The following is a 57,671-nucleotide window of genomic DNA, read 5'->3' on the forward strand; positions in this document are numbered from 1 at the left end:
GCGGACGCGGCAGGAGTCGAACCTGCGACCGCCTGGTTCGTAGCCAGGTACTCTATCCAGCTGAGCTACGCGTCCGCGGTAACATTTCTTTTATATCCGAGTTCAGGATAGCATTTATTTTATCAGCTTTAATACTAGCTGTACTACTTATATTTACCACTTTACTAAAAAAGAAAAGTGGCGGACGCGGCAGGAGTCGAACCTGCGACCGCCTGGTTCGTAGCCAGGTACTCTATCCAGCTGAGCTACGCGTCCGCAATATACTATGTTTTACATCTTAGTCTAAAGATGACGAACTATGTTCGTAGCTGCTAACACAAGATAAGTCTATCCAACTAATCTATACGTCCGCAATATACTATGTTTTACATCTGAGTTTAAAGATGACGAACTATGTTCGTAGCTGCTAACACAAGATAAGTCTATCCAACTAATCTATACGTTCGCATAATCAATTTTACATCTAGATAAAAGATGGCGGTGAGCGAGAGATTCGAACTCTCGATCGGGTTTAACGCCGATACTCCCTTAGCAGGGGAGCGCCTTCAGCCACTCGGCCAGCTCACCAGTGGGTGCGAATATTAATGGATCTTAAAAATAAGTCAAACGATTTTTTAGCTTTTATTTTTGTTTGCTGAGAAATCAGCCAACAAGACTATAAATCAGCCATTTTTTTGCTATTTTCATCACCATTACTGTTATGTTATTTTCTCAAACATATAAAAAAGTCGGCTATTGCCGACTTTTTTATTGAATGCGTTATTTTAGAACTTATTGCCAGAAGCTTCGTTATCCCCTTTTTCTGACTGAATTCGCATATAAATTTCTTCTCGATGTACTGAGACTTCTTTTGGTGCATTAACACCTATGCGAACTTGATTACCTTTAACACCCAAGACAGTGACAGTAACATCGTCACCGATCATCAAAGTTTCTCCAACTCGACGCGTTAATATTAACATTCTTCATTTCCTTTATGTTTGTATACGGGATCTACTAAAAATATAAGCTAGTAATAAATTTAGTATAACAACTGGTATTTAGCACGATAGTTACTAAGAATAAGTTTAATTTATAAACCAACAAAATAACCGATACATCAATTAAATAAATAAACAAAACGCTAGTATTTTCTGTCTACCAATCAATTAATTTCACACCAATTACTTTTATTTTAGCAAGGTTATTGGGATGGTACAGTTAAAAAGGTCTTTTTTTACAATTAAATGTAACTATTAATGAAACAATAAATGACTATTAACGAAGTATTAACAACTCTTCACAAATAAAATGAAGTTCGCTACTTTAAGTTTTAACTTTCAGGCAATAAAAAAGGAAACGAAACTCGTTTCCTTTTTCTATGGATAAATAACCCGTACTGTCATTAACTTAATTTATCTGACAACCAGTCATTTACCGAAGCAAGGGCTTGAGCAATGTTCTCAGGTTGGCTACCACCTGCTTGTGCCATATCAGGACGACCACCGCCTTTACCACCTACTTGCTGAGCGACCATGTTTACTAACTCGCCAGCTTTAACTTTTCCGGTTAAGTCTTTGGTAACACCCGCTATTAAGCCAACTTTACCATCATTGGCTGTTGCAAGCATAATAATACCCGAGCCAATTTTTACTTTAAGTTCATCGAGCATACCGCGTAAATCTTTCGAGGCAACGCCATCAAGTTCAGCAATTAAAGCTTTAACACCATTAATCTCAATAACTTGATTAATTAAATCAGATCCTGCTTGGGCAGCTAACTGCTGTTTTAATGCAGCGATATCACGCTCAAGTTGTTTATTTTTACTTAACACTTGTTCTACTTTTTCAACAGATCCCGCAACATCAGATTTAACTAACCCTGCAATGGATGCCAGTGTATTAGCTTGTTGATCAATATAAGCCAATGCTCCTTCGCCTGAAACCGCTTCAATACGACGAACGCCTGCTGCAATACCTGATTCTGAAACTAATTTTACCAGACCAATGTCACCGGTTCTATTAACGTGAACACCGCCACAAAGTTCTGTAGAAAAATCACCTAAAGTCACCACCCTTACTTCATCGTCATATTTTTCACCAAACAGTGCCATCGCACCTTTTTCTTTCGCTTCGTCGATTTGCATCAATTGTGTATCACGCGCATGGTTTTGACGTATTTCTTGGTTAACTAAACGTTCCACTTCATTCAATTCGGTTGGCGTTACAGCTTCAAAATGAGCAAAATCAAAACGTAGCTTTTCAGCATCACATAGCGAACCTTTTTGCGTGACGTGATCACCTAATACTTTTCTTAACGCTGCATGCAATATATGCGTAGCAGTATGATTTTTAACGATTGCTGCTCGGCGAGCAGTATCAATCTCTGCATTAACGCGAGCATTTAACTGAATTTGAGCTTTAGCAATACCTCGATGCGCAAAAGCATTGCCTACTTTTACTGTATCAGTTACTTCAAAAGCGCCTTGCTCGGTAATAATTAAACCACTATCGCCAACTTGGCCGCCTGACTCTGCATAGAAAGGGGTATTATCTAACACAACAATCCCTGGCGTACCCGCTTCCAGTACATTTACACTACCTTCATTATCAAAGAGTTCAATCACGGTCGCAGAATATGAAGCATTGGTATAGCCTTTAAAAGAGGTATATTTATCCGATTTTAATTGCTCATTGTAATCGGTCCCAAACTGACTCGCTTGTTGAGCTCGTTCACGTTGCTGTTTCATCGCAACATCGAAACCATGTTCATCAATTTTTAAATCACGTTCACGAGCGATATCGGCGGTTAAATCGGCCGGAAAACCATAAGTGTCGTACAGTTTAAAGACATCTTCGCCACTGATGGTGTCACCATCTAAATCCGTTAAAATATCTTCAAGTAACGCCATTCCTCTATCTAGCGTTTTTTCAAACTGTTCTTCTTCAATACGAAGGATCTTTTCAATAATGTGTTGTTGTGCAACAAGTTCAGGATAAGCATCGCCCATTTGTTCTATTAATGAAGAAACTAAGCGATAAAAGAAATGTGATTTAGCTTCAAGTTTATGACCATGTCTTACTGCTCGACGAATAATACGTCGTAATACATAACCTCTGCCATCACCTGCTGGCATTACGCCATCAACAATTAAAAAGCTACATGAACGAATATGATCCGCAATAACTCGTAATGATTTATGTTCAAGATCATCGCAAGCTAATAATTTAGCAGTGTCTTTAATTAATGCTTGAAAGATATCAATTTCGTAGTTGCTATGAACGCCTTGTAAAATTGCCGCAATACGCTCTAGTCCCATGCCTGTATCAACAGAAGGTTTAGGTAATGGGCTCATTTCACCGCTAGCTTGACGGTTAAACTGCATGAAAACGATGTTCCAAATTTCAATAAAACGATCGCCGTCTTCTTCTGGAGATCCTGGAGGACCACCCCAAATATGTTCGCCATGATCATAGAAGATCTCGCTACACGGGCCACAAGGTCCTGTATCGCCCATCGACCAAAAGTTATCAGACTCATATTTTTTATCAGGCGACTTATCACCAATACGTATAATTTTTTCTACAGGAACACCAATTTTATTCGCCCAAAACTGAAAAGCTTCTTCATCAGTTTCGTAAATAGTTACCAACAACTTTTCTTCAGGTAGATTTAATACTTTAGTTAAAAATTCCCAAGCAAAAGTTATCGCTTCTTCTTTGAAATAATCACCAAAGCTAAAGTTACCTAACATTTCGAAAAAAGTATGATGACGAGCAGTGTAACCCACGTTTTCTAAATCATTGTGTTTACCACCGGCTCGAACACAGCGTTGTGAAGACGTTGCTCGCGTATAACTACGTTTATCAGCGCCCAAAAATACATCTTTAAATTGCACCATACCGGCATTGGTAAATAGCAACGTGGCATCGTTTCCAGGAACAAGCGAACTACTAGAGACAATTTGATGTTGCTTTGATGCAAAAAAATCTAAGAATGCTTTTCTTAAATCGGCACTGGTTTTGATCATAGGGATATCCAAATATTTAAAATTAAATCTGTTAAGTCAATTAACTAATATTTATCAAATAATAATTAGTTAACCGTTATTATGTTCTTCTTCATTTATTACCGTGAAAATTTCATCGATTGAAAAACCACGGTATTGCAAAAACCTAATCCGTTTTGCTTTCTCTTTTTGTTCAGTAATTGGCGCATGGTCAAAGCGTTTTTTATAAGCCACTTCTACTTGATGATACCAATTTATGTTTAGCGCTTGGGCAGCCGCGTTAATATCAGTTGAACTTACCCCTTTTTGCGCCAGTTCATTTTCAATAAAGCGTTTACCATAGCCTTTATTTAGCCGAGTGCGATAAACACTGTCTGCAAACCTAGCTTCATTCAAATAATCATTTTCCACCAGAAAATCAATTACTGGCGTGATTTCACTGTCTTGAAAGTCACGAAGTCGTAATTTATTTCGTAGTTCAAGTTCAGAATGCTCTCGCCTAGAAAGTAAGTCTATTCCTTTATGTAAAATGGCTTTGTTCAAAGTTTTCTAATTATTGTGCGCTTAATCAACAAGGTCGACCAATTTAGTGCAAAACCTCTAACTATTCTACCCACAACGCAAGAAAAAATCATATTTGATGAATAAATTATGATAAGTTTTTACATTAGCGAAAGAATCGCGCAAAATATTAGAAAATGATACCCGATAAGCTGTTAACAACAATAGGGAAATGTATGAAGGAACATCTATACAATTTAATTCGTATAACTTTATTTTTCACTTTAGCAACTGTGCTGCAAGCCTGTGGTGGCTCTAGTGATAAATCTCCAAAGTATGCCATTTCAGTTGATACTTCAGTGGTTAGTTTCGCCAATGAATTTTTACAAGTTTCTGACGACACCTATAAAGTTGATATTACTTTTGAAGGAAACGGTTTATTAGTCGGCTTTGCTCCTGATGCTGTACCCGCTTCTTGGTTAAGTTTTAGAACAGAAAACGTGACAGCAACTTCAGCAACTTTATATATCGATGTTGAAAATGCCGAAAACATAATTCCCAACCTTTATGCGACTACCCTTAGGTTATCTACGGGTGATGTTGATAAGGTTAATTTGGTACATCATGATATAGACGTATCATTATTAGTGTGGCAATTGATCACTGATAGCGAACAGTTAAGCTTTCGCGGAACGTTAGGTGATACAACAATAGCACCACTATCACTTTCAATTGCTAGCGAATCAAATGAGTGGACAGCAGAAGCTGATGTTGATTGGCTGACATTAGACGTCACGGAAGGTACTGGCGATGGTGTCATCGTGGTAACGCCAAATATTACCGACTTTAACAATGCACAACTTTACCAAGCTAACATCACCTTAACCGAAACAACCACAGGTGATAGCAAACAAATATCGGTAGAGTTAGGGCTAGACAGACATTATCTTTTCAGTAACCAAGCGAGCGTATCATTAAGCAAACTTAAGAATATTAGCGCAACATCGAAATCATTAATTATCAATTCAAATAGCCCAACAGCCATTAATTGGCAGGCAAGCAGCGATGTTGACTGGCTTACCCTAACTAAAGTAGGTACATCAGGTGAATTATTGGTGAATGTAAAAACCGACTCTACGTTCACCGAAGCGCAAAATAATGCAGAGATCACCATCAACGCCATTGATGATGAAGGTATGATTGACGACAGTGTGATAGCTGAAACTATTTCGGTGTCTTATTATCAATCAGATGAGATGAGTGAAAACATTACCCTTGATGAATTAACGGCAAATGCGAATGCTATAATTACCTCGCCTAAATTACCTCATATTTATATAGGCACGGATAATCAATTACGTGTTTATCATCAATATAGTGGAGCGTTATTAACAACAATTGATATTTCACCCGCCGAGACCTTACTAGAACAACTGATTATTCACCCTGACGGCACAAGGTTATTAGCAAAAGCTGATGAAACTATTGTTGCTGAAGATGAAACAACAAGTACGGTTACCCATAGATATCAAATTAACTTAAGTGATTATTCCGTTACTGAAATCACTGAAGCAAGTATTGAATATGAACCAATTCAGTTTGTCAGTTTTTCCGGCCGTCATTTTGTTGTAACGCAAGCATTAGAATTTGCCGATGAAAATTTACAACGCATTTTTTGGGATGGGCAAAATGCTTATTTTACCAATCAAGTAGACCAAGCTCGTAATAGCCAAGCGTTCTACGCATTAGATGTATCCGATTCAAGTTTTAAACGTTACACAGCAAAAATTAATGATTTCACTACGCAATCAATCGTTGTTGAACAAAGTCATCAATATCGACCTGAATTATTAGCGGAAAACCAAGCGGTTAATCGTTTTATGGTTGATGATAATGAAACCGGTATTTATGCCATTAGCCCAACAAGCGAATGGATCAGTTTTGATGGCGAAACATTTACCGACAATGGCTTACTTCCACAAGCTGAAGATAGTGTGACATTGGCATTATCTAAATCCCACAATAACCGAGCTCATTTTGCTCGCTTTACACAAACTACTGGTTTTTTTATCGATATTTATGATGAAGAACAAGCCTTAATTAATACCCTAGCAACGCAAGGACAACAACCTACAGATATAGCCTTATCTTATGACGATAAACGCGTTGTGCTTAATACAAGTAACGCCAACCAAATTGAAATTATTAACCTTGAACAAATACAATTATCTACTAATAGTCTTGCTTTTGAGGCCACTTTTGGTGATAGCAATATTACTAGTCAAGACATTCTAATTTCAGGAGTTAGTGATTTATGGCAAGCTCAAGCCAGTGAAGATTGGTTAGTTGTGACAACGTCTGAGGTTGATAGTCAGACAATATTAACCGTTAGTATTGATGAAAATAATCTCTCAGGTTGGGGAGTATTTACTGGCACAATAACCGTCACTGATCCTCAAAGTAATAGTGCTAGCATCATTGCTGTTGAAATAGCCATTGATGAAGTAAGACTTTATTCAAGCTTCCCTGCACTTGCGTTTAGTGCTCATGCCGATAAATCAACACTTAGCCACACTGTAGATATCCTTACGAATAAAGCAAGTAATGTTAAATGGCAGGCACAAACTGATGTTAATTGGCTAATATTGACACCCGATACAGACAATAACACGTTAACAGTTACCGCAGATCCTACTATGTTAACTGATGCAGGATTATATACAGCAAGCATCACATTATCTTCGCAAACGCCAGGAGAGAGTATCGATGGGCAAATAACTGTAAACCTAAGTAAAGGTGATTTTAATACTAGCGAATTTGACGAGTTAGTTATCGAAAATATAGATCCTAATAGCAATGGTGTGGTATTAGATACGCTTCGACCTTACTTATATGTAGCGCAAGCCGATAACATTGATGTCTATAATATTATCGATGGTAGCAAGGCCACCTCAATTCAATCGCCTCTTGCTGACGTTGATTTAACTAACTTAGTGATTCACCCTGATGGCTCTCTTTTATTAGCTTCAAATATAGAAACATACCTTGATGAAAATGAAGAAGAGCAAACTCGGACGAATTATTATCAAATCAATTTAGCTGATTTTTCTATCAGTCAACTAGACAGCGATGCGATTGATATTCAATATTCGCCATCAAAAATCATCAATGTTTCAGGGAAGTCTGTAGTTGTTACTGAAGCATTGGAGTTTGCCGATTTGTCATTAACAAGACAATTTTGGGACAGTGAAAATGCTTATTTAACCGCTACTTTCGCTGATATTCCTACGAGCAATACCTTCATAAGTTACAATGCGACAGAGTTTAATTTACAACATTTATCGCTTGCTTATAATGCATTTACTGATAGCCCTCTAACTATTACAAATACGCTTGATTATATTAACCCTGCGCATTCTAATGGTATTTCAGGCGTTGCAACGAGTACTGATGGCAGAAACATTTATACAGTTAATAGTACTTCTGAATGGTCTACTAATGATAATGGCGAATTTGCCGAGCAAGGTTTGTTAGACGGTAATACGTTAACTAGCCCTGTGGCCGTTATCACAGATAGTCAAAATAATAGTTATTTTTATCGTTTTGATTTCTCTATCGGCTTTTTTACCTTAAGTAAATATGATGAAAATCAAAGTACTATTTGGGCAACCGGTTATACAGCAGGCTCAGCAGATATTTATTTATCGGCTGATTACCAACGAGTCATTCACTACAATGATACGGATAAAAAGTTAGTGATTGATTTTATGCCGGATTAATCAAACCCCTCAACCGCATCAAAAAAACATTAAAAAGCCCGCTAAATTTAGCGGGCTTTTTGTTGATAAATGCTTTTGAGATTCAGGTCTAATCAATCAATTAAATAACTTCCATAAAACGGTATTGATAGTTACTTAAATACAATGCCTGTCATACTTTTATAAAGCTTATATTAAATAACAGTTAGAAATTATTGTAAGTCTTTTACCAGAGTTTTTAACCACTTCTCTTCGGAAATAAAACTCCATGACTTGCTTTTATACCGTTCTCCAATCCCCATTTGTAAAATATCTGCTTCACTTTTCCCTTCAGACAACGCTTTTTCGACTCTTTTGATACTGAAATCTATCATCTGGGCAAAGGCTTTAAATTCCGCCTTATTTGTTAGTTTCCCATGCCCTGGGATCACCACCACATCATCAGGGATCTGTTCGATAATTTGTTTTACGTTCGCTAAATAGCCTTTCACACTACCACCACTGCCTAAATCAATATAGGGAAAGCCTATCTCAAAAAATAAATCACCTGTGTGTAAAACATTTGCTTCTTTAAAGTAAACAATTGTGTCCCCATCGGTATGTCCACTAGGTAAATGCGTTAATTGAATATTTTCATTTGCAAGATAAATGTTAATACCATCTTTATAAGTCACAACCGGTAAAGTATTCACGTCATGATTCTCTTTAGCACTTAAACGATGTCGGACATTTTCATGTGCAAAAATAGGTGCTTTATGCGAAAAATAACTGTTACCTCCGGTATGATCACCATGATAATGAGTATTGACCACATAGCGTAATTCATTATTGTTGATGCTTTGCATGGCAGACTCTATTTTTTCAGCAAGCGGCTGAAATTGATCATCAACTAAAAGTAAGCCATTTTCAGTCGCAAGCACACCTATATTACCGCCAGCACCGGTCAGCATATAAACATCGCCAGCCGCTTTTTGTGCCGTTATTTCAATTTCCGATATCTGTTGTGCATATATATTTATGCTGCCAAGCACTAACGTTAGTCCTAATAAAAATTTTTTCATGCGAAACCCTTTAAAATTTTGATTTATTGTTTTTGTTATCATTCAACGAGTAAACCTAATGAATAGGTAAAATTAACTGCTGACATTCACTCTCTAAACTATTTTTTGTGCTAAAACCTAAGGTTATACCTACTAACCTGATAGCCCGATTATTCGCCCTTAACATCGCTCGTTGAAATAAACGACTAAACACTTCAACATCAACCTCATCACTGCGCTGTTCGACGGTTGTTTGATTAAAGTCTGAAAACTTTAGTTTAACTCCTTGTTTAACAATAAGCTTATCTTCACATTTACTCAAACGATACTTTAATTTATCGAGTAAACTTTCCATAACTTCTTGAACTTGACCTATAGTCATAATATCTTGGCTGAGCGTTACTTCAACGGCGAGTGATTTTCTTTCTCTTTCTGGTTCGACTAATCGTTCATCTTTACCAAAACTTCGATGGTATAAGCTAATAGCTTGCTTTCCAACAATATTTTGTAAATAGACTATTGAGCTATTTCTGATATCTCGACAAGTTTCAAAACCATGTTCGGCTAAACGTAAAGCCGTTTTAGGACCAACTCCGGGTATTTTCTTTAAAGGTAAATCAGCAACAAAGTCGTCAATTTTTTCTGGAGGGATAACACATTGGCCATTAGGTTTATTTTCGTCGCTGGCAATCTTAGCTAAGAACTTATTAGGCGCGACACCTGCAGAAGCCGTTAGATTTAATTCATGAAAAATATCCGCGCGAATTTGTTCGGCAATTAATGTAGCGCTGCCACTAAAAAGCTCGGTATGCGTCACATCAAGATACGCTTCATCTAATGAAAGGGGCTCGATTAGATGCGTGTATCGTTGAAAAATGTCTCTAATTTGCTCAGATACCGCTTTATAAACAGACATACGTGCATTTACTATCAGTAATTCTGGGCAAAGTTTTTTAGCATGATGATTAGGCATTGCTGCGCGAACCCCATATTCACGAGCGATATAATTACAAGTGCACAATACCCCTCTTGCACTATTTCCTCCTATCGCAATCGGGATGTTTTTATAGGCAGGATTGTCACGCATTTCGACCGCGGCAAACTCAAAACCTAGAGTGAAAAATGTAAGCAAAGCCAAAACAACAAACAAAATCGCATAAAAATCAACAGACTAACAAAAGATAATCACTTACAAAAACTACTTACAAAAAATATGAAGAAAATGAATACAAGATTAAATGAGGGTCTCATGACCTCAATTAAACTTGTCACCAAATTCTTACTCCTAATAAGCTAAAAAATTTGTTATCTTGATGTTCTGTACTAGGTATTAATACCATTACACACTTAAGATTGCCTGCTACATCAGCCCAAACTTATTTGACCAAGAAATCAAAAATACCTAATAACAAAATACAAATATTAACATTGCTACATATATTGTAACCATTAATTAAATTAAACTTATCCCACTCATCCCCTAACACACTACATCAACGGAAGCACTATAAAAACCGATTTGAAATTTATAAGCAAATCTCAAAACGGACATTGGAATAATCTATGACCAGATAAAATAGTATAAAGACTCTATCTCGCTTTCGCCCCCATAACGAGATAAAAAGCCTTTTAAATCACAGTTCAATCAATCATAACCTCATAAACCATTCGTAATCAGCTCTACTATTTAATTTTTGTGAAAGGTACAAACCTAGCTCTTTTAATTGCATTTTATCTTGATAACCCATTATCAACTGCTTAAGTTTATCGATTGATAGTTGGCTTTGCCCCAGTCCGTCAAGCGCCAACACATAAGTATAAGCATATTGCGCATTATCAGCCGTTAATTGCATAGCTTTGTTAAAATAATCAACAGCTTGGCTGAGCTTTTTTTGGCGAACAAGGTGTAAACCAAAAGAATAATTGATCCCTCCCGACAGCGGAACATTTTCTAAGCCTTTTTTAAGAACTGAATTCACCAATACCGTTCGCTGCTGGCTTCGATATAAATCAGCTAAGTTTATATAACCTGCATCAAAATACGGCTCTATCTCGATAGCTTCTTTCAGTAATTTTTCAGCGCCTAAGATATCATTCACTTCCAGCGCTAATATTGCTTGATTCACTCGTCCTTCGCCCCGCCAATTGCTCGTTTCATTTGCGACAAATAGCTCATTTAACGCTCGTTCAAAAAAAGATTGATTTACCGGAGAAATTTCACGTGAAAGTAAACTTCGTGCTGCCGCTACCCTAATCGCTTTTAATGTATCTTTTAAAAGAGGCGCAACATGTTGCTCTCTTTCATTAGGCGAAAGCAATGAACTCACTTGCGTCGCACTTAATCTTAATAAAGCTTCTTGATGCGTTAAATAGGGTTTTAAATTATCTATTGAAATAGATTGTGTTGAAAACGGTAATAAACTCAACGCGCTCGCTCGATGAATAACCGCTATATTTTCATCAGACACAATCGATAAATGTTGCTTCAGTGAAATTGCCTCCCCTGAATTTAATGCTATTAAGTATTTATTATTCGTACTCAATAGCTTAGGTTGACCATGCCATTTATTTAGATTTTCACTAGCCCATTGGTTCGTTTGATTTGTATGACATTTAACGCACGCATTCGGTGTATTGTATTGCAGTGATAAGTCCGGTCTTGGTATTTTAAAACTATGATCACGTCTGTCATCTACCCCCATAAAACGACTATCCGGCATATGACAATTGACACACTGTGCGCCGGTAGAATTCTCTTGATGTTGATGATGTGTTTTTACATTAAATACTTCATTACTATGACATTGCAAACATAAACCATTACCATCAACTTTTAACTTCATCGTGTGTTTATCGTGGCAATCTAAGCAATTCACTCCTGCTTTGAACATTTTACTTTGTAAAAATGAACCATAAACATACACTTCCTCTTTAATTTGTCCGTCAGGATAGTAGTTAGGAGATGAAGGTAATTGCGGGGTAAATTGCTCTAAAAATGGCTTGTGCGGTTTAAAACCATCCGTTAAAGGAGAACGTAAAGCATGACACGAAAAGCAGGTGTCCATAAAACGGTTATCACGTTTTACACCTTGCCAATGTGCGGTTTTATCGCCAATTTCTCTTAGCCATAAACCCACTGGTTTTGACACGGTACTTCTTGCTTTTTTAGTCGCGCTATTTTGCTTTTTTTCATGCTCAGGCATCTTGCCATGACACGATAAACAACCAACATTGATATTATCAAACTGGGTGTTAAAGCGATTATTCTCGCTATCGTAATGTCGTATCAATCCATCAGAATGGCAATCTGCACACATGCCATTCCAATTTTGCAAGGGTTGTCGCCAATGTAATCTATCTTCAGGACGAATTTCTTCATGACTATAGTTATGATACCAACGTTGTCCTTCCTCTTTTTTCGCTCTGCTATCCCACGCAAACGGTAGAACCTGTAATTTCCCATGCTCTGTTTCGACTAAATATTGCTGAAGTGGAAAATGGCCAAATGTGTATTTTATTGGATAAGTATCGGTGTTGTTATCGTAGGTTATAGTGACATGATGTCTATTATTCTGAATGAAAAAAAATGCCTTTTGACCATAATGTTCAACTGAAACATTATTAAAATTAGCTAGAACCGAATATTCATCAGCTATCGCCATCGCCTTCGCATGGTCTGATTTTCGCCATTGACTTGCTTGTTCAGCATGGCAACCAATACAATTTTGAGTAGTTAATGATGATACTTTTTCATTTGCCTGTAGGGGAATGGAAATAATAAGCAGTTGAAATATAATCCAATAATAAAGCACTAAACACCTTTAGTTTAAATAAATATCAAACAGGTAAAATATGATACTACACATTTAACACCATATTTTACGATTATTCCCATACCATCTTTGAATATTAAAATGTTAACAAGCGGTTAATTTTAACATCTTGGTTATTGTAAGTTTCACCGTTTGGCCAACGAACTTCTACTCTTTCTATGTTTTTACATTGTCCTAGACCAAAATGTATAACAGTATCGCTACTTTGAGAATATGCTGCACTTGAAGAGCCTACTCTTCTAATTTGAGATTTATCACAAGCAGTAATTTTAACTATTGCACCAATCGGTGAACTTGCATTTACAGAATTTTTCACGGCAATATTTATATAGTTATGCTTGCTTGCTAACGTATTTTTGTATAAATGCCAATTACCACGATCATTAGCAAAAATTAAATCTAACTTGCCATCTTGGTTATAATCAAGTGATTCAGCACCTAAACCAATAGCGCCCAAATCGTTTGAATATATATCATGCGTTACATTTTTTTCAAATTTACCATTACCTTGATTTAACCACAAAGTTTGTTGAACAGACTTTGAAAGGTTACCTCTATCAACAATAAAAATATCTTGATATCCGTTATTATCATAATCCCCTATTGCAGCAGCGTTACTATGAGTTAATTCATCAAGCGCTGCTCCTGTAGTTATATCAACAAATTTTTGATTTCGATTTTCTAGGAGAATATTTTTTATTCCTTGCTCATGAGCGTATGCAGGATAACTTTTAACATTACGTATAACACCTGTTGTTGGAGACCATGTATTACCCGCTATTCGCCATGTATCATTACCAATATAACCTATATATAAGCCTTTTTTGTCTAGTTTATCTGGCCAACCCAACGCGTTACTGTTGACTAAACGTACATTTTGGCCTTGATGATACTCTCCTGGATGTTCATATTTATACGCACTTTCACCAATATAAATATCCTGCATTGGCCAAGAAGATTGATAGTTTTCTAGCATTAAAATGTCATCGATCACTAAATCTTCAAATTTAAATGGCCCACGTTTGGTATAAAAAGAGAAAATGTTTTGTTCTTGGTTATAAAAAGTTTCACCTATTTTTAGTTCTTTGCCTGTCGTTAAAAACAAATCAAAGTCACCATCATTATCGTAATCAATTTCAGAAATACTGGTAACATGATGAATATCACTCTTTAGCCACTTGTCGGTCACGTCATTAAACGTTAAATCACCATTGCCTTGATGCAACGTTATTCGAGCATTACCATATAGAATAAAGTCACTAATCTTGTCTTGATTAAAGTCGGTCACTAATAACTTTTGTCCATCTTGCATTGTTTTCGGTAAATTAGACGATAATATTTGCTGACCATTTCCATTGTTTTTATAAGAATAACTAGGAATTTCTGCTTCACCTTTATTTCCAGGAAAGCCAAATAGTAATAAATCTAAATCACCGTCATTATCACCATCGTAAAATTTGGAAGTTCTGCCTCGCATCAATTTTAGAGGGTCATCGAACTCTTTTCCTTTGGTAATATTTCTTTGATTATCGATATGGAAAAGCTTAGCATTGCGAGCATTATCACCTGAACCTCCCCCACGTGAAACTAGTACATCTGAAATTCCATCTTTATTAAAGTCTCCCACAGCAATGCCATGAGTATCGCCAACAAGTAAATCAAAGCCTTTTCCAAATACACCCTTGTTATTCCAATAAAGCTTTATTGAAAAACCATGATCGGTAAGTAACAAGTCTTGAAAACCATCATTATCTAAATCTGCAATTACCGCATTGCCCCATTTTCGTCTATTAGCATTTTCCAACTTAATATCATCAACTGCTTTCATAAAAAAAGCCGCGTTTTCACCTGTATTTATAGCCGGAGTGTGTGTACACGCAACAGTTAAAACGCCAGTGGTTAGTAATAATAAGCCTGAAAGGCTCGAATTAATGAAACGCATAGAAAACCTTTCTCTTCAATCGTATAAAAATGAGTGCAAATTTAATTTTAAAAAAATATAAATTAAATTTGCACTAGTAAAAGTTAAACATCATACTAATGCATACTTAGTATGAATAAAAGTATTTTTCTTTTGTTCTTCCATTTATTACAAATTAGCGATTTAGCGTGATGATTTTAACATTAGAAAAAAAATTTAATTTAAACTGCGGTTTAGCTGAAGGTTGTATTTGGTCAGAAAGCGATAATTCGTTTTACTGGATTGATATAGTTAAATCCCATCTATATATATATTCACTCACAGATGATTCTTTACACTGCATTGATACGCCTCAACAACCGGCAAATATAATGCTTACCAAAACCCCTCATGTATTATTAGTATCGTTGTTCGATGGCTTATACCTATTGAACACAAAAGCCGAAACTTGGCAATTATGGTTAAAAGTAGATCCTAACGATACCTTAAGGCTTAATGATGGTTGCGTAGATATCAATGGCAACATTTGGCTAGGTAGTATGTTAATGAGTCCTGATAAAAATGGTAACGAAATTGAAATGGGCAAGTTTGGTCGATTATTTAAAGTGACCCCAAATAAAGCTGTCACCATTGAAAAAGAAGCAATTGCTATATTTAATCTCGCCACATTTTCAGCCAATAATAAAATTTTTTATTATGCGGATTCATTTACCAATGAAATATATGCCTGCGACTATGATCAAAAAAACGCAGCATTAACGAATCACCGATTATTCTGTCAATTAGACTCAAAATATGGACACCCTGACGGCGGCACAACTGATAGTCAAGATCATATTTGGAGTGCCCGATGGGATGGAAGTGGCATTGCACGCATCTCACCGAACGGTGAATTATCTCAGTTTTTCCATTTTAATGCTTCTCAAGTCACCAATATTTGTTTTGGCGGCAAAGATTTAAAAACGATGTTAGTTACAACCGCTTCGTTAACAGAACAACAAGAGGAAGATGGGGGTTCTGTGCAATTATTTCGAAGTGATGTAGCTGGGATAGCGCCAAACATTGTGCCTATTTAGCAAATAGGCCAGCTTTAAAAGTTCACGTGATTTAGTCAAAGAACCATTTGTTAAGAAATTAAATAATGTCATTTATAATCAAAATAATACCGATTGCGGCAATTTGTATTCTACTTTTTAGTAGTCAAGTGAGTGCAAATACTTCACATACTGCTTTAGTAGAACAAGATATTAAGAACCGGTTAATTACCTTAAATACACTTATTAATGAAGCTGAAAACAATCACATTGATATTTCTCGTGAAAAAATGACATTAGCGCTAGCTTCTTTATTTACAAAGTGGATAACGTGGGATGAAAACAATGTTGAAAAAAATAGTCAATATTATCTCGACCACCCTATTTATAAAAAAAATGCTTTAGCGCTAGCAAAATCACTACCCGACTTTCAACGAAAATCTTTAATCACAGTGCTATCTCAGTCAATTGAAGAGCTTAGAATGGTGATAGATAAATCTGTGATACGTAAATCAGTACCTGATATCAATTGGGAAACGGTAAGCATAGTAAATAATGAATTTATCGATAAAGGGCAATCGGTATTTTTAGGGGCTTATACTTGGAAAACCGACGAAGAAATCTCTAATCAGTATTTTGGAAATCTAAACAGCGAATATATTGCCCCTTCTTTCATCGTTGATAATAAATTCAACTTCAAGAACAGCAAATATCAGCAAATAAAAAATGATTCAGACAAACGCATTGGTCAGGTATTTGTTTCGCATAAATCAATCCCTGATTGGGCGTTCCAACAATCTAACGATTTGTCCGATGGAAGTCGACTATTTAGTGCTTACGACATTGATAATCCATTAGCAGAAAAGTTGTTTTCATCGTTATTTAAACATTATGTTCCAATACTCAAAGATAAAAGATCATCAGACTTAGGCTACATGCTCTTTAATGAACCAAGTTTTTTCACCCAAGCAGATACATGGAACAATGGTGATGTTTCCACTCACACCAAAGAAAAGTTTAAACACTGGTTAGTTGAAAAACATAAAACTATCGAGCAATTGAATAATCTTTGGCAAAGTGATTTTGATAGCTTTAACACTGTCGATATTGAAATTCCAATGCAAGGAAAACTAAGAGGCTCTCCTATTTGGTTTGATTGGATGCGATTTAATCAACAGCGTGTCACTCAATGGTTTACGTTTTTAGATAAGGAAATAAAGCATTACGACTCTACTGCTAAAACCCATATAAAACTCATGCCATGGTTATGGAACACTGATATACGGGATCATGGCCTTGATTTTGAATCTTTATTAGAGATAACCGATATTATTGGCTTTGACGCAAACTCTGAGTATAGCAATTTCAGAGGAAAGCAAGACTACGAAACTAACTACAGTTTTGACTGGCAAAGTGCAGCTATGTCTTTTGATTTTTTTAGTTCAATTCAACCCGAGCAATTGTTATGGGATTCAGAAAATCATTTTTTCAATAATGTTAAGTTTCAAGAACGTAATATAGATCCTGACTATGTTCGAGCGATTTATTGGCTAGCGGCAACACATGGTTTAGCAGGTTCATCTACGTGGTTATGGGGTAGAAACCTTGATGGTTCAATAATTAAAAGAAAAAGTCATAATTCAGAATTTATTACAGAAATCACGCATCAGCCAATAGGCTTTCATGCCCTAACACGAACACTAATGGACATAAGTGCACATGGTGAAGACATTCAACGCCTTAGGAAAATAGCGAAACCCATTAGAATATTTTACTCAGAAACCAGTGCAATCAATCAAGCTAACTATATGAAAGGTATTAGAGATACCTACGAAAACTTATATTTTGAAGGGAGTGGCGTAGGTTTCGTGACAGAAAAAATTATTAATAAAGCGCTTAATGATTGGAAGGTCATTATCATCACCAATACCCCGAATGTAACAGCGAGTGAACTAAGTTCATTAAAAAACTATGTTGAAAATGGCGGTACAATATTAATTGATGAGCAAAGTTTATTATTCAATGAATACAATCAAAAACATAAGCAAGGAAGCTTTCCCTTTAATGAAAAGCACAATAGCTCTGTTTTAGTTTTACCCCACATTAGCGCAATACAAACTAAAGTAAAAGATGTACTGAATTCGGAGCATATATCACCCAAAATAATGCTAACTGAAATACAAAATGATTCGCTTCATAAACAACCAAAAACACTTGCCTGGCGTATGGCTGAAAATGAGCAAGGAAAATTGATTATATCAATCGTTAACACTGGCCACTCGACAAAATCATTTTCTTTAGTGAGCAAAGATACCCATTCCAAAATGAACATTACAAACCTTCTCACAGGACAAAAAGAAAAATCATTCATGACATTAGGTAAAAGAAAAACGTTATTTCTTGAAGTAATTATCGAGAATATTAATAAGACAACCTCGCTTTTACAAAATAACTAACCCCCTCACCCCAAAAACGTGAAACAAGAAACAAGAAACAAGAAACAAGCAATCATTGAGAAACGAACAAATGAATAATAAAAACAGATATAAAAATTTGATCACTAGCGCCATGCTATTAACAAGTATTTCTGGCTGTACGGTTAATGCCGTAAATTCAAATGATAATACAACCAGAGAAAACAAAACAATTCACGAACAATTAAATTTACAAGGCGCTAAATTATTCGCTAACTTGCCTGAGAGTTGTCCGACACCAGATGGCTTAGCAATTGCCCCTAATGGTTCACTCACATTAGCTTGCACTAACTACGCCAATAAGGGTAAAAAACCTGGTACGTTATTGTCTATTGCTTCTACTGGCGAAATCACACCTTTCAGTCAAACTGCCGATAAAAAGAAAAAAGGGGTCAATCGCCCTATGGGCATCGCATACGCACCTGACGGCTCTCTTTATATTTGTGATAGTGGACGAGTCCTGCGATTAACATTTATAGAAGGTAAAATTGCCACCACTGAGGTAGTTGCACATGGTTTAACCTCTCCAAACGGAATACGTATTCATAACAATTCGGTTTACGTGAGTTTGCTGCAAATGAAAAATATTAAAAGTGCTAATATGACTAGTGCAATCTACCGTTTTTCACTTGATGATAGAGGAATTAACGTAAAGAGTACTAAACAAGACGAACAAATGATTTTTTCAGTTGAGACGAAAAACCCTGCTCGCCAATTTGGTCTCGATGGTTTAGTGTTTGATAAAGAAGGTCATTTATATACTGGAAATTTTGGCGATGGTGAAATTTACCAATTAACCTTAAGTGAAAATGGCAAAGCAGTTATCAAGAAAGAAATTTATGCACAACTGCCAAAAGATACAGGCTTAGATGGAATTACGATTGATGAAAGCGGTAACTTATACGTTGCAGGCTTTCTCAAAAATCAAATTATAAAAGTTGATACCAATAGAAATACCTCAGTCCTAGCTGAATATCCCGATAATAACGGAGAAAATGGTGAGCTTGATCAACCTTCGGAAGTACTAGTTTACGGCGATAAATTAATAATATCTAACTTTGATTTAATGGCAGGTAAAGGTATCGTAAACTCTAAACATAGTGCTCCTTACACTCTTTCCTATATCAATTTAACTAATTGATATTCAATAAAACATATACGAAATTCCACTTGAAAGCCAAAGCTAACCTAGCTTCGGCTTTTCAAAACTTCATTAAACTTACTTTAACGCTACACTTAATAAATAATCATCTGCGGTTATAAATAAATACTCTTCGTTTGTCGTAAATGTACAATTTGATGTTAATAAGCCTGTTTTGATTTTAGCTAAAACGTTCCCTTTTTCATCGAATAACCAAACACCTCCGGGACCTGTGGCAAATATAACACCACTAGAATGCACTGCCATACCGTCTGGGTATCCTTGCTCGCCCATTTGTCCAATAAGATGTTGTGCGTCGTAAAAAGTCTGCTTGTTTGTTAACTTGCCATTTTCTTGTATGTCAAAAGAATACCAAGCTGATGCATTTTTATCAGAAACAGCGACATATAATGTATTTTCATCTGGTGATAAACCAATACCATTAGGTACCGTTAAAGATGAATCAAGTAATTCTAGACGCCCTTTTGCCGATAAACGATATATACCAGCATAAGGAGTTTCCTGTACTCGTCTTGCTCTATTTAATGGCCACTTATATTGTTTTTCTACGAGTTTTTTATCTTGATTAAACACAGTGTCCAAACCGATTGGAGGATCTGTAAAATATAAATTGCCTCGATTGTCAAAAACGCCATCATTTGTGCCGTTTAATCGCATATCGTTATAACCACTAACTAAATCAACAAAGGTATTCTGTGGATTTAAAATATCACTATCCAATAATGACACGGTTCTTTTGCCAGTTCGCATTAACACCAATTGGTTATCTTGATTTACCAACAAACCATTAGCGCCTGGGCCTTTATCACTTGGTTCATCAAAACCAACATTTCGTAAATAAACGCTTACCCCTTGCTTACTATCAAATTTTCGGATGATATTTTTTGGAATATCAGTGAATAACAAGAAATTATGCTCTTTAATCCATACTGGACCTTCTACCCAATCAAAGCCTTTTCCTCTCACACTAATTAAGGTTTTTTCGTCGAGATACTTATAGGCACGATTGTCATAGATTTCGATTGAGCCTATTGATTCTTCAGCCCCAGGCAACAAAAATACTGACTGACTTCTTTTTGTTAGCTGGGATGACTGACAAGCACTAACAACAAACACTAGTAATACAACTTTGATAAATTTCAACATATCTTTATATCGCTTCAATAATATAATTAATTTTTTAGTTTTCACTCTTTATATACCCACTAAACGTTCGGTCTTTATTTATTAAATACGCTTGATGGTTATAATCCTCGGTAAATGAGAGAATTGAATGACAATTTTTTTATTGCTGTTTTCTATGCAGCCCTAATTCACATTGCGTCAATGTTCATAAATAGCTTTCAGAGTAATAGTGATTTTTCTCTTAATAATAAAACTTATCAGAATAAATAATTCAAAAAACAGACTACCACCTGAACTCGTTTCATCGATTTCTATTTGAGGAGGTTCAGGATTAACTTCAGGTGTGATATCAATAGATTCTTCAACAGAACGTCCTATGCTTATTAAACGAACATCCATTGGTTTCATTGTTATTTCAGCTGAAAGCTTATTTTGTGTAATAACATCAGTGATATCTGATGGTATTCCAAGTTTAGATTTAAGCTTTACGGTTATATTTTCTTGGCTAACATTTACCAACGAAACAATAGTTTTATTAGCGTTTTCATCATCATATTGTGCCGACAATATTCCGTAAGATTTTTCTCTATTCTCATCACTAATTTCTAATGTAATAGCCTGCTCAGCAGTGACATCAAGTAACGTTTCTTCCAGTTGTTTTGCCATGAGGAGAACATCAGTAACTTCTAACGTTGACATTGCTGTGAAGCTACTTGTGCTATTTCTTGTTTTTCCTAATTCTGTTTTAACAAAACTAGTACTTTTATTAAAAAGAATAGTATTACCTCCGCTATCAACAAAGGCTTCTAAACCAGTTAAATCTTGATCTGAAATATACATTGTTGGAGGGATAACAATGACTTGATTTTGAAAATCGACCTTTGCTAACTCTGCTGGAGTAGTAAAACCAGTGGGAATATTCAGTAACTTTAACGCTTCATAAATGTCAGACATTTTATCAGTATATTCAGGATCCTGAATCGCTGAGTCTTTATTATAATAAATGAGGTAATTACGCTTAACTGGCACTAGTGAACTAATCTTATTGCCATGGGCATTAAGCTCTTTTAATGTACGTCCATATGCATCAAGTTGTATTGGCTGTGTGACTGAAGTTCCAATAAAGTCTGCTCTAGGATCTATAGAGCCATCTTCTTTTCGATTCCAAACCCATGACGTTAATGAGCCTAACCCATGAGTAGCTGCAATCCATAATGTACTTCTTACATATTCTGGCGACATATGAAAATCACGCCACCTTGCACCCGATAAACCATGCCATTCAGAATCATAAAAGTGTTTTTCTGGGGCAATCGACTTATTAAAATCTAACATCATGGTTTGAGCACGCCATTCTAAGCTATACCTTTGTTGCCAAGACATTTCGTGTCTAACATCCCAATCGGCAGCTAATGAACTTGATTGGTTATCTGCGCCTGGCATATCAACAAGCTTAGCGATAAATTCAAAATCTAACCCTTCATCATGATAACTCGTGTGGATTGAACGCTCTCCCATTATTTTGATATGAGTTTTAGCATTAGGATCAGATTTATGGACTGCGTTATGCAAATAAGTGAACCATTCATTTACTCTATCCATATTAAAGCGATTCCAGTCATACCAAACAGGGCCACCTTGATAGCTCAATGATAAAGGAATGGTATACGTCGTTTTTAAATCACTAAATTGGTTAAAGTCTGATGAATAAATATTGTTTAAATGCTCAATGGTTTGATATTTTTTTTCAAGCCAAGAAACATATTTATCTAACGTGTAATTAGATACTCCTCTGTCTGCATCGACACCATTTTCTCGAATAGAAAATGTTGGTTCATTAGCTATCATATGAACACGCTCAGTATTACCTAGTTGCTCAACTGCGACAGATAACTGCTTATCAAATAAAGTATTCAACCAAAACTTTACGTTCGGGTTATCAATATCATAGTCAGTAAACAGTCGACTGCCGATAGTAAACGCTTCAGGGTAGCTTTCTCTTAACCAATAAGTTGTCGGGACAATATGACCAAGAAAAAACTGAATTGGCGACCGATTATTAACATTTTGCTCTTTTAACTTCGTGAGTAAGTTATTTTGTCGCCAGCTTTTTAAGGTTGTTTCGGTATTTAAATCTTGTACAGAATAATAACCTTCTCCACCGTAGCCATAAGCTTCCAAAATATCACTTTCATTGGGTTGCCAGAAAAACTTCCCTGCAATAACAGCATTGCCATCAAGTTCATAATTAGGGCCTTTTAATCGTAACTTTCCTGTTTTAAAGTTTGGCGGAGGAGTTAAAAGAACAACACCATCTATTTGTTCTTGTAATTGCGTAATTGCCGCATCAGCAACTTCAATACTATCGGCGAGCTCATCAAAAGGTAACCCTTTGGCTCCAACTGGATCATATTGACTAAAGTATTTCGCGTCATACATTTCTCGTACTTTATCTGGATTTTTCTTATCCCAAGGTGCAAAAACATCTTTAAATAATCGAATGGTCGTTTGTGAAACTTGTGCGTAATCTGTCGTTAGCCCTAACGCCTTTGCTTCTGAAATTTTGTCAGCTAATAATTCACTTTTTGTAGTTGCTTCTTCTAATAGTTGTAAAAAAGTTGCATCGTCAGTAGCTCCTTTATAAACCCCTGCATATAGAGAGGGAGATATAACTAAGGCTCCAAATAACATGGATAGTATTAATTTTTTAATATTCATATTTATACTTATATTTATTAAATGCTTATGAAGAGGGGCCTAGCTATTTAAATTCAATAAAAAAATTAGCCGATAATCGTCCTGTTTTAGGATCATTACATACATCGCGTTGTGGATTATCAATAAAAGCAGAATGTAAAATAGTCGACGGATAAATCACTAACCGATTAGGTTTATAAGCAACGTTGTGAAGAAGTTCATAGTGCTCTGTCGATTCGGTAAAATAACGCTTTTCAGGTTGGCCATGTGTATCTATATAATTTTGAGCCGCTTTTAAATAGTCTGAAACACGCCCAGCAGTTATATTTTCAAAACCAGTAGGTTTATGGCGATAAAATCCAGTGCCGCCAAAATCCCCTTCGTTGAGATAATGTAACATGGCAAAACTAAAAGTATTATTATTGTCAAAATGTGGGATACATTGTAATGAATCCATATCATTTTCTGCTTTAGTGATAAGTGAGTAGCTACCATTTTGAGGGAACATTGTCAGTTGATTAGGCACCTGAAATATTTTATAAAAAATCGCCTGCGTATGTCTCAATAATGACATGCCATACTCGGTACCTACTGGAGCCCTTATACCAGGATAATATGCCCCAACACTTTCCTTATCTGAGGCATATGACAATTTACTTGCTTCGTCAATCGCATCTGAGTAATCCCGCATAAAATTGTCAACAACGAATACTGGCGTACGTTCATTACCAATAAGAAATGCTTGTTGAGTTAAATTAGGATTCAGTGAAAACATGGCTTAGTTAATTTTTACCTTCACTCTGTTTTTGCTTTTTAGCTAGAGTGAAATGTTTACCGAACTTATCACTGATAGGCTCAGACTTGCCTTTTTCTGCGACATAAACAACCCAAGCGTAATTACCTAACGGAAAATCTACCGTTAAATTACTTAATGGTAACGTTAAGTTCCCTGGCTCTGTCACTGGAAACTTCAAAGCGCCATGCTCTTTCCAGTTATCACTATCTAAAAGCTTTACGTGAATATCTCTAGGAGCTTGGATATCATATTGAATCGTCAAAGTTGCTTCTTGATTGCCGATAACTCGTTTGGGCCATTTAACAAACTTAATTTTATCTTGGTCACTAAAAACGGTTTTCTTTACGTACTTTTCTTCATTGATAACTTCAAATTCAAAAGGTTGAGCTTGAGTGATGCGATCATTCCAATCTTTTCCTCTTGGTGTTAAATAAGCGGCAATACGATAATTTCCCTCGTCTATTTTGTCTAAAGGAACTTCAAAGTGATATTTACCCGATTTTTTAATACGCTTCATGGTTCTTTTAATGGTATTAAAACCATTCATATTTTGAAAAGCGACATGTAAATCTCTCGTTTTATCAACTTCTAACTCGACATAAACAGTGGGTGATTCTTTAAAACCAATTTTTTTATTAGCGGTTAAACTAACAATCGAATCATCAGCTTGCACACCTAAAGTAAGCAGTGACGTTAATAAAAAAACTCCAAACTTAAAGATTATGTTCAATATTGAAGGATTCATCATTTCCTCTCTAATGACTGTTTATTTTTGAAATATTTATGTTATCGATAGCTAAGGTATTATTTCCCTTTGCAAACCATTCTTTTTTAAATACAACTCTCATGCGATCATTTTCAGCAGAAATCGCCGAACGGCTAAACGTTTGCTTCAGCGTTACCCATTTTCCTTTTTGAACGTGAGATAAATCTATCGGTGTTATTTCTAACCATGGGTTTTCTAAAACAATTTGTATTGCTTTGATAAATGAATCCTCCTCGATAAAAACATCAAAAGACAGCTGATATTCTCCGCTTGTTAAGATAACTGAACCATCAGGAGAAAATGCTACGAACTCTTTAGCCTTCTCTTTATTATCAGCATTAAGTTGAAGGCTATGTCGACCCGTTGAAAAATGGTAATCACTCGCCTGAGAAATCTTTAATTGCGTTGACAATTTAGGATCAATCCACCATTGCTTAGCGTACTTTCCTCGCAATTCGGGCTTATTCACAACGTGTGGCATATAAGGCCCTTCAAAACCAAAAAATGCAGGCTGTAATAAATTGCTATCTGGTTTTTGCCAAACTCTCACGTAGTCAATTTCAAAATTTGCGGGTAATTCTTTTTCTTCAGGAATGCCATGCCAAGGAAAAACCTCTGAATCGAACCATAGTTCTAAGGGATTATTTAGCACCCATGCATCCCCCATTTCTTTTTGTGTCACTTGATGAACTAGCTCACCTTCAAAATACATATTCAGTCCATCTGGTTGCCATTCAACTCCATATGCATAAAAATTTTCAGCTGTTCTGCCTGGCGTAGGATGTGGATGTTTCCAAACTTTATTCTTTTTTGGATGCCCAGGACGCCAATCATGAATTGACGTTACAAACGTTGTCTCAGGTTTTCGGCTACCTTTTTTAACACGGCCAATTAACTCAAAAACATCGAGCTCTTGTTGATATCCTGTTCCCCAAAAAGCTCCTGTCATAGCAGCATCAGGTATTTTCACTCTCACTTCCATATAGCCATATAAAAAGGTGTTATGACTAATAATTGCAGCTGTTGTTATATTTTCGTATGCATCAATTTCTTGCCTTTTTGGCGGTTTTCCAACAAAAGCATAGTTAGGCTCCCATTGGGTTCTTAACTTTAAAAAGCCATCTTCAAGTAACACATTATGGGGAGCAAATTGAGATGGAGCTCTACCTTTCCATAGATAAAACTGCTCATTCTCACCTTGGATATACCATTTAAAGCGATCAAGTTTTGAACCATTAAATTCATCACTAACAGACGGGTTTAATACCCACCCATCTTTATTTTCACTATCAGATAATGGAAAAAAGTCTTGTGCAAAACTTAGCAATGACATGAAATACACTATGGTAAAAATAACTATGTTTTTAATATTCATGCTCTGCTCTAATTATTTTTCTTGTAAACTCTGACCCAATCAACTTTCATTGCACTTGGATAACCTTCAGGGGTTGCTTTACCCGGAACTGTACAACGTTCTAAACCATCAGGGCAGTTATTGTAGGTAACATGTGGGTACCTTAATCCTAAAGATAAGGTGACATGCATAGGTAAATGCCAATAAAGATTTGGCTTTTCTGCAACTTTTTTACCATCTATATACCACGTGATTTTTTCTGGAGAAACATCTGCGCCATATACGTGAAACTCATCTCTTGCATCAAAATCTGCACGAATTTTGTTTTGAGTTAACTCTGGGTATTTTCCAGGGCGTTTCCAAATTTCTTTTCCATTCTCAATAACACGAGTATGAAGATTCATATCAATAATATTCGCACCATCGTTTTTCTTTGTTTCTTTATCCCATTCAGCTTGTTGAAGCTCAACAATATCAACTTCAGAATAAGTAACGTCACCTTCATTTGTTCCTTTTAGGCCCATTTTTTTTATTTCTTCATTGAGGCTGTAAATCCAAAAGGCAGGGCTTGAACCAGGAAACGTAGGTATACCTTTCATCCGAGCTTCATAATAACCGTATATTTGATAACCTTTGGAGCGAACAATGCCTGATTTATAAAACAGGTCGACATCCACTTTACGTCTGCCATTTTTATAGGAAAAACGTTTAGTTCTATGCGGTTCATAGGTAAGAGCAATATTTAGATGTCCATCTTGCAAGCTGACATTGTCTTTTTTCCAAGACCAAGGCCCCCAGTCATTACTGGTATTGTTCCACTTGCTTAAATCAATAGATTCACTATTAAATTCATCCGAGAGTTCTTTTACATAAACCCATTGATTTAAATTTGTATTTTCAATGGTAGGTTTTATATTATTTTCTGATGTTAGTTGAGCGGGTTGCTCTGTTGATTGACACCCAAACAAAGAGGTGAAAACAACTGAAATCGCAACTAATATTGAAGTTTTATAATGGTTTGACATATTTTAGCCTTAGAAAAAAGCCACCCGTAACAGATGGCTTTTATTATCGTTTTAACGGATTACTCTACTTCTACAATCGAGTAATTATCTAGCATGATGCTGTCACCATTAGCGAAACCATATAAATCCCAAAATTGAAATGCTGCAGTAGCTACGTTCCAATTTGAAGGAACGGTCCATTCCATCGTGCCGGTTAATGGATTAATGAATTCAACTAGTTGCCAATCAGTAGTGTGTTTAAGCTCAGCAGTAACTGTTCCTACAACACCGCCTTCATAACGACCAGGGAAACCAGTTAAACCATCACAACCATCACATAACCAAGGTAAAATAGTATGTTCTAATTTGATTTCATCTGTAGATTCAGCAGGTAATTGATTTAATTTCGCCCAAACCGAAAACTTAAATGTTCTACCAATAGACGCATCTCCACGTCCAAAAGTAGCAGCATGGAAGTTGTTATTCTGATTCCAAACTTGTCTTGTAGTATTAGCAAATTGTGCGCCGTCATTATTAGACGTAATTTGTAATGCTGTACCATCGAGACCACCGGCAACATGAGTTGCATTAGCACCCCAACCACCTGCATTTAATAATAAATCTGACGGACCATTTGGAATTTCGCCTGGCTCACATGCATAGTTTCGTTCAGCGGTAACAGTAACCATTTGCTCTTGAACATCATCAATACTTGTAGCACCGGTATAACCATTGTCCAAACCTACAGTGATAGTTGCACTTTCACCTGTTGCAAGACCGTTAAGAAAACGCCCTGTAGCACCAAAACTACCATCACTTTCTTCATTAGCGAATGTTGCGTTATCTGACATCCAAGTATAATGGTAATCCCCAGATAAAGTGTCAGCGACAATTGTTGGTTTAACACTCACTCCAATAGCAGAACAAGTAGGTACAAGTTTTGTTCCTAATGGTGCACCTAAATCATTAAACTCTTGGTTTGTAATCGCAAGGTTAAATCCTGGAGTCACATTAACAGTCGCAGAAGCACTTAACTCAGGGTTTTCTTCACTGGTAACTGTGATCGTGGTTTCACCTTTATTGTTTCCTGTGACATTGCCACTTTCATCAACACTGGCAGTCGTTTCATCCGCAATCTCAAAAGTTAAGTTACTATTACATGCATAAGTAGGTAATGTTGCAGATAACATAGGTGTTGTATCACCTGAAGCAACATTCATATCAAATGCTTGTACACTCGTTACAGGATCAGTAATTGCATTTATAGTTAACACTAATGAGCGTGTAGGATGTTCTTGTCCAGGTGCTAATTCAAAACCATTATCAACAACATAGCTAATATCGTATGTGATCGATGTTGGAAAATCACGTGAGCCATTTCCAGTTGGATTACCATCGGCATCAGTAGCACCACGAACATCAGTGGTATCACACATTCTTAACGCTTGAGCATAAGCATCCGTCAAGACTAAAAGTGTCACGCCATCGTCAGCAACGATAAAAGGTGAAATTCCCTGATTATTTGAAAGCCCTTCAGCTTGCGGTGTAATAAACTCATCGTTACGAGCAGAGAATGAGAAATCTCTAATGTGAATAGGCGAAGTAGAACTTTCTAATGTTAACGCTTCCCCATTTACCATTGCCCCTTCTAACAAGTTAACTTGTTGGATACCCGAAACTTCATCATAAGTAACATTGATTGAATCTGTTGAATATTCAACACTGTAGTCATTTTTAAATTTGTGGCTATAACCTTCATCAGTTCCGCTACCACACCCGATTAGTGCTACAGATACGGCTGTAACTATCGCTGTTTTTTTCAGTAAGTTATTCATCTTACATCTCCAAATATTTTTTATTATTTGGTTGATGTCTTGCACCAACCATTTAATTTAGTTCAAAGCGTTTAATTAAAACGTTCCACGAATGCCAATACGATATTGACGGCCATTTTTGTATACAGCAGCAGTACGACTTTTGGTCACATTGCCGTCAAAAACGTTGCCTTCGTCATATACAACATCACCATCTGAATTTTGAATGTCATAAGCAGTGTAGAAATTGCGATAGACCTCATCAGTAAGGTTGGTTGCCTGGAAGGTTACCGAGAAAGTTTCATTAATTTTATAACTAGAACTAAAATCAAAAATACTCGTTGATTCTTGCCAAATTGCACCACCAGTTATACCGTCGTTTATCAGCTGAACCCCAGAATATCTATGAGCTAAACGCATGGTAATAGCATCTTTTTCATAAAATACGGTGGTATTAGCTGAATGCTCTGGTGTATGTTCTTGTGGAAGTGGTTGAGTAAACAAACCTGTTGTACCTAACTCTTCAGGATCTTTCTCTGAATGTTGGTAAGTGTAATTAACGCTTAAACCAAGCCCTGACCAAATACCTGGTAAGAAGTCATAGTTTTGCGTATAGCCAATTTCAATACCTGATATTTCAGCTTCTTGGCCATTTTTTTCAATAGCGATAAGTGCTGTATGGCATTCAATTTTCCATGAACTAGCACTAAAACCTGCGTAATAACGATGAGGCATACATGGCTCTGCTCCTCCTGGAGTACGATTTTCATCATAATCCATTAATAAATTAGCATCGGCTAAGTCATAATCAGAACGAACATCTTTATAATGAAAAGGTGTTACAACTGTTTCAGGGAAGTCTGTCATTTGTTTATAAAACAAAGCCGTTGATAACATGCCCGACTCGTTGAAATACCACTCAAATGATAGATCTAAATTGTTTGACTTAAGCGGTTTTAAATTAACATTACCCGCACGACCTTCAGCAGTAGGTCCCCAAGGATTTTCTCTAATCGTTAAACTAGGATTAAGTGAATCAAAACCTGGACGTGTCATTGTTTTTGACACAGCAAAACGAGCAATCATGTCGTCATTAAGCGCATAGTTTATATTTAAGCTCGGTAACAATAATGAATGACTTGCTGTACCGCTGGTAGGTGCTTCACGTTGGTATGATGTGGTTTGATCGCCATTAGGTCCAACAAAAGAGGTTGAACGATCTAGGTAAGGCCAAATTTCACCAGCGCTACTAAATTGTCTATGTGTTAATGCACTAGCGTTTACTAAATTACCATTGATATCAACAATTTGATTAGGTAAATCAATAAGAGTAAAACCATCCGTAGCATTCCCAAACACTAAACGGTTAGTATCTACGCCACCTGGTAACACCCATTCGCCATTAATAAATGGTGTTGTGTCGTCATTCCAAAAATCATAACCATGTGAAACAGCCCAATCAAAACACCCGGTAAGTTGATCTTCATTTAATGGTGCCCAACGCGTATCTGGAAGACCATTACTTGGATCAAGGCCTGATATTGGCTCAGGACAAGCTTCTTGCCCTTCAATCGTACCTAATCCACGTTCAACAAGGAGGTTATAAGGATCTAATAAATGAGGGGGTCTATGGTAAGTTATACCGCCGTAACCAGCAGCTTTATTCGCATCTTTAATATAACGTAAACCAATGTTACCGGTTAAACGTCCGTCAAAACCTTCAAAGTTAACTTTTAAGTAGGCTGCATTAGTTTCTGTTTCTATTTCACGAGTGCCTTGGTTGTTAACTCCTGTACCTACCGTACCAGGATCTCGGCCAGAGAATTCAGCGATAGCTTTATTCGCATCTAACATTGGCCAACCGCCAAAAGCAAGATTACTTCGATCAGATAATAAGTCTTCACCAAAATTATCATATGGGAAAGCATCACCTGATAACATATCAATCAGGTTAATAGAGTCCATACCAACTGTCGAATAACTAGTATCAGGAATTGAATTATCAATTAATGCAGTACCAGTATTTACCAAGGTATTTTGTGTATAAACATCTTTGTTTCGTTTTGCGTATTTATAACCAAATTCAACCGTTGTAATATTAAAGCGGTCAACATCCCAATCAAAATCTAAGTGTACAGATTTATTGGTATCTTCCTGATTATTATCACGAAAATTAAGTGAGCCTAAATGGTTTGCTTCTAAATCAAAAGGATTAAATTTACTGGTAACAAAATTTACACTACCATCAAAAGGGTCAAAATTAGCAGGTGTCATCCCCATACTGAAAGAACATTCACCGTTAGAGCTACAATCATGACCAACAGGTTCAAGTAATTCTAAAGGAACCGCTTCGATTATCGTATTGCCGATTGTTCCCCAAGTTGCTGTTCCTAATCCTACATGACCATCAGTTTCATCTGTTGTCCCAGAATAACCGAATCTAGCATTCATTTTTAAGACATCACTAAAGTCATGGTCAATTTCTAATGAAACTACATTGGTTTCTAACTCGCGTAAACCTTGTGTACGGTTAAAGTTACCGCCAGACTTTCGGTTGTATGATTTTTCTAAAGTTCGAGTCTCTAAATTTATTCCATTCCAGTCTGAAACAGGATCAGCACCCGATACACCTGTTAAAGGAGCAAAATTCAAACGGATATTATGATAATCTGTATCTACTTCTTGCTTAGTATGAGTAATATCTAATTGAATATTAGTCGTTTCTAAAGGAGCCCATTCTAAACCTGCAGATACTGAAAAACGGTCTCGTTGATCGGCAGTTGTTGAAATTTGCGTATAGTTTCTTGCCATTACATCTAAAGGACCTTCATGAGCAATTTGTGTCTCAGGATCCCAATTTAAAAGATCAGCAGTTGTTTGACCTTCTTCTAAAATACGAATGTATTTACCTGTTGCAACATCATGCCCGGTACGACCTGAAGTTCCGTACAAATCAGAAATTGAAATTGCTGCATCAGTCCAGTCAGTTTGCAGTCTATCTTGACGCGTTGTTTGTGTATCTTTTGCTGCAGTAATAATAAATCCGAGTGTGCCATCTAAATAGATATCAGAGAAACTACCGGTTATGCGTGAATCATTTGCTCCAGCATAATCATTTATTCTGCCTTCTACGTTTAAAGAACGGCGTGGCGTTGATAATGACAACGGTTTCACTGTTCTCAGTACTACTGTTGCACCTAGAGAACCTTCATCTTGATCCGCTGAGGATGTTTTAATTACATCAATAGAAGATAAAATATCAGATGAAAATGAAGATAAATCAACACTTTGATCAGAGGTAGGATCATTGCCTTGATCACCAGAGAGTCCACTGGTTAATGCGACGCCATTCATTTGAATTTGATTCATAGAAGGACCTGTACCACGTACCGATATACGCGTACCTTCGCCACCTTCAGATTGAACAGTTACCCCAGTAACCCGAGAAAGCGCATCAGCAATATTTTGATCGGTTGATTTACCAACATCTTCAGCATGAATCGAATCACTAACATTGTCTGAAAATCGTTTTGCGTTGATTGCTTTACGAAGACTTCCTTTAAAACCTGTAACTTCGATAACTTCTATTTCATCTACTTTTTTAGCTTTTTTATCTTCTTCCTGTGCATGTATTGGCGATGTTAAGAATGTCGCTATTACTGCAGCAGAAATCGCTGATAATTTAAAATTGTGACTCATATAGTCCCCCAGTTTCATTTTATTTTTTATTCAGATCGCGAGTAAACTCTCAATCTGGTGTTTTATATTTAATTATAAAATTTCAGATAAATTCGATTTATAGCTCTAATTCGCCTTTATCCACTTTCTTCTCAAGAGGTTTATCGTGATATAAGTCCATCCGGTTTATATCGTAGTTTTCAAATTTTCGTTGTAATAACCAACGAGGTCTTTCTAAGGTCGATTCCCATTCAAACAATTTTTTGAACATCATTTTCACTTTATCTGGATGTTTTGCAGCAACATTGTAATGTTCCTTTAAATCATCAGGTAAAAAGTAAAGTTCTGCAGGTCGGTCAGGAAAACGCATCATTTTCCAATCTCCTACCCTAATTGTTGCTCTGACGTCTTTCTTCCAATAAAGAACATCATGTGGACGGGCATCAGTTTTACTGGTGATATATGGCATTAGATCTACGCCATCTAAATCTTTAATTTTTGTACTATCGCCACCGGCGACTTCATAAAAAGTTGGTAATAAATCAAGTAAGCTAATAGGATGAGTAAAGTGTGTACCTTGCGCTAAGTGGTTAGGCCATTTCATTAAAAATGGAACGCGAATGCCCCCTTCTAGGTGATTTGATTTCGTACCGCTTAATGGTGCATTATCGGAAGCATTTCTATCTGAAGGGCCACCGTTATCATTAGTAAATACAACGATGGTGTTCTCAGCGACACCAAGTTCTTCTAACTTTTTCATGATTGCACCAGAGGCTCTATCTAATGCTAGAGTCATAGCTGCAACAGTTTTTCTCTTGCCTTTAAGCTGAGGAAATTGTGCTAAATCTTCTGGCGTTGCATCCATAGGTGTATGCACTGCATTAAAAGACACGAAGGTAAAAAATGGTTTATCTTCTTTGACTTGTCTCTCGATAAAGTCGATTGCTTCATCAGCAAGCACATCAGTTAAGTAACCTTTGTGTTCAACCATTTCACCGAAATTACGTTCCATTAAATCTAATTCACTTGGTGGCGCTTTTGAATAGGCAAAATAACTTCTCGCACCACCTCTGAACCCGTAAAATTCGTCAAAGCCACGTTTTAATGGATGGAAACGATCTGCACCACCGACATGCCATTTACCGTAAAAAGCCGTAGCGTAACCTTGTTTCTTAAGATAATCCCCCATCGTTTTTTCATCGAGAGGGATTCCCATATCTCGGCCATCAACGCCTGAGTTTTTGCTCATGTAACCTGGAACATTGTTTTCTTCAAAACCAAATCGTTGCTGATATTTACCCGTTAAAAGACCTGCTCGTGAAGGACCACAAGTAGGATCTGAAACATAAGCTTGATTAAACATTATGCCTTGTTTAGCAAGCTCATCTAAATTAGGGGTTTTCATGACTTTACTGCCATGAAAACCAAAATCGGCATAACCGGCGTCGTCAGAAAATAATAAGACAATATTAGGTTTTTTAGTTTTTTCTGTTTCACCTGCAAAGCTAGTTAAGCTAAAGCTTGCAGCAAGAAATAATAATATAATGTTGGCTATTGCTTTCATATCTTTCACCTAGGACTAATCTATTGTTTGTGGTTTGGCTATATGGAACGTTTCATGAAATCTCGGCATGGATTTTTCACGCCATTGAAAACCTTCTTCATGAATATGAAACCAAAGCGGTTGAACATGAGACCAGCTCCAAATTTCCATTTCTGCTACCATTTCACGTAGAAGTAGCGGGTGTTGTTTACTGAGATCGTTCTGTTCATTGATATCTTTTTCAATATCAAAAAGTTGCCAAGATTTGTTACTGTGTTGAACCACTTTCCAGTTGTCTCTTCGTGCCGCTGAATCTGAAAAACCATTCCTATGTCTCATAGCAAAAATCATTTCACCCGCACGTGCATTCTCGTTTTTAATCACTTGAGGTAAAATATTTTTACCATCCAATTTTTTAGATTTTGGGATAGGAGCATGGGCGATATCAGCAAATATTGGAAATAAATCTAGCGATGAAACTGGGTACTTATATACTTGTCCCTCAGGTACTCTTTTAGGCCAATGAAATAACATAGGCGTGCGGTAACCACCTTCTAACACGTCGCCTTTTCTTCCTCTAAGCGGAGCATTACTTGCCCCTAATTTAGGTTTCCCACCGTTATCACTAAAGAAAACAATTAAAGTGTTATCAAATTGGCCCGTTTCTTTTAATGTTTTAACAATTTCATTAACACCACGGTCAACCGCATAAACCATGCCTGCGTATGTTTTACGTTTCTTATCTTTAATCTCTGGAAACTGATCCATATCCTCTTTTTTAGCCTCCATTGGTGAATGTGGCGCGTTATAAGCAAGATATAAAAAGAAAGGCTGATCTTTATTTTCTGCTGATTTCTTTATGAAACGCGTTGCTTCACGTGATAAGCCATCCGTAATGTATTCTTTTTCATCCACTTCTTTACCATTATGTTCAAGTGGTCGAAGATAATGAAAAATGGAATGTTCAAGACCTTGCGCTTTTTGTTTTTGATATCTCGCTTTAAATTGCTTAGGAAAATAATGATGACCGCCATTTAAGAAACCATAGAATTCATCAAAGCCACGGTTATTAGGATGAAAATATTCTTCTTCACCTAAATGCCACTTCCCTATTGCTCCCGTAAAATAACCAGCGTTTTGTAAGACAGAACTGATGAACGTTTCATTTTTTGGAATACCAATGCCACCAGAGCGGTTGCTGGTTGGTAAATTAAATTGAGATCCAAACTTATGTGGGTAACGCCCTGTCATAATACCTGCTCGGCTTGGTCCACAAAAAGGATGGACATTATAGGCTGATGTAAAAACCGTCCCCTTATTTGCAAGTGCATCTAAACTTGGCGTTTTAATGTCTTTAGCACCATTAAAGCCTACGTCTGCGTAACCCATGTCATCGGTAAGGATAACAAGAATATTAGGACGCTCTGACATAGTACTTGCAGTAACCTGACCTGAAATTGCGAGTATGGCTAAAGTGAGTAAAACGTTAAATTTTTGAATATTAATAAACATGTGGATGCTCTACTCATTTACTAATACTGAAACGCGTTTAAGCGTTAGGTATTCTGTCAAACTATAAGAAGAACAATCTTTACCCACACCACTTTGTTTTAAACCACCGTGAGGTAAATGTGCCGCATAATGTACTTCATTTACACAAACACTACCTGCTTCAATGTTTTGCGCTGCTTGTAATCCACGTTGTAAGTTTGTTGTGTATACATATGCAGCAAGTCCGTATTCACAATCATTTGCTAACGCTATAACATCGTCTTGATCTGAATATGAAATAATAGGTAAAACAGGACCAAATATTTCATCTTTAGCAATCGCCATGTCTAACTTAACATCGGCTAAAATTGTCGGTTCTAAATAGTAGCCTTTCGGTTTATCCGCAGGAGTTTTACCGCCAGAAACTACTTTTGCGCCATCTGTTACTGCTTGTTCAATGGAACCAATGATTCTTGCGCGTTCTTTATTGCTGATTAATGGTCCCATAATTCGACCATCTTGACGCCCAGCAGCAAGTTCAATACCTGCGGCATGTGCTTTTGCTTCTGAAATGAAATCGTCATAAATTGATTCATGAACAAAACAACGATTTGGCGAAACACAAACTTGACCAGAATTAGCAAATTTAAGATCAACAATATTTTGTGCTGCTTTTTTAACATCGGCATCATCATAAACAACAACCGGTGCATTACCACCAAGCTCAACTGAAAAATGCTTAACACTTGTACACGCTGTTTTCATAGCGCCTACACCCGCTTTCGTTGAACCAATCATGGTAAATAATTTCGTTTTGTCACTGGTTAATAGTGGGTTTGTTATATCGTAATCATTACTTGTGATCATATTGATCACACCGGCTGGAATACCCGCTTCGATTGATAATTCAGCGCAACGTAAGCTTGCTAAAGGAGTCACTTGAGAAGGTTTAATTATTGCCGTACAACCAGAAGCTAATACAGGTCCAAGTTTGTAACCAACATTTAATAATGGAAAATTCCACGCTAAATACCCAACAACAACCCCTAAAGGTTGACGCATGATATAATGCAAAAACCTGCCATCAGGATCATTAATTACTGGCTGGTCAATACGTTTTGCTTCTTCTACAAAATAGCGTAAGCATGTTACTAGCATGCCAAAGTCATACTCAGCATTATCGTAAGGTTTACCAGTTTCAGAAATTAGAATATCAATGATTTCTTCTTTATGACTTTCTAACACATCTGCATAAGTGAGGATTAACTTCTCACGTTGACTCAATGGCATTTTAGACCATGTATTAAACGCTTTATCAGCAGCCTCAATAGCTAAATCAATATGACCTTCTTCAGCTTGCGGCACTTGCGCCACGATTTCTTCTGTTGCCGGATTAATGACAGGAAAAGTTGCTTCAGCGCCTACTAAATCACCGTTAATAAGCATTTTATAATGTAAATTACTCATCGTGTTTCTGTATTCCTAACGTTAAATTCTTTTAATTTATCAATGTCAATTTTGACACCAAGACCCGGTGAGGTGGGAACTTTCGCTCCATTGCCATCAACATCCACAATTACAGAGAAAAGTTCGTCTCGAAGTGGGTTTTCAGTGCGATCATACTCAAGGTATAGTGGTTTTTCTTCTGCTCTACCAGGCTCATGGTATGCCGTTGCCAAGAAGTGCGTAGCTGCAGCTAAATTTAACTGAGTACCCCAAACATGTGGAATTGCATTAATGCCATGAGCAGATGCTAATGTTCTAATTTTTAACGCTTCGCTTGGACCACCACAATAAGCTAGGTCAGGTTGAATTATTTGCACGCCATTACTTTCAATAAGAGCTTTAAAACCAAAGCGTGTTTGATCACATTCTCCAGTAGTAATTGGCAAAGTTACTTTGCTTTGCAATCGTTCAAATAAATGAAGGTGTTCAGGTGAAAGCGGTTCTTCAAACCAGGCATAATCATGCTTATCAAGTAGTTGGCCAATACGTACTGCTTCAGGTAAGTCATAAGCATGATTTGAATCAGCAGCTAATATAGTATTGGGTAAAGCTTCTCGCATTGCGATAATGAGCTTTTCATCAAATGGTATATTTTTACCAACTTTAATTTTCATCGCTTTATAGCCACTTTTAGCGTAACTAACCGCTTCTTCAACTAAAGAGTTAAGCAATAGTTCTTCTGGCATGTCTCTAAAATACATACCTGTGGCATAACAAGGAACAATTTCACGATGTTTCCCCCCCATCAAATCACTAACACTTAAACCAAGAGCATGACCCTTCAAATCCCAAAGCGCCATATCAATACCTGAAATAGCTGCAGTCATTACCCCTGCACGAGCGAAATCTAATGAACTACGCCACATGTGCTGCCAAATAACATCAGTTTCTAAAGCATTCATGCCTAATATGCGAGGAGCGTAAAATTTTTCTGCTGCTGCCTGAATAACATCTGCAGGACCATAGCACTCGCCCCAACCTGATAAGCCAGTATCAGTAATAACTTGGATAAGAAGCACATTTCTTTGATCGTAAGACCATTGAGAAAATCCAAAAGGTATTTCTAAATGACAACGAACATGATGAGTTTTAATACATTCTATTTTCATATTTTTATTCACAGTGAAAAGTGGCTAAAAGTTAAGCCAGGAAAATTTAAAGCGACATCAAATTCTTGTTGGTGAGTAAAAGCGGTTAATAAACCTTTTGCTTTCATATGATGTCTAAACATAATAATTGACGGATCACTGACTCTAACGAGCTCTTTTTCTAACCGTTTTGCCATACTGTTAAGTTGTTTTTTATATTGAGGGTTATCAATTAGGTTGTTCATTTCATACGGATCGTTTTGAAGATCGTATAATTCATCACGGCTATCGCCAGGATTCCAAACAAATTTCATTTTAGGGGTACGAATAGCGCGAATACCAAACCATGAACCGTTGTACCATTCATAAGCATAAAGTGCGACGTCGTCTCGTCCTTCGTCTGCTTTATCACCCTCTTTCATTAAAGGAATTAATGAACGGCCATCAACATCACCATCTGGTTTTAGTCCCATCCAATGAGCAAGAGTTGGCGTAATATCTAACATTGAAACTTGACGATTTACTACTTTAGCTTCAACGCTTGGATCTCTTATTAATAATGGCATACGCATTAACTCATCATAGGCGTAAGGTCCTTTGTCATATAGACCATGTTCACCTAACATACTGCCTTGGTCACCTAAAAGTACGATGCGTAAACTATCGTATATTCCTTCATCTTTTGCGGTTTGTATTAACTCCCCAACAATGCGGTCAACCATCGCAATTGCGCCATAATAATAGGCACGTGACTTACGCCAATCTAAATCTGTCATATGACCTACATCGTGCCAAGGCCACCATATACCACCTTGCGCAAGCGGCTTATTTATTCTTTCAGCTAAATGATTTTTAGGTAAAACGAGTTCAGTAGGGTTAAACATGCTCGCATAAGGTTCAGGCACACGGTACGCTGGATGAGGTTGATTGAAACTTACTACTCCAAAAAATGGTCTCTCATCCTTTGCAGCTTGTTTAATCATCGCCTTACCATGCACTACTTTTTTATATGCATTGGTATCTTCGTAATCACCTGGAAGTGTCATCCAATATTCATGCTTTTCGCCATGTTTATCTGTTTTCCCTTGGTAGTATCCTGCTACCTGTGGAACTTTCGAATATGGCGTATAAGGGCGTGTAAATCGTTCTCTAGGTTCATGACCATGGCCTAAATCAATTTCAGCACCTCGCATTTCAGTACCGCGAGCACCTAAATGCCATTTACCAACATGTCCTACTAAATAGCCAGAATCGGAAGCTCTTTGGAGTAAACCACCCTCTTTTGGATCTAATTCAGCTAAACGAGAATGATAAAGCTCGACATTATCATCAAGCCCTGTTTTATGTCCCCAGCGCCCAGTATACATAGCGGCACGAGATGGAGAGCATAACCCCGTCGTTGTCATAGCATTATCAAAACGAACTGACTGTTCAGCTAATTCATCAATATTAGGAGTGTTTACTGGCCCCCCTCGGTAAGAAAACGTATCAAAACGCATATCATCAAACATGATGACTAGAACATTTTCTTTTTTAGATAATATTTGGGGATCGTTTTCTGAATGACTATTCGCAAAATTGGAAAATAGTAAAGCGATTATACTTGCCGTTAAAACAAGTAAATTACTCTGATTAAAAATAACTAAACTGACGTTCCTTGTCGATTCAGCTACCTCTTGAGAAGATGGTTGCGTAGAAAATATTTGTCTTAGAGAGAATTTCATTTTTCGCCTTAAATATTTCGCTGCTTTATTTAGCTAAGTTAATTACGACTTAATATTCATGATGACGTTTAACTTTGTTATACCTATATAAACATATGATGTTTGTATTTACAATAAAAAAATTTGTTTATTATTACGAAGCATCAATTAAAGGTTAATGTCATTTTTATAATTTGAATTAATCAATGTAATATAAACCAGAGGATGAAAAATAATACCATCCTCTGGAGGTTACTTCGTGTTAACTTAATTCAATTAACGTACTAATGATCAAGTTTATAAGTCATATGTTCAGGTTTTTGCCAAACCCTTAAGTATTCAACTTCAAAATCAACAATTCCGTCATCTTTTTCGCCTTCAGGGCTATTAGCTTCTAAATCAGCTTTTGAGTCTGGAAAGCCACGCCATGGAAATGATTCTGAATCTAACCAAAGGTGCATTGCTTTATCAATAACATATCCTCTGTCACGTCCTTTTTTCTTAGCAAACTCTTCAACTTCGGCAACTGAAACATCAGAAACCAGTTTACCATCAACGAAATAACGCATACCTGTTTCTGTCCACTCAAAACCATAAGTGTGGAATTTTTCTGCAACTCTAAAGCCTAAATCTTTCGTTTCAGTATATGTAACATTTTTACCGTTTTCATGACCGTATTTTGGATCCCAATCATGAACTGTCCACCATAAATCTCTATCGCGATGCGCTTGGCCTTCCATACGATGGCTGCCAAAATGTTCAAAGATATCAAGTTCTAGTTCCGTATCATTACGTTGCCCGTTTTTTACTTCGTGGCGAGTAAACCATAACGCACTTGAAACTTCCGCATCAGCGGCTTTAGCTCTGACTTCAATATAGCCATAGCGAAATAAATTACGGTTTATTATCGCGGCCGTTGTAAAATTTTCGTATTTATAGTTAACGTTGTCTAAACCCTGTTCAGTGGTAAATGGAAAATCAGGTTCCCAACGGGTTGAAATTTTTAACATGCCATCTTCTAGGCGTACATTACGACCAGAAAACTGTGCTGGAGCACGACCAATCCACACTTCACGGTCAGGATGGTCAGGGTCTTTATAGATAGGGTTACCTTCCTCATCAAGTTTACCAACGATAAACCACTTATCTTCATCTAACGCTGCTCCGTCAAACTCATCACTTACATCAGTATTTAAAATCCAACCATCTTTGTTTTCACTATCCGTATGAGGATATATATCGGGTTGCTGATTCACTTCAGTTGCTTTTGACACAACCTCTACTTCTGATTGAGAGTCATTACACCCTGTTGTTAGCAATGTGGCTGTAGCAATAGCTAACAAACCAAAATTTGATAAAGAATTTTTCATGAATAACGCCTCCGAACGGCATTTAAGTTGTTTGTAAATTTGGCTAAAAAACTAATAACCCATTTACTAAATAATAATTTATATAATACGTATATAAACATATGATGTTTGGGTGTGCAATAAATATTTTGTAATTTTTATCCTCTAACAACCTCATAAATATTTCTTGTTGATTTATATGTATATTAATGCTTTGATCGTACGTACTTAAACATCATACGTTTAAGTACGTATAATAATTAAATAATTAGTTTTTAAATAAGGGAGAAAAGGAATACATGAAAACACAAAAGTTTAGATTAATGCCGCTAAGCCTAGCAATCGCTACAGCATTAAGTGCAAATTCAGTCATTGCTCAAGAAAAGCAATTGAGTGAAATCGAAACTATTCAAGTGACAGGGATTCGTAGTAGTTTAACAGAATCAATGGATATGAAAAAAAATGCATCATCAATCCAAGATAGCATTGTCGCTGAAGATATTGGTAAATTTCCAGATCAAAACGTAGCCGAATCATTACAACGTATAAGTGGCGTTATGATTTCAAGAACTAATGGTGAGGGATCAAAAGTTACCGTGAGAGGTATGGGGCCGAAATTTAATGCAGTTAAAGTTAATAACAGAACCATTGCCACTACTGATCGTGGGAGGGAATTTGATTTTCAAGCATTACCTTCTGAATTAATTTCAGGAGCAGATGTAATTAAAGCTTCAAGAGCAAACATCTCTGAAGGGAGCTTAGGGGCCTACATCAATGTAAATACAGCTCGTCCTCTAGATAATCCTGGCTTTTCCGCTGTTGGTTCATTCGATCTTATTTATAATGACCTTGCAGAAAAGTACGATCCTAAAGGCACAGCTATTATTAGTAATACTTTTTTAGATGACAGTTTCGGCGTTTTAATTGGACTTACTAAAAAAACAACAACCAATCGCATTGATGCAGCAGGAACTACACATTGGTCATCATTTCAAGCAGATAACACTACAGTTGCTCCTGGTCCAATAACTAATGAGGCAGGTACTACTATAACAGAAGGAACAATTTGGTATCCAGGCCGTGCTACTTATACCATGGACACTGAGGAGCGTGAACGTACAAGTGCTAATTTAACATTACAGTGGGCGCAGAATGATGAAATAATTCACACTTTTGATATGTTGTATTCAGATTTAAGCCGACAAGCATTAAGTAATGGAATGCAAGTACCTCTACAATTTTCTGGCTGGCAAGATGTGATTGTTTCTGAAAACATGACGGCGCTAAAAGCAACTAAATCAGCTAGTCCTATTGATGGCTTATTCCAAGAGCGAGGTCAAGACTCTGACACTTTAGCTTTAGGCCTGAATAGTATTTATTTATTGGATAATTGGACTCTCTCCACAGATATATCCTATTCAAAAGCGACTGCTGACCCGCGTGGCAATACCCTTGTTACAAACTTCGTTAATAACAATGTTGATCAAAGTGTAAAACCAGGTGATGAAGGCTATCAACCAGACCAACATAAAGGTTTTATCGTTGGTCAAGATTATATTGAATTTGACAGTCGTCATGGTGATGTAATTCAAATTGATTCTACGATCGATTACTCAGATCCTGCTTCAGTTAGAACCCATTGGAATGATATACAGCACAGCCAAATTGAAGATGAGGTTTTAGAAGCAAAATTCGATGCGAACTATGAGCTCGATGATGGTTTTATTAGCTCAATTGACTTTGGTATTTCATATTCAGACAGAGAAAAATCACAAGAAACATATGGTGTAGATGGCTGTGGGGCTATCGTTAGTACTTGTGGGAACTTTTTAGATCTTGAAGATAGTCTATTTTCGATAAATGATCGTAGTGGCTTCTTAAATGATGTAAACGGTGATTTCCCAAGATCATTTGTTTTAGTCAATGATATCAATGATTATAAAGAAGCTATTGGTGCAATTCGTGGTGAACCAAATTGGACAAATGAAATAATCAGACCTGAGCGCTCTGTCGCAAACACTGAAGAAATTCTAGCCGCATATGGGCAAGTAAATTTGGTGGGAGAATTTGAAACGTTTTCATGGAACGGTAATATAGGTTTACGCTATGTAGATACAACAAATTCATCTTCAGGACATAGCATAGAGCGTATATCATTAATTGAAAAACCTATTCAAGATGGTGGTGGGTTAGCATTAGAAGCTACTTACACAGAGCCTGCGGTTATTAAAGTATCAACCGATTATCAGAAATGGTTACCTAGCTTTAATATCAACATGGATTTTGGTGAAGGTTTCTTTATCAAAGCAGCGGCGGCTAAAGTCATTTCAAGACCCGCTTTAGAAGATACTGGTGTTAATAAAAACTACCAACAAAATCCACGTGCAGGTGACTTAGCGACAAGTGGTGGTAATCCTTATTTAAACCCTTATGAAGCAAACCAGTTTGACACTTCATTTGAGTATTATGATGAATCAGGTAACGCTTATTCTTTAGGTTTGTTCTACAAAGATATTACTAGTTTCATCTCAACTCAAACAATGAATGTAGATACAGGATTAGTGATTGAGGGTTGGGGGTCTGTCTATGAAGCTATTACTCAAAAATCTAACCGAAATGGTGGTACCGTGAGTGGATTTGAAATAGCTGGTCTTCATTATTTTGACTACTTACCGGGTTGGTTAAGTGGATTTGGTATACAAGCAAATTACACCTTTACAGATAGTAAAGATGATGATGCAAGTGAATTTGATCGACCAAACGTACAATCTCCTGGAAGTGGCTTAGAAGGTTTCTCAGAAAATTCTTATAATATTATCGGTTTTTATGAAATAGACGGTTTCCAAGCAAGAGCTGCCTATAACTGGCGCGAAGGTTTCTTAGCCTATCGTTCTGGTCCAAGAATTGGCAGTAATGGTTTACCTCAACATGTTGATGATTATGGTCAATTAGATTTAAGCGCATCATATGACATAAATGACAGTTTTACTGTTTCTGCTGAGGTAATTAATGCAACAGATGCTCATATCTTAGAATATGCTGATGTTAGAGAACGAGTAACTAAACTGCAATACTCAGGTCGTCGTTACCAGATTGGTGTTACTGCACGGTTTTAAACAGGATTGAATTAACTGATGAATCAAGCCCTCATTACTTTTAAATGTAACGAGGGCTTTTAAATTAGCAATCTTTGCTTAAACATGAGATTAAATTCGAATGATAAAAACAAAAAATGACCCTATAAATTCTTTCATCGTTGTAGGTGGAGGAACAGCTGGTTGGATTTCAGCAGCAATACTGGCTAGATCACTAACCAATTCCAACAGTAGCATTACGGTTGTAGAATCTCCGAATATCCCAACTGTGGGCGTTGGCGAAGCAACCATACCTTCTATTGTGGATCTGTTAGAATACCTACGCATACCACTGAAAGAATTTATTTTAGCAACAAACGCCACCTTCAAATTAGGTATCAAATTTATTGATTGGCAACAAAAAGGACATCATTATTGGCACCCATTTGGTTTTGTTGGCAATAAAATAGATGGTAAACCTTTTTATCAACATTGGTTAAAACATCAATTTAATAATCCACAATTTGATTTTACAGACTTTTCCCCTGCGATCGCGTTAGCAAAAAAAAGTAAGTTTTATATCCCCGATCCTAAAGTAAAAAACAACCTTTCAAATTCCACTTATGCTTTGCATTTTGACGCTTCACTGGTCGCAAAGTATCTCGCTGAATATTGTAAAGGGATGGGCGTGACCTTACTCCAACAACACATTCAATCAACGACTTTAGATAAACAAGGAAAAATTGAAACACTTCATCTAGATAACAAAACATCTATATCAGGGGACTTCTTTATCGATTGTAGTGGACAGCAAGCATTATTAATACATAAAGCCTTGCGCGTTGGTTATGATAATTGGCAGCACTTTTTACCTGTTGACAGAGCTATAACCGCACAATCAACTATTGAAGAAACTATTCCTCCTTACACTCAAGCTACTGCACATGAGCACGGCTGGCGATGGAAAATACCACTCCAGAATAGAACAGGAAACGGTTATGTTTTTTGTAGCGATTACTGTAGTGATGATGATGCATTAAATTTATTAAAACAAAATAGCACTGACTTTATAACTGAGCCTAGGTTTATTTCCTTTACCACAGGAAAGCGCGATAAAATTTGGCACAAGAACTGTTTGGCCGTTGGATTATCTTCAGGTTTTTTAGAGCCTTTAGAGTCTACAAGTATTTATTTAATCATGAAAACAATGCTAAATTTTGTAGAATGTTTACCAAATAAACAATGTGAACGCCCAACAATTGATGAATTTAACCGATTGATTGACGATGAATATCACGCTATTAGAGACTTTATCGTATTGCATTATTGCACTACCAAACGAAAAGATTCAGCTTTCTGGCAAATGTGGCAACATATCAACATCCCTGACACGCTGAAAACAAAAATTGATTTGTTTAAGTGCCAAGGTAGACTATACGAAAATAAATATGACTTATTTTCAGCCGATAGTTGGTACTCAGTATTAGAGGGGATGGGGGTAAGACCTAGAAGCTACGATCCTCTGATAGATGCGTCAAATTACAATAAAATAAACCAAGCATTTACATTAAGTGTTACAGAACTCACCAACAGTGTTAGTAAAACCTTAACTCATAATGAATATATAAACAGGTTAAGAACGACATAATACTAAAATAGCAATTCCTGCCACGCTAATACTTCCATATACAGCAGTATAAATGCTGCTGTAGTAAAATTTATTCTTATCCCTTTCAAAGTTATTTTTCAAACGTTAGTAATGCTTAACATTTCAAACTATGGTCAGTTAAAGCGGGTCAGTCAAATTTAGTTTCAAACTTTATAAGAGCCCCTACTTTAATTGTAATAATAAGGCTATTGAATTGAATAGTTTAAGCTATATAAAAATAGCGCTTTTCGATTATCAATATCGGGAAAAAACCTAAAAATATTGATTTATAAGCTATTGACGTTACTAATCAAAGATAATTCACGTAGACAGAAGTCAAATAGAAAAACGGAGTGTATTTACATTAATTTATGAAGAAAACTCACTTACATAATATTTTTAATACAAGTGAGCTTTGTTATTTAGCCTCTAAAATTATCGCCAAACGCTTCTTGTAAACGTCTGATTGCGTCTTTTAGTAATTTCTCTGTTAATTGTTCAGCTAATGCGCCATCCTTATCTGCTATGGCTTGGTAAACTTCACGGTGAAAAGAAACAGATGAGCTATTTTCTCTAGGATCTTTATTGGTAATTTGAGCACTAATTAATAAAGATGAATAAATCACGCCTTCCATTGCCGTTAGAAAATCATTCTGTGCTGCTCTAAACACTGAGCGATGGAAAATAGCATCAGCAATTATGAACTTCTCAACAGAGCCTTTTTCAATCTCCATACCAATACAAGCAGATTCAATTTCAGCCAAAGCTTCAGGCGAAGCTCTTTCAGCAGCCCAGCGAGCAGCTTTAGGTTCAAACGCTAATCGAATATCCATTAATTGATTAATTAAATCTTTACTCGGTGGTGCACTTACTAACCATGCTAAAACATCATCATCCCATAGAACCCATTGACTTCGTGGTTTAACACGAGTGCCAATACCACGTCTAACATCCAAAAGACCTTTACCTACCAATATTTTTACCGCATCACGAATAACCACGCGGCTTACTTGGTACTTTTCAGTTAATGATGCTTCATCATCAATTAATGTACCTTCTTCAATAGTACCAGCCACTATCCGACGACCAAGTTCACGTGCAACTTGAATAGGCATACTCGGCGTCATAGTCGCCGCTCGTTTTAAGTCGTAATAAACTAATTCACTCATAATAGATACACAAACATTATACGTTTATAAAGTTAATAGGTAATGAACGAAATTTTACTTTAATCACTAATAGAACACAATGTTAACCATTTATTATTTCAAGTAAAAACGGCTTTAATTAGCCGTTCAACTTTTTACCAATTGGTTACGCTGCCATCGTCACGAGTTAAATGAGGTGCTTCGGTGAATGTAGCACTTTGTTCAGCAATTTTATCTTCATTTACTTCAACACCTAACCCCGGTAACTCAGGAATAATAAAATTTGATCCATGCATAGTCGCTTGAACAGGAAATAATTCGGGATTATCAAAGCCAAGTTGTTCAAAGGGTGAAGATCGACACTCAAGCCAGCTAAAATTAGGTACAGCAGCAGCCAGATGAATAGATGCTGCTGTGCATATTGGCCCTAGAGGGTTATGCATCACTAAATCAATATAATGTGCCTCAGACCAACCGGCCACTTTAAGCGCTTCGGTAAAGCCACCAACATTGCAAATATCCAATCGATTATATTGCATTAACTCTCGTTCAATAAAAGGCATAAATTGCCATTTTGATGAAAACTCTTCCCCAATAGCAAAAGGTATATTTGTCAACTTTCTAAGTGTTTCATAGGCTTCTGGCGTTTCATCTCTTATGGGCTCTTCAAGAAAATCGAGAGTCCCTGCAGGAATTTTTTGACACAAAGATGCCGCTTCAGCAACACTCAAACGATGATGAAATTCAAGACCAATCACCACTTCATGACCTAAAGCTTCACGAGCTTTAATCAACCAAGGTACTGTATTATTTATAGACTCCCTTGGTTCAAAACGTGCAACACCGCTTGAAGAGTATGCAGCGCCCATACCATCAGCGATAAAACGAATACACTTCCAGCCCATTTCTTTTAATTGTAGCGCTTGCTCAATCATTAACTCACTTGGTTCTGCGGGTACAGTTGCAAAGGCAGGAACAACATCACGTTGTTTACCGCCAATTAATTGGTAGACAGGTACACCAAGTGCTTTTCCTTTAATATCATGTAATGCAATATCAATTGCCGCCATAGCAGCAGTAACCACTCTACCCCCTTCAAAATAATGACTTCGATAACATTCCTGCCAAATTCGACCAATATTCATAGGGTCTTGGCCAATGATAAATTTTGCGAAGTGCTCTATCATCATTGCTACAGCTTGTTCGCGAAAAGAAAAGCCTGCTTCACCCCAGCCATAAACCCCTTCATCTGTTTCAACTTTTACGATTAATTGGTTTCGAGTGCCCACCCAGATAACATATGGCGTTATTGCGGTAATTTTCATAAATGCTAATCCTAATGTGTTTACTTTATTTATTCATCTAACAATTGATTGAAGGTGCGAACAAACGCACTCGCCGCTTTTCGAATATCATCGTCGGTCATAGTTGGTTTGAATAAAGAAGAACCTAATCCAAACCCTTGAGCTCCAATATCCATTAATGGTTTCATACTTTCAACTGTAGGATCTATTCCACCAACGGGAAAACACAAAGTTCCTTTAGGTAAAACTGAATTTAATGCTTTAAATCCGTCATTTCCAAGTGCTGATACGGGAAATAATTTTAATCCAGTGGCACCTGCAGCCAATGCAGAAAATGCTTCTGTTGGAGTAACAACCCCAGGAAAAGTAGCACAACCAGCCGCAACCGAAAGTTTAATAACTTCTTCATTCATATTAGGTGTAACAATTAAATTAGCGCCAGTCGCAATAACTTGTTTTGCTAATTCAGGTGTTGTAACTGTTCCTGCACCTACGAAGTATTGCTGTTTATGCTCCCCTAAAAAGTGTTCGACGAGTTTTTTAATACTTATAAACGCATCAGGGCTATTTAATGGAACTTCAATCATAGTGAAACCTTCTTCAATTAAAATTGAAGCAACTCGAATCACATCTTCAGGTAATACGCCACGAATGATTGCGATTAATGGAAATTGTTCTTTAATATTAAATTTTTTAAGCATTATGTATTACCTTAGTTATTTCAATCATACCAGCAAGAAAGCAGTCATCTCCGCTATTAAAAGTCGATCCAATGGATAAAATATCACAGGCCATTTTATACTTTTCACATAGCTTTTGACCGCCAACTAAAAACACATGACTACTATTTAAACTTTTCAATTCATTGCCAATAAGTAATCCAGAAAGATAATCATGAACATCAGTATCGGCTATGTTATTAAACAATCGATGAGTTCTAGCTGCGAATATTGCACTGGTTAATTTATCAGTTTTACCTTCAGTAACCCCTAAAACAAAAGCATCCTTATTTTCTATTTGTTTAGGAAGACCTTTACCAAGGATCGTATGTTCAGTAATGACAGAGAAAAGCTCTCCCGTCATAAATGAAGATAATTCCGTGATTTCAGAGTTTACTACTCGAATATGCTTACTATGGGTACCCGGAAGTATTGCATTAAATAAAGGTTTATTAATTAATTGTGCAAGACCAAAAACTTGTACTTCTTCGCCTCTCATGACATCAAAAGCACCAGCTTTTGTTCTATGACTAACACCGGGAATAATTGAACCAGAGGCCCCCCAGGGTAAGGTAAACGAATAGATTTGAGAGGCTAGTTTTTCTTTATTTACATCAGTTTCTACATAATCAACATTGAACCACCCAGTAAGTGAGCCAACCATGCCTGCCATTATAATTGGCAGTTTTTTATATGATGGCAACCACTCAGATAAAACATTTTCTAGGGCTTTTGCAAAGTTTCCATCTTTTACGTGCAGCAAGCCTAATGGAAGCTCCTGCTTTTTAATTAGATTACTATTTTTGTCCATCAGGAAAACTCGAAAGTTAGTCGTCCCCCAATCAACAATAAGGTATCCCATAGATAATTTTTTTATATTCATTTTAATATTCTTCTTCATTTCACTTAACAACATTAATATCTATATTATTTTAAGTTGTTACTAATTCCTTTTCGATTGCTTCAATGGTTTTCCCTTTAGTTTCAGGTAGCATGAAAGTCATTACTACCAAGCCGAAAAAACCTATAGCTCCATAAATCAAGAAAATAGTAGACACGCCTAAATGTTCTAATTGCCATGGAAAGAATTCACTCACAGACCAAGACGAAATGGTTTGTACTAAAGCGGCAAAAGGTAAGGCGACGCTTCTCACTTTATTAGGGAATATTTCAGAGAAAATCACCCATAAAATTGGACCAATTGAGATATTAAATGCAGCAAGAAAAGCAAATATGCCAAAAAGCACCATCAACGAATTAATACCTTGAATACTAGAATTAATAATAATACCGCTGACTAAAGGTAATTCTTTTTTCGAAAATATTTTGGTGAGTTCTGCTTTTAATTCAACATCAGTTGAATACACCTTCCCTACTAAGGGTTGTAATCTGGATACATCTATATTTTGTTGGTCTACTTGATGTTCTATTTTAGAGAGTACCTCTTCACTAAAAACATAAGTTACTTTGCTAAAGCCGTACCAAGTTGAACCATGAGCAACAACAACCAACAATAAACCTGCCAAGGTTAAAAACCTACGTCCTAATTTCTCGACAAAACTAATAGCAAATATTGTTGAAACAACACCCACTAAGCCCATAATAACGGTTTGTAAAAATGTATCTTGAACACTCATACCTACCTGTTCAAAAACGAGTGGAGCAAAAAATAAAACTGCATTCATACCTGTAGCACCTTGTACAACTGCATATACAATTGCGAGTGAAAGAACAAAACGCATTTTTTTGCTAAATAATTGTTTCAACTGATCTAACGTACTATTTTTTTCTTCTTTATTTAGATTTTTTGTCACTTCCACAATGATCTCATCCGCTGCCACTGAAGAAGATATTTTTGTTAAGATGGCTTTCGCTTCATCACTTCTTCCTTTCAATATTAACCATCTTGGCGATTCAGGAATAAACAAAATTAAAGTGATCCAAACAGCGTTAGCAATAAGCTCGGCGCCAAGCATATAACGCCATATATTTTCATTATCCAACCAAGCGATGTCGTCCATGACTTTGATAAGGAAGTAATTGATTAAGAAGGCAAGTAATAGTCCAATAGCTATCATTAATTGGTTGACTGAAACATACTTACCACGTTTATCTGCCGGTGCAACTTCGCCAATGTACATTGCTGAGACTGTTATAGAAGCAAATGCGGCACCACCAATAAAACGACCAACTATTAGCATTTCATAATTAATAGCAAATGCAGAAAGCAGAGTTGAAATCGCGTATGCGATCGCAATTGATAATAGTATTTTTTTACGACCAAATCTGTCGCACAGCGTACCAGTAATAAATAATGCACAAATAACACCAATTAAAGCTATACCAGCCACAGTACCTGTTTGTGCGCTCGTTAGTTCAAATAGAGAACTGATAAATCGGATAGCTCCAGAAATATTAGCGGCATCTAAACCGAAAACAAATCCACCAAAAGCAGCAACTAATGAATAAAATGCTACATTTTTATTTATACCTGACATCATATGTACCTATTTAACTTCATTGAAATGAAGATTATTTTAAATATCTAGAATCAATTTAACATCACAACGGCAAAGATACAATAAATATAAACATATGATGTTTATATTTTTCATTTTATATATTATCATCACCTCATTACTCATTAACACATTTATAAAAATATGCCTTTAATTAAATTTAAGGTATTGTTTTTTAAATATATAGGTTAAAAATGAATTCTCGTTTAAATAAACAGGTTGCAATAATAACTGGTGCCGCTGATGGTATTGGACAAGCAATAGCTCAATTATTTTGTCAAGAAGGCGCTTTAGTTTGTATCGCAGATATAAACGAAATACTTGGTCAAGAGGTGGTTAACTCATTAACAGCACAAGGTGGAAAAGCCATTTTCGTAAAAACAGATGTCGCTGCTCATGAATCAGTTAAACATATGGTAAAAACAACAGTTGAAGAACTTGGTGAGCCAAATATATTAATAAATAACGCTGGCATTATTTATCCTAATGAATCCCCTCTTAACACCACTAAAGAGCAGTGGGACAAAAGCTTTAATGTTAATCTCGATGGTATGTGGAATTGCTGTAAAGAGGTACTTCCCTTTATGCAAGCTGCAAAAAAAGGCGCAATCGTTAATATAGGCTCAGTACATTCATTTAAAATTGTGCCGAATCATTTTCCTTATGCCGTTACAAAACATGCTGTTATTGGGTTAACTAAAAACTTAGCAGTTGAATTTGGTGCTGATAATATTCGTGTAAATGCTTTATGCCCTGGTATGGTAGAAACACCAGCCGCTTTTAGATGGTTTGAGGAGTCCGAAGATCCTGTTGCCGCTAGAAAATCTTTAGGCGATATTCACCCTTTAAAACGTAACGCAAGTTGTGAAGAAATAGCAAAACCGGCATTATTTTTAGCCAGTGATGATTCGAGTTTTATGACTGGTCAAAGTTTAATTGTTGATGGTGGACGCTCTGTCGTCTATCACTTATAAAGTGGTTCAGCTGAATTAAATAGCTAAAAATTCAAAGGTAATATTTTTTTGATAAACGTTTTCAGGTTGTAATATCCGCTCTGGAAAATGTGGAAGATTGATGGCATTGCTATAATTTTGGGCTTCTAAGCACACACCTTGATATGGGATAAACGGCCCTGACAAACCGACTCCTGTATAGAGTTGAATGGCGAGTTGATCTGTATAAACATTCATTTGTACATTATTTTGATGAGAAACAAGTGATGCTTTAAGTTTATTTTCATTACGATTTAGTACAAAACAGTGATCATAACAACGCATTTTTTTGAGCAATTTATTTTTTGCAGTATTTTGACTTTCACCTATGTGTTTAAAACTGTTGAAGTCAAAATCTGTATTCTCTACAGTGACGATTTCTGCGCTGGGTAACCCATTACTTTTTCTATCAAGCATATATTGTGCATGGATCTGTAATTTCAACGATTCACAAGTTTTATCCCCTAGATTGAAATAAGCATGATTAGTTAAACTAATAGGGGTTGCTTTATTACTCTTTGCGTTGAAGTCAATGCTTAATTCATTTTCTTCAGTTAGTTGATAAGTTACAGTCACTATCAAATCACCTGGAAAACCTTGATCACCGTTTGGTGACACCAGCGAAAGTTTAACTGAATTATCACTTGCCTCAATTAATTCCCAATATCTAAGAGAGAAATTATCTTCGCCGCCATGCAGGCAATTGGGCGCTTCATTAGAAGATACAACGTATGCTTCACCATTTATTTCAAACTTGGCATTTTCGATACGATTTGCCACACGTCCACAAATGGCTCCTAAATAAAAGGGATCATTTAAGTAATCAACAGGATCAGAATACCCAACGGTCATTTCCGCACCTTTTCCACAAACGGGAAACAAAATAGATTTAATACGCGCACCAAAATTGACGATTTCAACTCGCATACCATTTTGGTTCTGTAAACGGAAAACTTTTAAAGACTTCACTTAATAAGTCCCTAGAAAAATAAGAAAACTAATTATATTAAAATTTTTTATGCACAATCCATAAGTTTCAATCAGTTAATGAATTTACTTTAGTGATTTGTATATTTTAAAAATCATTGGAGTTTCTATGGCGCTATATGCCCCACAGCGAGATAGAGTTTTGAAATTTTTACTAAACAAAAAGTCAGATAAACAGAAAATCTAATTTCGATTTTCAATTAGACATTAGAATTAATTATCCAAATATCAAGATAAACATCTTAGAATTATTTTATTATCTGATGAAGGGCTGTTTGTCGGCTCACTTGTTGCCTCAGTAAGCTAAGGCTTGCGCCTGCTTCTTATCTAGATGAACATCAACAAGCCTAATTTAAGTGTTTCTGGTTAACTTTGTACGATGATTAAAAGAGACTGCTAGCGTTGATACTCCTGATACGAGATTTTATCTCTGCATGAGAAGAAATAAATGCTATTACTAACTTAACAAGAGTAGTTAATTCAATGCTGTAATAATCTAGCTTGCCAAATATAGGTGTAATATTTATTCCTTGTAGAAAGGTTCTAACTTCTGTTTCTACATATAGTGCAAACTTGTCACTTGCTCTCGACTCTAAGCAAACGACAACACCACAATCATTTGGTTTAAACCTAGTTGAGTTATCAGCAGCACCTATTTTAGTAATGCTTGCACCTGCGAATTTAACATAAAAGTATGGTGAATCTCTCTGAAGTGCTGGGATACGTTCAAAGTAATTAACATTCAAATTATCAACCTTTAAGTTAATCCACTTATTTTGAAAACCAAGCTTTTCTCTCTCTATGAATTGATTACAATGAGTAGTAACTTCTTTTCCCAACCGCTTTTTTAACTCATGTCGTGATAAGCAGGATATTTCTGAAGTATTCATTAATTCATTCAACAGTAAAAACACTCGTTTTACTCGCGCTGGAAAAAAGTGAGATGCAGGCAAATTCAATACGATACCTTTGAGCTGCAACCATCTTACTAACTCTTGATTAGGCCAATTTCTTCTATCACCTACAGACCAGCCTTGCTGCTGCCACCCCCTATATAATTCTCTGACGGGAATATTGATCAATGTTCGCTGTGTTGCCATTTGAAAACCGTGTGCCGCACTATATAACAATGGCGACATATGAATACCTTCCGGCTTCATTGATAAACAACATTTAGCATGCTGAGTTGTTTGTACTCGTAAAATATCTGCAATATCTTGAACAATGTTTTTATTTTGATTCGCGTAATCACAAGCATTTTTTGGGCTTAAAGTGACATTGGCTTTAAGTTGCAGTAGCTCGGATATAATACTCACAGAAACACAGTTCAAGTGAACCCCGTTTTTAGTCGCATCAAGTAAAGCATTAGACAAGTATCGAACTAATTGGTCGTAATCGTTGCATCTAAAACCAAGCGTACTAGCAGCAGACTCAAGCTTTGTCATGGTTGTTTTCATTGTTGATGGCCTGTTTCGTTGTAGTAGTTAACAATTTTGTATTGCTCAATGAATTCTACTATTTCTGAACAAACTAGCGACGGTACACATAGCCTTCCCAACATTTCATTGGCAATTTGCATAATTAAGACGAATTCACGCGTCTTTTGAAACTCTCCAAGAATTAGTCTGGCTTTCTTGTCATATCGGAGGTTAATTGCAATTTCAACAGCTTCAAACATGTAAGCTTGTGACATTTCATAAGAAACAATAGGCCAGGTTGGCCATCGATGTGGATATAGTGAAGCGGCAAATCGAAAGCACGAGATTGGGCAAGAAATATTAGCAAAAATATTGATTATGACTTGTGCATCAACTGTTGGCTTTATCAACTCTATTTCATTAAACATTGAAGAGGAAATAATGCACCTTTTCCCATCAGATTCTTGCATTTTTTCTTGAAAAAGTTTTTCGCACTCCTCTGCAATGTTTTCATTCAATCTACTTAAATCAATACTTAACATTATAAGCCACCTTCCGAATCTAGCTCGGCAATCACTTTAATGTCAGATGCCAATCTCACCTCTCCTGTCAACCTCAAGCAGAGCTTTGTCGCTCCTACTAAAGTAAGTGTCGGACAATAAAGAAAACACTTATTATCTAAATCAAGCTCAGCCCTGCCACTTTGTCTGCATTTGATATTTACAAATTCATTAAGTTTTAACTTTCCAATAGTTTCTTTTCCAGCGATATCATAAATTACAAGTTCAATCCTAAACTCCTCGCCAAGCACTAAATTTGCATTTATTGATTCAACTAAAACGAGTCGAGGTCCGTATACTAAAGGGTAATCGAATACAGATTTTTTAACTTCCTTTGATATTCTTCTGTAAGCTGTATAACAACTTAGCTCTGCAATTTCTACAAGGTCACTATGCTCAAATCCACTGGTATATATTTTATCCTCGTTAGCACGATAAAGTTTCAAAAACATATCAACAACATTGACGCATTCATTTTTAGGAAACTCATCTATTTCAATTAACATAAATCTTAAAAACATAACAATATCCCAGAAAAAAAATCAACATAAGAAAATAAATAGACCACAACAAGCAATAGATCAAGTTACTGATAAATATAACTATTTAGCTTTTTTGTTGTTATTAAAACATGTCATCAGGAGAGAGTTTTAATTGCTTTATTATGTTGCAATGTATTTTGTTATTATGTGGTGTTATTACATGGAAGTGATATAGAAGCTGTATTATATTGCAATGTATTTTATATATTTTGAGTAGCGATTTACCTAGATAATATGAGGGGAGCTTGATCATCCCTGATTTTCACTAAATAGAAATGAGATAACCCTTTATTCACTTATTTCTTTAGTTGTCGTTGTAAATCGAGAGGAAGCTGGCTCAAGAGCAAGTTCAATGTTTCTCTTACATTGAAACACTCAAGCTTCCTTACTCGATCACGAAGATCTTGAACATCTTCAACTAATTCTCCTTTTTTCTTACTTCTAACACCTTTCTTCCTTATTCTGGACAGCTGCTTTTTTTGTTCCGTCTTATGTGTATCAAGAAGATCCGAGTTAACATCATTAAAGAACCTTAGAAGATGTCTACTGAATGACGAAGCATTAAAAATACTTTGAGCAGAAATTCCTACAACTTTAGATACTTCCGACTTCTTAATCTGGTATATGCTTTTGGCCGTCTTATTGTCAGCAACTTTGCCTAATGATTTTATGCTTACTTCCTTCTCAGCTTTTAACGCCAAAATAGCTTCCCACGCCTTCCTTGTAGTATGCGCCTTGTCGTTACTAAGCCAAATTGGAATTGCGTCCTTTCCTGGTTCCTTTGAGTGTTCTGGATCTTCCAAGCTATTCAAAAATTCATCAGACATCAACTCATCCAAATCCCTGTCAGACATATTGAACTTCCTCTTCAGCGAGTTTTGTTTCTATATTGCTAATTGCTCTTTCAATAACGTTGAGAATTTTAATTACACTTTCGGCATTACTTTCATTTTGTAACTCTCTTAGTCTTCTATATCCTGATTTCAAAATTGGCAAATGAGACTCAATCATAAACCCCATGACATGCTCCTGTAGCGCTTCTTTTACAAAAGGTTGAACAGTCATCCAAATCCCCTTTAGATTACCTTCTGTTATAAGAGCGTTTGTACACCCTAAACAAAATGTAGGCTTGGCG

Annotated in this window: 39 protein-coding genes and 3 tRNA genes (1 of these 42 running past the window's edge); 7 read left to right on the forward strand and 35 right to left on the reverse strand. The window is 36.4% G+C overall.

From position 1 onward, the window contains the following. Nucleotide 1: 1 nt before the first annotated feature. The 6 genes from Q4493_RS00005 to Q4493_RS00030 all read right to left on the reverse strand — a co-directional run bounded on the left by Q4493_RS00005 (nucleotide 2) and on the right by Q4493_RS00030 (nucleotide 4,531). Nucleotides 2–75: transfer RNA gene (locus Q4493_RS00005), tRNA-Arg, on the reverse strand. Nucleotides 76–178: 103 nt separating this feature from the next. Continuing rightward, a tRNA-Arg gene (locus tag Q4493_RS00010) sits at nucleotides 179–255 on the reverse strand. Nucleotides 256–475: 220 nt separating this feature from the next. After that, nucleotides 476–567, reverse strand: a tRNA-Ser gene (locus Q4493_RS00015). 197 nt (nucleotides 568–764) lie between these two features. Then, nucleotides 765–962, reverse strand: a complete 198-nt coding sequence (gene csrA, locus Q4493_RS00020) for a carbon storage regulator CsrA (RefSeq protein ID WP_303448405.1) — start codon at nucleotides 960–962, stop codon at nucleotides 765–767. Nucleotides 963–1,384: 422 nt separating this feature from the next. After that, nucleotides 1,385–4,009 (reverse strand): alanine--tRNA ligase, encoded by a 2,625-nt coding sequence (gene alaS, locus Q4493_RS00025; RefSeq protein ID WP_303448407.1) that lies wholly within the window; start codon nucleotides 4,007–4,009, stop codon nucleotides 1,385–1,387. Between the two features lie 69 nt (nucleotides 4,010–4,078). Beyond that, nucleotides 4,079–4,531, reverse strand: coding sequence for a regulatory protein RecX (locus tag Q4493_RS00030; protein WP_303448408.1), 453 nt, complete (start codon nucleotides 4,529–4,531; stop codon nucleotides 4,079–4,081). A gap of 194 nt (nucleotides 4,532–4,725) precedes the next feature. Between Q4493_RS00030 and Q4493_RS00035 the strand changes: the two genes are divergently transcribed. Then, entirely contained in the window at nucleotides 4,726–8,268 is a 3,543-nt protein-coding gene (locus Q4493_RS00035; protein WP_303448410.1) for a BACON domain-containing carbohydrate-binding protein, read from the forward strand. Between the two features lie 191 nt (nucleotides 8,269–8,459). On the opposite strand, the gene Q4493_RS00040 is transcribed toward Q4493_RS00035, so the two are convergent. From Q4493_RS00040 to Q4493_RS00055, 4 genes are all read right to left on the reverse strand, one after another. Continuing rightward, nucleotides 8,460–9,308 (reverse strand): MBL fold metallo-hydrolase, encoded by an 849-nt coding sequence (locus Q4493_RS00040; protein WP_303448412.1) that lies wholly within the window; start codon nucleotides 9,306–9,308, stop codon nucleotides 8,460–8,462. Nucleotides 9,309–9,363: 55 nt separating this feature from the next. Continuing rightward, entirely contained in the window at nucleotides 9,364–10,425 is a 1,062-nt protein-coding gene (gene dinB / locus Q4493_RS00045; protein WP_303448414.1) for a DNA polymerase IV, read from the reverse strand. 511 nt (nucleotides 10,426–10,936) lie between these two features. After that, on the reverse strand, nucleotides 10,937–13,099 hold the full coding sequence (locus Q4493_RS00050; protein ID WP_303448415.1) for a multiheme c-type cytochrome: 2,163 nt from the start codon (nucleotides 13,097–13,099) through the stop codon (nucleotides 10,937–10,939). Between the two features lie 97 nt (nucleotides 13,100–13,196). Then, nucleotides 13,197–15,062 carry a CRTAC1 family protein gene (locus tag Q4493_RS00055; protein ID WP_303448416.1) on the reverse strand — a complete coding sequence of 622 codons (1,866 nt, stop codon included), beginning with the start codon at nucleotides 15,060–15,062 and terminating at the stop codon, nucleotides 13,197–13,199. A 170-nt stretch (nucleotides 15,063–15,232) separates the two neighbouring features. Between Q4493_RS00055 and Q4493_RS00060 the strand changes: the two genes are divergently transcribed. The 3 genes from Q4493_RS00060 (at nucleotide 15,233) to Q4493_RS00070 (ending at nucleotide 19,690) form a co-directional block, all read left to right on the forward strand. Then, on the forward strand, nucleotides 15,233–16,117 hold the full coding sequence (locus Q4493_RS00060) for an SMP-30/gluconolactonase/LRE family protein (RefSeq protein ID WP_303449075.1): 885 nt from the start codon (nucleotides 15,233–15,235) through the stop codon (nucleotides 16,115–16,117). 65 nt (nucleotides 16,118–16,182) lie between these two features. Next, nucleotides 16,183–18,531, forward strand: a complete 2,349-nt coding sequence (locus Q4493_RS00065; RefSeq protein ID WP_303448418.1) for an alpha-amylase family protein — start codon at nucleotides 16,183–16,185, stop codon at nucleotides 18,529–18,531. A gap of 70 nt (nucleotides 18,532–18,601) precedes the next feature. After that, nucleotides 18,602–19,690, forward strand: coding sequence for an SMP-30/gluconolactonase/LRE family protein (locus tag Q4493_RS00070; RefSeq protein ID WP_303448419.1), 1,089 nt, complete (start codon nucleotides 18,602–18,604; stop codon nucleotides 19,688–19,690). A gap of 78 nt (nucleotides 19,691–19,768) precedes the next feature. Here Q4493_RS00070 and Q4493_RS00075 read toward each other — a convergent pair whose 3' ends face one another. The 14 genes from Q4493_RS00075 to Q4493_RS00140 all read right to left on the reverse strand — a co-directional run bounded on the left by Q4493_RS00075 (nucleotide 19,769) and on the right by Q4493_RS00140 (nucleotide 41,646). Beyond that, a complete protein-coding gene (locus Q4493_RS00075; protein ID WP_303448420.1) occupies nucleotides 19,769–20,857 on the reverse strand; it encodes an SMP-30/gluconolactonase/LRE family protein in 1,089 nt (362 codons plus the stop codon). Between the two features lie 177 nt (nucleotides 20,858–21,034). Then, nucleotides 21,035–23,554: an alpha-amylase family protein gene (locus Q4493_RS00080; protein WP_303448421.1), complete on the reverse strand. Its 2,520-nt coding sequence runs from the start codon at nucleotides 23,552–23,554 to the stop codon at nucleotides 21,035–21,037. Nucleotides 23,555–23,597: 43 nt separating this feature from the next. Beyond that, complete coding sequence (locus tag Q4493_RS00085) at nucleotides 23,598–24,308, reverse strand: DUF6445 family protein (RefSeq protein ID WP_303448423.1); 711 nt, start codon at nucleotides 24,306–24,308, stop codon at nucleotides 23,598–23,600. Between the two features lie 7 nt (nucleotides 24,309–24,315). Further along, nucleotides 24,316–25,077: a hypothetical protein gene (locus Q4493_RS00090; RefSeq protein WP_303448424.1), complete on the reverse strand. Its 762-nt coding sequence runs from the start codon at nucleotides 25,075–25,077 to the stop codon at nucleotides 24,316–24,318. Nucleotides 25,078–25,084: 7 nt separating this feature from the next. Further along, nucleotides 25,085–26,428 (reverse strand): family 16 glycosylhydrolase, encoded by a 1,344-nt coding sequence (locus tag Q4493_RS00095; protein ID WP_303448427.1) that lies wholly within the window; start codon nucleotides 26,426–26,428, stop codon nucleotides 25,085–25,087. A gap of 50 nt (nucleotides 26,429–26,478) precedes the next feature. Further along, entirely contained in the window at nucleotides 26,479–27,474 is a 996-nt protein-coding gene (locus Q4493_RS00100; protein WP_303448428.1) for a kappa-carrageenase, read from the reverse strand. 59 nt (nucleotides 27,475–27,533) lie between these two features. Next, entirely contained in the window at nucleotides 27,534–29,288 is a 1,755-nt protein-coding gene (locus Q4493_RS00105; protein WP_303448430.1) for an Ig-like domain-containing protein, read from the reverse strand. 75 nt (nucleotides 29,289–29,363) lie between these two features. Beyond that, the gene (locus Q4493_RS00110; protein ID WP_303448433.1) at nucleotides 29,364–32,966 is read right to left on the reverse strand and encodes a TonB-dependent receptor; all 3,603 of its coding nucleotides are present in this window, start codon (nucleotides 32,964–32,966) and stop codon (nucleotides 29,364–29,366) included. A 97-nt stretch (nucleotides 32,967–33,063) separates the two neighbouring features. Beyond that, complete coding sequence (locus tag Q4493_RS00115; RefSeq protein WP_303448434.1) at nucleotides 33,064–34,509, reverse strand: sulfatase-like hydrolase/transferase; 1,446 nt, start codon at nucleotides 34,507–34,509, stop codon at nucleotides 33,064–33,066. A gap of 15 nt (nucleotides 34,510–34,524) precedes the next feature. After that, nucleotides 34,525–36,000 (reverse strand): sulfatase, encoded by a 1,476-nt coding sequence (locus Q4493_RS00120; RefSeq protein ID WP_303448435.1) that lies wholly within the window; start codon nucleotides 35,998–36,000, stop codon nucleotides 34,525–34,527. Nucleotides 36,001–36,009: 9 nt separating this feature from the next. After that, nucleotides 36,010–37,446 (reverse strand): aldehyde dehydrogenase, encoded by a 1,437-nt coding sequence (locus Q4493_RS00125; RefSeq protein ID WP_303448437.1) that lies wholly within the window; start codon nucleotides 37,444–37,446, stop codon nucleotides 36,010–36,012. After that, complete coding sequence (locus Q4493_RS00130; RefSeq protein WP_303448439.1) at nucleotides 37,443–38,594, reverse strand: mandelate racemase/muconate lactonizing enzyme family protein; 1,152 nt, start codon at nucleotides 38,592–38,594, stop codon at nucleotides 37,443–37,445. The genes Q4493_RS00125 and Q4493_RS00130 overlap by 4 nt, the downstream gene beginning before the upstream one ends. Nucleotides 38,595–38,602: 8 nt before the next feature. Further along, nucleotides 38,603–40,297: a sulfatase-like hydrolase/transferase gene (locus tag Q4493_RS00135; protein WP_303448441.1), complete on the reverse strand. Its 1,695-nt coding sequence runs from the start codon at nucleotides 40,295–40,297 to the stop codon at nucleotides 38,603–38,605. Between the two features lie 263 nt (nucleotides 40,298–40,560). After that, nucleotides 40,561–41,646, reverse strand: a complete 1,086-nt coding sequence (locus tag Q4493_RS00140; protein ID WP_303448443.1) for a family 16 glycosylhydrolase — start codon at nucleotides 41,644–41,646, stop codon at nucleotides 40,561–40,563. 278 nt (nucleotides 41,647–41,924) lie between these two features. Between Q4493_RS00140 and Q4493_RS00145 the strand changes: the two genes are divergently transcribed. Continuing rightward, complete coding sequence (locus Q4493_RS00145) at nucleotides 41,925–44,741, forward strand: TonB-dependent receptor (protein ID WP_303448445.1); 2,817 nt, start codon at nucleotides 41,925–41,927, stop codon at nucleotides 44,739–44,741. Between the two features lie 100 nt (nucleotides 44,742–44,841). Beyond that, complete coding sequence (locus Q4493_RS00150) at nucleotides 44,842–46,347, forward strand: tryptophan halogenase family protein (RefSeq protein ID WP_303448446.1); 1,506 nt, start codon at nucleotides 44,842–44,844, stop codon at nucleotides 46,345–46,347. 422 nt (nucleotides 46,348–46,769) lie between these two features. Here Q4493_RS00150 and Q4493_RS00155 read toward each other — a convergent pair whose 3' ends face one another. The 5 genes from Q4493_RS00155 to Q4493_RS00175 all read right to left on the reverse strand — a co-directional run bounded on the left by Q4493_RS00155 (nucleotide 46,770) and on the right by Q4493_RS00175 (nucleotide 52,016). After that, complete coding sequence (locus Q4493_RS00155; RefSeq protein WP_303448448.1) at nucleotides 46,770–47,516, reverse strand: FadR/GntR family transcriptional regulator; 747 nt, start codon at nucleotides 47,514–47,516, stop codon at nucleotides 46,770–46,772. Nucleotides 47,517–47,650: 134 nt separating this feature from the next. Next, nucleotides 47,651–48,820 carry a mandelate racemase/muconate lactonizing enzyme family protein gene (locus Q4493_RS00160; protein WP_303448451.1) on the reverse strand — a complete coding sequence of 390 codons (1,170 nt, stop codon included), beginning with the start codon at nucleotides 48,818–48,820 and terminating at the stop codon, nucleotides 47,651–47,653. Between the two features lie 29 nt (nucleotides 48,821–48,849). After that, entirely contained in the window at nucleotides 48,850–49,500 is a 651-nt protein-coding gene (locus tag Q4493_RS00165; RefSeq protein WP_303448452.1) for a 2-dehydro-3-deoxy-6-phosphogalactonate aldolase, read from the reverse strand. Then, nucleotides 49,493–50,401, reverse strand: a complete 909-nt coding sequence (locus Q4493_RS00170) for a 2-dehydro-3-deoxygalactonokinase (RefSeq protein WP_303448453.1) — start codon at nucleotides 50,399–50,401, stop codon at nucleotides 49,493–49,495. The genes Q4493_RS00165 and Q4493_RS00170 overlap by 8 nt, the downstream gene beginning before the upstream one ends. A 49-nt stretch (nucleotides 50,402–50,450) precedes the next feature. Beyond that, entirely contained in the window at nucleotides 50,451–52,016 is a 1,566-nt protein-coding gene (locus Q4493_RS00175) for an MFS transporter (RefSeq protein ID WP_303448454.1), read from the reverse strand. A 215-nt stretch (nucleotides 52,017–52,231) separates the two neighbouring features. Here Q4493_RS00175 and Q4493_RS00180 point away from each other — a divergent pair, with 215 nt between their 5' ends. Beyond that, on the forward strand, nucleotides 52,232–53,011 hold the full coding sequence (locus tag Q4493_RS00180) for a glucose 1-dehydrogenase (protein WP_303448455.1): 780 nt from the start codon (nucleotides 52,232–52,234) through the stop codon (nucleotides 53,009–53,011). Nucleotides 53,012–53,026: 15 nt separating this feature from the next. On the opposite strand, the gene Q4493_RS00185 is transcribed toward Q4493_RS00180, so the two are convergent. The 6 genes from Q4493_RS00185 to Q4493_RS00210 form a co-directional block, all read right to left on the reverse strand. Next, the gene (locus Q4493_RS00185) at nucleotides 53,027–53,998 is read right to left on the reverse strand and encodes an aldose epimerase family protein (RefSeq protein ID WP_303448456.1); all 972 of its coding nucleotides are present in this window, start codon (nucleotides 53,996–53,998) and stop codon (nucleotides 53,027–53,029) included. 401 nt (nucleotides 53,999–54,399) lie between these two features. Continuing rightward, entirely contained in the window at nucleotides 54,400–55,473 is a 1,074-nt protein-coding gene (locus Q4493_RS00190) for a hypothetical protein (RefSeq protein WP_303448457.1), read from the reverse strand. Further along, the gene (locus Q4493_RS00195; protein WP_303448458.1) at nucleotides 55,470–55,976 is read right to left on the reverse strand and encodes a hypothetical protein; all 507 of its coding nucleotides are present in this window, start codon (nucleotides 55,974–55,976) and stop codon (nucleotides 55,470–55,472) included. The genes Q4493_RS00190 and Q4493_RS00195 overlap by 4 nt, the downstream gene beginning before the upstream one ends. Continuing rightward, nucleotides 55,976–56,515, reverse strand: coding sequence for a hypothetical protein (locus Q4493_RS00200; protein ID WP_303448460.1), 540 nt, complete (start codon nucleotides 56,513–56,515; stop codon nucleotides 55,976–55,978). The genes Q4493_RS00195 and Q4493_RS00200 overlap by 1 nt, the downstream gene beginning before the upstream one ends. 317 nt (nucleotides 56,516–56,832) lie before the next feature. Then, nucleotides 56,833–57,390, reverse strand: a complete 558-nt coding sequence (locus tag Q4493_RS00205) for a hypothetical protein (protein WP_303448462.1) — start codon at nucleotides 57,388–57,390, stop codon at nucleotides 56,833–56,835. Further along, a protein-coding gene (locus Q4493_RS00210) for a hypothetical protein (RefSeq protein WP_303448463.1) crosses the window boundary here: on the reverse strand, nucleotides 57,383–57,671 show its 3' end. It continues 2,492 nt past the right edge of the window; the window shows 289 of its 2,781 coding nt (coding positions 2,493–2,781); its start codon lies off the right edge, out of view; it ends in the stop codon at nucleotides 57,383–57,385. The genes Q4493_RS00205 and Q4493_RS00210 overlap by 8 nt, the downstream gene beginning before the upstream one ends.

Source organism: Colwellia sp. 1_MG-2023 (assembly GCF_030546755.1).
In the GTDB taxonomy this organism is placed as follows: domain Bacteria; phylum Pseudomonadota; class Gammaproteobacteria; order Enterobacterales; family Alteromonadaceae; genus Thalassotalea_H.

Coding starts and splice junctions, on each gene's coding strand:
- csrA (WP_303448405.1), bottom strand. CDS start 962: ATGTTAATATTAACGCGTCGAGTTGGAGAAACTTTGATGATCGGTGAC.
- alaS (WP_303448407.1), bottom strand. CDS start 4,009: ATGATCAAAACCAGTGCCGATTTAAGAAAAGCATTCTTAGATTTTTTT.
- Q4493_RS00035 (WP_303448410.1), top strand. CDS start 4,726: ATGAAGGAACATCTATACAATTTAATTCGTATAACTTTATTTTTCACT.
- Q4493_RS00040 (WP_303448412.1), bottom strand. CDS start 9,308: ATGAAAAAATTTTTATTAGGACTAACGTTAGTGCTTGGCAGCATAAAT.
- Q4493_RS00055 (WP_303448416.1), bottom strand. CDS start 15,062: ATGCGTTTCATTAATTCGAGCCTTTCAGGCTTATTATTACTAACCACT.
- Q4493_RS00060 (WP_303449075.1), top strand. CDS start 15,233: ATGATTTTAACATTAGAAAAAAAATTTAATTTAAACTGCGGTTTAGCT.
- Q4493_RS00065 (WP_303448418.1), top strand. CDS start 16,183: ATGTCATTTATAATCAAAATAATACCGATTGCGGCAATTTGTATTCTA.
- Q4493_RS00070 (WP_303448419.1), top strand. CDS start 18,602: ATGAATAATAAAAACAGATATAAAAATTTGATCACTAGCGCCATGCTA.
- Q4493_RS00075 (WP_303448420.1), bottom strand. CDS start 20,857: ATGTTGAAATTTATCAAAGTTGTATTACTAGTGTTTGTTGTTAGTGCT.
- Q4493_RS00080 (WP_303448421.1), bottom strand. CDS start 23,554: ATGAATATTAAAAAATTAATACTATCCATGTTATTTGGAGCCTTAGTT.
- Q4493_RS00085 (WP_303448423.1), bottom strand. CDS start 24,308: ATGTTTTCACTGAATCCTAATTTAACTCAACAAGCATTTCTTATTGGT.
- Q4493_RS00090 (WP_303448424.1), bottom strand. CDS start 25,077: ATGATGAATCCTTCAATATTGAACATAATCTTTAAGTTTGGAGTTTTT.
- Q4493_RS00095 (WP_303448427.1), bottom strand. CDS start 26,428: ATGTCATTGCTAAGTTTTGCACAAGACTTTTTTCCATTATCTGATAGT.
- Q4493_RS00100 (WP_303448428.1), bottom strand. CDS start 27,474: ATGTCAAACCATTATAAAACTTCAATATTAGTTGCGATTTCAGTTGTT.
- Q4493_RS00105 (WP_303448430.1), bottom strand. CDS start 29,288: ATGAATAACTTACTGAAAAAAACAGCGATAGTTACAGCCGTATCTGTA.
- Q4493_RS00110 (WP_303448433.1), bottom strand. CDS start 32,966: ATGAGTCACAATTTTAAATTATCAGCGATTTCTGCTGCAGTAATAGCG.
- Q4493_RS00115 (WP_303448434.1), bottom strand. CDS start 34,509: ATGAAAGCAATAGCCAACATTATATTATTATTTCTTGCTGCAAGCTTT.
- Q4493_RS00120 (WP_303448435.1), bottom strand. CDS start 36,000: ATGTTTATTAATATTCAAAAATTTAACGTTTTACTCACTTTAGCCATA.
- Q4493_RS00125 (WP_303448437.1), bottom strand. CDS start 37,446: ATGAGTAATTTACATTATAAAATGCTTATTAACGGTGATTTAGTAGGC.
- Q4493_RS00130 (WP_303448439.1), bottom strand. CDS start 38,594: ATGAAAATAGAATGTATTAAAACTCATCATGTTCGTTGTCATTTAGAA.
- Q4493_RS00135 (WP_303448441.1), bottom strand. CDS start 40,297: ATGAAATTCTCTCTAAGACAAATATTTTCTACGCAACCATCTTCTCAA.
- Q4493_RS00140 (WP_303448443.1), bottom strand. CDS start 41,646: ATGAAAAATTCTTTATCAAATTTTGGTTTGTTAGCTATTGCTACAGCC.
- Q4493_RS00145 (WP_303448445.1), top strand. CDS start 41,925: ATGAAAACACAAAAGTTTAGATTAATGCCGCTAAGCCTAGCAATCGCT.
- Q4493_RS00150 (WP_303448446.1), top strand. CDS start 44,842: ATGATAAAAACAAAAAATGACCCTATAAATTCTTTCATCGTTGTAGGT.
- Q4493_RS00155 (WP_303448448.1), bottom strand. CDS start 47,516: ATGAGTGAATTAGTTTATTACGACTTAAAACGAGCGGCGACTATGACG.
- Q4493_RS00160 (WP_303448451.1), bottom strand. CDS start 48,820: ATGAAAATTACCGCAATAACGCCATATGTTATCTGGGTGGGCACTCGA.
- Q4493_RS00165 (WP_303448452.1), bottom strand. CDS start 49,500: ATGCTTAAAAAATTTAATATTAAAGAACAATTTCCATTAATCGCAATC.
- Q4493_RS00170 (WP_303448453.1), bottom strand. CDS start 50,401: ATGAATATAAAAAAATTATCTATGGGATACCTTATTGTTGATTGGGGG.
- Q4493_RS00175 (WP_303448454.1), bottom strand. CDS start 52,016: ATGTCAGGTATAAATAAAAATGTAGCATTTTATTCATTAGTTGCTGCT.
- Q4493_RS00180 (WP_303448455.1), top strand. CDS start 52,232: ATGAATTCTCGTTTAAATAAACAGGTTGCAATAATAACTGGTGCCGCT.
- Q4493_RS00190 (WP_303448457.1), bottom strand. CDS start 55,473: ATGAAAACAACCATGACAAAGCTTGAGTCTGCTGCTAGTACGCTTGGT.
- Q4493_RS00195 (WP_303448458.1), bottom strand. CDS start 55,976: ATGTTAAGTATTGATTTAAGTAGATTGAATGAAAACATTGCAGAGGAG.
- Q4493_RS00200 (WP_303448460.1), bottom strand. CDS start 56,515: ATGTTTTTAAGATTTATGTTAATTGAAATAGATGAGTTTCCTAAAAAT.
- Q4493_RS00205 (WP_303448462.1), bottom strand. CDS start 57,390: ATGTCTGACAGGGATTTGGATGAGTTGATGTCTGATGAATTTTTGAAT.